53 protein-coding genes and 1 riboswitch (1 of these 54 running past the window's edge) are annotated in these 57,671 nt (G+C 53.0%); of the genes, 27 read left to right on the forward strand and 26 right to left on the reverse strand.

Annotated elements, in window-relative coordinates; all coding sequences use genetic code 11:
* Window positions 1-172 precede the first annotated feature (172 nt).
* Both murI and btuB read right to left on the reverse strand, forming a co-directional pair.
* On the reverse strand, window positions 173-1,054 hold the full coding sequence (gene murI, locus CWS43_RS24990; protein WP_101079860.1) for a glutamate racemase: 882 nt from the start codon (window positions 1,052-1,054) through the stop codon (window positions 173-175).
* Window positions 999-2,861, reverse strand: a complete 1,863-nt coding sequence (gene btuB, locus CWS43_RS24995; RefSeq protein WP_101079861.1) for a TonB-dependent vitamin B12 receptor BtuB — start codon at window positions 2,859-2,861, stop codon at window positions 999-1,001. Before btuB ends, murI begins: the two co-directional genes overlap by 56 nt.
* A 68-nt stretch (window positions 2,862-2,929) precedes the next feature.
* Window positions 2,930-3,204: riboswitch (cobalamin riboswitch) on the reverse strand.
* A gap of 141 nt (window positions 3,205-3,345) precedes the next feature.
* Between btuB and trmA the strand changes: the two genes are divergently transcribed.
* Window positions 3,346-4,446 (forward strand): tRNA (uridine(54)-C5)-methyltransferase TrmA, encoded by a 1,101-nt coding sequence (gene trmA / locus CWS43_RS25000; protein ID WP_101079862.1) that lies wholly within the window; start codon window positions 3,346-3,348, stop codon window positions 4,444-4,446.
* A 66-nt stretch (window positions 4,447-4,512) separates the two neighbouring features.
* Here trmA and CWS43_RS25005 read toward each other — a convergent pair whose 3' ends face one another.
* The 4 genes from CWS43_RS25005 to fabR form a co-directional block, all read right to left on the reverse strand.
* Entirely contained in the window at window positions 4,513-5,652 is a 1,140-nt protein-coding gene (locus tag CWS43_RS25005) for a glycoside hydrolase family 105 protein (RefSeq protein ID WP_101079863.1), read from the reverse strand.
* Window positions 5,653-5,681: 29 nt separating this feature from the next.
* Window positions 5,682-7,268: an MFS transporter gene (locus CWS43_RS25010; RefSeq protein ID WP_101079864.1), complete on the reverse strand. Its 1,587-nt coding sequence runs from the start codon at window positions 7,266-7,268 to the stop codon at window positions 5,682-5,684.
* Between the two features lie 312 nt (window positions 7,269-7,580).
* The gene (locus CWS43_RS25015; protein WP_101079865.1) at window positions 7,581-7,940 is read right to left on the reverse strand and encodes a YijD family membrane protein; all 360 of its coding nucleotides are present in this window, start codon (window positions 7,938-7,940) and stop codon (window positions 7,581-7,583) included.
* Window positions 7,915-8,595, reverse strand: coding sequence for an HTH-type transcriptional repressor FabR (gene fabR, locus CWS43_RS25020; RefSeq protein ID WP_101079866.1), 681 nt, complete (start codon window positions 8,593-8,595; stop codon window positions 7,915-7,917). Before fabR ends, CWS43_RS25015 begins: the two co-directional genes overlap by 26 nt.
* A 212-nt stretch (window positions 8,596-8,807) precedes the next feature.
* On the opposite strand from fabR, the gene sthA reads away from it, so the two are divergent.
* On the forward strand, window positions 8,808-10,208 hold the full coding sequence (sthA, locus tag CWS43_RS25025) for a Si-specific NAD(P)(+) transhydrogenase (RefSeq protein ID WP_101079867.1): 1,401 nt from the start codon (window positions 8,808-8,810) through the stop codon (window positions 10,206-10,208).
* Here sthA and oxyR read toward each other — a convergent pair.
* Window positions 10,191-11,114, reverse strand: a complete 924-nt coding sequence (oxyR, locus tag CWS43_RS25030) for a DNA-binding transcriptional regulator OxyR (protein WP_101079868.1) — start codon at window positions 11,112-11,114, stop codon at window positions 10,191-10,193. The two genes, sthA and oxyR, sit on opposite strands and share 18 nt — an antisense overlap.
* Before the next feature lie 160 nt (window positions 11,115-11,274).
* Here oxyR and CWS43_RS25035 point away from each other — a divergent pair, with 160 nt between their 5' ends.
* The 6 genes from CWS43_RS25035 to CWS43_RS25060 all read left to right on the forward strand — a co-directional run bounded on the left by CWS43_RS25035 (window position 11,275) and on the right by CWS43_RS25060 (window position 17,470).
* On the forward strand, window positions 11,275-12,036 hold the full coding sequence (locus CWS43_RS25035; RefSeq protein WP_101079869.1) for a glutathione peroxidase: 762 nt from the start codon (window positions 11,275-11,277) through the stop codon (window positions 12,034-12,036).
* A gap of 189 nt (window positions 12,037-12,225) precedes the next feature.
* Window positions 12,226-13,248 (forward strand): LacI family DNA-binding transcriptional regulator, encoded by a 1,023-nt coding sequence (locus CWS43_RS25040; protein WP_101079870.1) that lies wholly within the window; start codon window positions 12,226-12,228, stop codon window positions 13,246-13,248.
* Between the two features lie 114 nt (window positions 13,249-13,362).
* On the forward strand, window positions 13,363-14,748 hold the full coding sequence (locus tag CWS43_RS25045) for a Sapep family Mn(2+)-dependent dipeptidase (RefSeq protein ID WP_101079871.1): 1,386 nt from the start codon (window positions 13,363-13,365) through the stop codon (window positions 14,746-14,748).
* A 6-nt stretch (window positions 14,749-14,754) separates the two neighbouring features.
* On the forward strand, window positions 14,755-15,075 hold the full coding sequence (locus tag CWS43_RS25050; RefSeq protein WP_101079872.1) for a PTS fructose transporter subunit IIB: 321 nt from the start codon (window positions 14,755-14,757) through the stop codon (window positions 15,073-15,075).
* Between the two features lie 36 nt (window positions 15,076-15,111).
* On the forward strand, window positions 15,112-16,347 hold the full coding sequence (locus CWS43_RS25055; protein WP_101079873.1) for a PTS fructose transporter subunit IIC: 1,236 nt from the start codon (window positions 15,112-15,114) through the stop codon (window positions 16,345-16,347).
* Between the two features lie 52 nt (window positions 16,348-16,399).
* Complete coding sequence (locus CWS43_RS25060; RefSeq protein ID WP_101079874.1) at window positions 16,400-17,470, forward strand: aminopeptidase P family protein; 1,071 nt, start codon at window positions 16,400-16,402, stop codon at window positions 17,468-17,470.
* Window positions 17,471-17,514: 44 nt separating this feature from the next.
* Here CWS43_RS25060 and argH read toward each other — a convergent pair whose 3' ends face one another.
* From argH to argC, 3 genes are all read right to left on the reverse strand, one after another.
* A complete protein-coding gene (gene argH, locus CWS43_RS25065) occupies window positions 17,515-18,891 on the reverse strand; it encodes an argininosuccinate lyase (RefSeq protein ID WP_101079875.1) in 1,377 nt (458 codons plus the stop codon).
* 102 nt (window positions 18,892-18,993) lie between these two features.
* Window positions 18,994-19,767, reverse strand: coding sequence for an acetylglutamate kinase (argB, locus tag CWS43_RS25070; RefSeq protein ID WP_101079876.1), 774 nt, complete (start codon window positions 19,765-19,767; stop codon window positions 18,994-18,996).
* A gap of 130 nt (window positions 19,768-19,897) precedes the next feature.
* Complete coding sequence (gene argC, locus CWS43_RS25075) at window positions 19,898-20,902, reverse strand: N-acetyl-gamma-glutamyl-phosphate reductase (RefSeq protein WP_101079877.1); 1,005 nt, start codon at window positions 20,900-20,902, stop codon at window positions 19,898-19,900.
* Between the two features lie 135 nt (window positions 20,903-21,037).
* Here argC and argE point away from each other — a divergent pair, with 135 nt between their 5' ends.
* Window positions 21,038-22,189 carry an acetylornithine deacetylase gene (gene argE, locus CWS43_RS25080; RefSeq protein ID WP_101079878.1) on the forward strand — a complete coding sequence of 384 codons (1,152 nt, stop codon included), beginning with the start codon at window positions 21,038-21,040 and terminating at the stop codon, window positions 22,187-22,189.
* A 288-nt stretch (window positions 22,190-22,477) separates the two neighbouring features.
* Window positions 22,478-25,123 carry a phosphoenolpyruvate carboxylase gene (gene ppc, locus CWS43_RS25085; protein WP_101079879.1) on the forward strand — a complete coding sequence of 882 codons (2,646 nt, stop codon included), beginning with the start codon at window positions 22,478-22,480 and terminating at the stop codon, window positions 25,121-25,123.
* A gap of 56 nt (window positions 25,124-25,179) precedes the next feature.
* Here ppc and CWS43_RS25090 read toward each other — a convergent pair whose 3' ends face one another.
* The 4 genes from CWS43_RS25090 to metB all read right to left on the reverse strand — a co-directional run bounded on the left by CWS43_RS25090 (window position 25,180) and on the right by metB (window position 30,503).
* The gene (locus tag CWS43_RS25090; RefSeq protein WP_101079880.1) at window positions 25,180-25,545 is read right to left on the reverse strand and encodes a hypothetical protein; all 366 of its coding nucleotides are present in this window, start codon (window positions 25,543-25,545) and stop codon (window positions 25,180-25,182) included.
* Window positions 25,546-25,757: 212 nt separating this feature from the next.
* On the reverse strand, window positions 25,758-26,666 hold the full coding sequence (gene metF, locus CWS43_RS25095; protein ID WP_101079881.1) for a methylenetetrahydrofolate reductase: 909 nt from the start codon (window positions 26,664-26,666) through the stop codon (window positions 25,758-25,760).
* A 238-nt stretch (window positions 26,667-26,904) separates the two neighbouring features.
* On the reverse strand, window positions 26,905-29,340 hold the full coding sequence (locus CWS43_RS25100) for a bifunctional aspartate kinase/homoserine dehydrogenase II (RefSeq protein ID WP_101079882.1): 2,436 nt from the start codon (window positions 29,338-29,340) through the stop codon (window positions 26,905-26,907).
* A 2-nt stretch (window positions 29,341-29,342) separates the two neighbouring features.
* Window positions 29,343-30,503 carry a cystathionine gamma-synthase gene (metB, locus tag CWS43_RS25105; protein WP_101079883.1) on the reverse strand — a complete coding sequence of 387 codons (1,161 nt, stop codon included), beginning with the start codon at window positions 30,501-30,503 and terminating at the stop codon, window positions 29,343-29,345.
* A 330-nt stretch (window positions 30,504-30,833) separates the two neighbouring features.
* Between metB and metJ the strand changes: the two genes are divergently transcribed.
* Window positions 30,834-31,151 (forward strand): met regulon transcriptional regulator MetJ, encoded by a 318-nt coding sequence (metJ, locus tag CWS43_RS25110; protein ID WP_004392248.1) that lies wholly within the window; start codon window positions 30,834-30,836, stop codon window positions 31,149-31,151.
* A 171-nt stretch (window positions 31,152-31,322) separates the two neighbouring features.
* On the opposite strand, the gene rpmE is transcribed toward metJ, so the two are convergent.
* The gene (rpmE, locus tag CWS43_RS25115; RefSeq protein WP_101079884.1) at window positions 31,323-31,535 is read right to left on the reverse strand and encodes a 50S ribosomal protein L31; all 213 of its coding nucleotides are present in this window, start codon (window positions 31,533-31,535) and stop codon (window positions 31,323-31,325) included.
* Window positions 31,536-31,736: 201 nt separating this feature from the next.
* Between rpmE and priA the strand changes: the two genes are divergently transcribed.
* The 7 genes from priA (at window position 31,737) to rraA (ending at window position 39,815) form a co-directional block, all read left to right on the forward strand.
* Window positions 31,737-33,932, forward strand: a complete 2,196-nt coding sequence (gene priA, locus CWS43_RS25120; protein WP_101079885.1) for a primosomal protein N' — start codon at window positions 31,737-31,739, stop codon at window positions 33,930-33,932.
* Between the two features lie 203 nt (window positions 33,933-34,135).
* Window positions 34,136-35,164 carry a DNA-binding transcriptional regulator CytR gene (cytR, locus tag CWS43_RS25125; RefSeq protein WP_101079886.1) on the forward strand — a complete coding sequence of 343 codons (1,029 nt, stop codon included), beginning with the start codon at window positions 34,136-34,138 and terminating at the stop codon, window positions 35,162-35,164.
* Between the two features lie 99 nt (window positions 35,165-35,263).
* On the forward strand, window positions 35,264-36,193 hold the full coding sequence (gene ftsN, locus CWS43_RS25130) for a cell division protein FtsN (RefSeq protein WP_101079887.1): 930 nt from the start codon (window positions 35,264-35,266) through the stop codon (window positions 36,191-36,193).
* Between the two features lie 115 nt (window positions 36,194-36,308).
* Window positions 36,309-36,839: an ATP-dependent protease subunit HslV gene (gene hslV, locus CWS43_RS25135; RefSeq protein WP_056774599.1), complete on the forward strand. Its 531-nt coding sequence runs from the start codon at window positions 36,309-36,311 to the stop codon at window positions 36,837-36,839.
* Window positions 36,840-36,850: 11 nt separating this feature from the next.
* Window positions 36,851-38,185 carry an HslU--HslV peptidase ATPase subunit gene (gene hslU, locus CWS43_RS25140; RefSeq protein WP_101079888.1) on the forward strand — a complete coding sequence of 445 codons (1,335 nt, stop codon included), beginning with the start codon at window positions 36,851-36,853 and terminating at the stop codon, window positions 38,183-38,185.
* A gap of 97 nt (window positions 38,186-38,282) precedes the next feature.
* Complete coding sequence (locus tag CWS43_RS25145; RefSeq protein ID WP_101079889.1) at window positions 38,283-39,209, forward strand: 1,4-dihydroxy-2-naphthoate polyprenyltransferase; 927 nt, start codon at window positions 38,283-38,285, stop codon at window positions 39,207-39,209.
* A gap of 120 nt (window positions 39,210-39,329) precedes the next feature.
* The gene (rraA, locus tag CWS43_RS25150) at window positions 39,330-39,815 is read left to right on the forward strand and encodes a ribonuclease E activity regulator RraA (protein WP_013577584.1); all 486 of its coding nucleotides are present in this window, start codon (window positions 39,330-39,332) and stop codon (window positions 39,813-39,815) included.
* A 64-nt stretch (window positions 39,816-39,879) separates the two neighbouring features.
* Here the strand turns inward: rraA and zapB are convergent, their stop codons facing one another.
* The gene (gene zapB, locus CWS43_RS25155) at window positions 39,880-40,119 is read right to left on the reverse strand and encodes a septal ring assembly protein ZapB (RefSeq protein ID WP_101079890.1); all 240 of its coding nucleotides are present in this window, start codon (window positions 40,117-40,119) and stop codon (window positions 39,880-39,882) included.
* A gap of 586 nt (window positions 40,120-40,705) precedes the next feature.
* Between zapB and CWS43_RS25160 the strand changes: the two genes are divergently transcribed.
* The 3 genes from CWS43_RS25160 to glpX all read left to right on the forward strand — a co-directional run bounded on the left by CWS43_RS25160 (window position 40,706) and on the right by glpX (window position 44,276).
* Complete coding sequence (locus tag CWS43_RS25160; protein ID WP_101079891.1) at window positions 40,706-41,554, forward strand: MIP/aquaporin family protein; 849 nt, start codon at window positions 40,706-40,708, stop codon at window positions 41,552-41,554.
* 45 nt (window positions 41,555-41,599) lie between these two features.
* The gene (gene glpK, locus CWS43_RS25165) at window positions 41,600-43,123 is read left to right on the forward strand and encodes a glycerol kinase GlpK (RefSeq protein WP_101079892.1); all 1,524 of its coding nucleotides are present in this window, start codon (window positions 41,600-41,602) and stop codon (window positions 43,121-43,123) included.
* 142 nt (window positions 43,124-43,265) lie between these two features.
* Window positions 43,266-44,276, forward strand: coding sequence for a class II fructose-bisphosphatase (gene glpX, locus CWS43_RS25170; RefSeq protein WP_101079893.1), 1,011 nt, complete (start codon window positions 43,266-43,268; stop codon window positions 44,274-44,276).
* Window positions 44,277-44,331: 55 nt separating this feature from the next.
* Here the strand turns inward: glpX and emrD are convergent, their stop codons facing one another.
* A complete protein-coding gene (gene emrD / locus CWS43_RS25175; RefSeq protein WP_101079894.1) occupies window positions 44,332-45,525 on the reverse strand; it encodes a multidrug efflux MFS transporter EmrD in 1,194 nt (397 codons plus the stop codon).
* A 308-nt stretch (window positions 45,526-45,833) separates the two neighbouring features.
* Between emrD and fpr the strand changes: the two genes are divergently transcribed.
* Window positions 45,834-46,580, forward strand: coding sequence for a ferredoxin--NADP(+) reductase (fpr, locus tag CWS43_RS25180; RefSeq protein WP_101079895.1), 747 nt, complete (start codon window positions 45,834-45,836; stop codon window positions 46,578-46,580).
* A 1-nt stretch (window position 46,581) separates the two neighbouring features.
* Here fpr and CWS43_RS25185 read toward each other — a convergent pair whose 3' ends face one another.
* On the reverse strand, window positions 46,582-47,010 hold the full coding sequence (locus tag CWS43_RS25185) for a DUF805 domain-containing protein (protein ID WP_101079896.1): 429 nt from the start codon (window positions 47,008-47,010) through the stop codon (window positions 46,582-46,584).
* A 157-nt stretch (window positions 47,011-47,167) separates the two neighbouring features.
* Here CWS43_RS25185 and CWS43_RS25190 point away from each other — a divergent pair, with 157 nt between their 5' ends.
* Window positions 47,168-47,773 carry a DUF1454 family protein gene (locus CWS43_RS25190; protein WP_101079897.1) on the forward strand — a complete coding sequence of 202 codons (606 nt, stop codon included), beginning with the start codon at window positions 47,168-47,170 and terminating at the stop codon, window positions 47,771-47,773.
* Between the two features lie 127 nt (window positions 47,774-47,900).
* On the forward strand, window positions 47,901-48,668 hold the full coding sequence (tpiA, locus tag CWS43_RS25195; RefSeq protein WP_101079898.1) for a triose-phosphate isomerase: 768 nt from the start codon (window positions 47,901-47,903) through the stop codon (window positions 48,666-48,668).
* A gap of 64 nt (window positions 48,669-48,732) precedes the next feature.
* Here the strand turns inward: tpiA and CWS43_RS25200 are convergent, their stop codons facing one another.
* From CWS43_RS25200 to cpxP, 3 genes are all read right to left on the reverse strand, one after another.
* Window positions 48,733-49,722: a sulfate ABC transporter substrate-binding protein gene (locus tag CWS43_RS25200; protein ID WP_101079899.1), complete on the reverse strand. Its 990-nt coding sequence runs from the start codon at window positions 49,720-49,722 to the stop codon at window positions 48,733-48,735.
* A 188-nt stretch (window positions 49,723-49,910) separates the two neighbouring features.
* Window positions 49,911-50,897, reverse strand: a complete 987-nt coding sequence (gene pfkA / locus CWS43_RS25205) for a 6-phosphofructokinase (RefSeq protein WP_101079900.1) — start codon at window positions 50,895-50,897, stop codon at window positions 49,911-49,913.
* A gap of 347 nt (window positions 50,898-51,244) precedes the next feature.
* A complete protein-coding gene (gene cpxP / locus CWS43_RS25210) occupies window positions 51,245-51,754 on the reverse strand; it encodes a cell-envelope stress modulator CpxP (protein ID WP_101079901.1) in 510 nt (169 codons plus the stop codon).
* A gap of 151 nt (window positions 51,755-51,905) precedes the next feature.
* On the opposite strand from cpxP, the gene cpxR reads away from it, so the two are divergent.
* From cpxR to trmL, 3 genes are read left to right on the forward strand one after another with little or no spacing between them, the layout of a single operon-like run.
* A complete protein-coding gene (cpxR, locus tag CWS43_RS25215) occupies window positions 51,906-52,607 on the forward strand; it encodes an envelope stress response regulator transcription factor CpxR (RefSeq protein ID WP_013577597.1) in 702 nt (233 codons plus the stop codon).
* Window positions 52,604-53,974, forward strand: coding sequence for an envelope stress sensor histidine kinase CpxA (cpxA, locus tag CWS43_RS25220; RefSeq protein WP_101079902.1), 1,371 nt, complete (start codon window positions 52,604-52,606; stop codon window positions 53,972-53,974). Before cpxR ends, cpxA begins: the two co-directional genes overlap by 4 nt.
* 37 nt (window positions 53,975-54,011) lie before the next feature.
* On the forward strand, window positions 54,012-54,485 hold the full coding sequence (trmL, locus tag CWS43_RS25225) for a tRNA (uridine(34)/cytosine(34)/5-carboxymethylaminomethyluridine(34)-2'-O)-methyltransferase TrmL (RefSeq protein WP_101079903.1): 474 nt from the start codon (window positions 54,012-54,014) through the stop codon (window positions 54,483-54,485).
* A 59-nt stretch (window positions 54,486-54,544) separates the two neighbouring features.
* On the opposite strand, the gene cysE is transcribed toward trmL, so the two are convergent.
* The 5 genes from cysE to CWS43_RS25250 all read right to left on the reverse strand — a co-directional run.
* Entirely contained in the window at window positions 54,545-55,366 is an 822-nt protein-coding gene (cysE, locus tag CWS43_RS25230; protein WP_101079904.1) for a serine O-acetyltransferase, read from the reverse strand.
* Between the two features lie 88 nt (window positions 55,367-55,454).
* Window positions 55,455-56,474 carry an NAD(P)H-dependent glycerol-3-phosphate dehydrogenase gene (gene gpsA / locus CWS43_RS25235; RefSeq protein ID WP_101079905.1) on the reverse strand — a complete coding sequence of 340 codons (1,020 nt, stop codon included), beginning with the start codon at window positions 56,472-56,474 and terminating at the stop codon, window positions 55,455-55,457.
* Window positions 56,474-56,944 (reverse strand): protein-export chaperone SecB, encoded by a 471-nt coding sequence (secB, locus tag CWS43_RS25240; RefSeq protein WP_013577602.1) that lies wholly within the window; start codon window positions 56,942-56,944, stop codon window positions 56,474-56,476. Before secB ends, gpsA begins: the two co-directional genes overlap by 1 nt.
* Before the next feature lie 64 nt (window positions 56,945-57,008).
* Window positions 57,009-57,260, reverse strand: coding sequence for a glutaredoxin 3 (gene grxC, locus CWS43_RS25245; protein WP_101079906.1), 252 nt, complete (start codon window positions 57,258-57,260; stop codon window positions 57,009-57,011).
* Window positions 57,261-57,312: 52 nt separating this feature from the next.
* A protein-coding gene (locus CWS43_RS25250; protein ID WP_101079907.1) for a rhodanese-like domain-containing protein crosses the window boundary here: on the reverse strand, window positions 57,313-57,671 show its 3' portion. It continues 73 nt past the right edge of the window; only the last 359 of its 432 coding nucleotides appear in the window; the start codon falls outside the window, past its right edge; the stop codon is at window positions 57,313-57,315.

Here is a 57,671-nt window from a genome sequence, read left to right on the forward strand (position 1 = left end):
GAAGAGTCAAGAGATTATTCATTCGAACTTTCATCTTTTTCTCTTCCTGTCCGAGCGACTTGTCAGTCGTTGTTCCCGGTCAGTGGAGGCGCATTATAGGGAGTTCTCAGAAGGCCGCAACCCCTAAAATACAAATAATTTACTGACCGCTGAATCTTTCATCAAATGGCGTTTAAAGCGGCAATTCCTGGATACTTCTGAAGCCATATGACTGCAAAACAGGCAACAGACTTTGCGCCTCCGCCGTCATCGCCATGCAGTACGCCACACTCTCTATTTCAACTTCCGAATTTATTTGTGGAATCGGCACGTGAGAAGTCTCAATTAACCAATGTGCGCGGCGTGCAATCGCAGAACCGGAGTCGATAATACGCGTGCCGTCGGGTAAAACCTGTGACAACTCTTCCGAAAGGAGCGGGAAATGCGTGCAACCTAATACCACGGTGTCGGGCGGTTCGCGCAAACGCAGCCACGGATGCAGGATTTTCTTCAGCGCAGCCAGTGAAACTTCTTCGCCATGCAGCTTCGCTTCCGCCAGTTCGACCAGCTCGGCTGAGCCCAACATCAAAATCTGACAATCCGTCGCGAACCGTGCCACGAGATCATGCGTATAAGGACGCTGAACCGTCGCACGTGTTGCCAGCAACCCGACAACTCCGTTACGCGTTAATTTTGCTGCAGGCTTGATAGCCGGAACAACGCCGACGACCGGACAACTGAATTTGGCGCGCAATGCAGGAAGGGAAACGGTGCTCGCCGTGTTACAGGCAATGACAATAATAGAGAGGGGATGGCGTTTCGCGACGGCGCTGACAATCTCGACGACGCGCTCAACGATAAATTCTTCTGACTTTTCACCGTAAGGGAAGGCCACATTATCGAAGGCATAAATGTAATGCAGGTCCGGCAACATCTGCCGGACCTCATGATAAACCGACAACCCGCCGACGCCGGAATCGAAAACCAGCACCGTCGGGCGGTCAGGAACTCGGGTTGTATCAGAAGGTATAGCTTCCAGAGAGATAGTACTCACGTCCTGGTGTGGCGTAGCCATAAGCCGTCTCGTAATCTTTATCAAACAAGTTGGCAATTCTACCACGAACTGTCAGGTATGAGGTGACCGGATATGACGCGGCGAGATCCCACAGGCTGACACCGCCCAGTTTAACCGTCTGATAAGGATACGAACCGTAGTCGGTGTCGTAACGCTGCCCCAAATACTGGTAATTGATTGACCAGTCGATGTCAGCAATATTCCAGTCAATCTGGTATTTCGCCTGTTGCTTGGCACGACGGGCCAGAATTTCGTTGGTTTGCGCATCACGCGGGTCGAGATATTCCAGGGTAATCTGGTGTTGCAACGGACCGGTATCGAATGAACCTGTCCACTCGACACCTTTAATCGTCGCTTTCCCGATGTTGTAGTAGCTATAGGTAGAGTCGTTGTAAGCGATCATCTGATCGATGTCGTTACGATAGACTGACAAGCGCCAGTCGAGCGGCCCCGTCAGACCTTCCAGCCCCCCTTCCCATTGCTTGCTTTCTTCCGGCTTCAGATCAGGGTTGCCATAGTAGTCGCTGTAAAGCTGGCTCAGGTTCGGTGATTTGTACGCGGTGCCGTAAGAGGCAATCAGGCGATAGCCGTCAATGAATTCCCATGCTGCGCTGCTTTGCCAGGTCGTGTGCTGACCAAACTGCGAGTTGTCATCGCTGCGCACGGCGCCTTCCAGTGTGAAATCACTGATTTTTTGTTGCGTGGTCAGATAAACGCCGGTGTTGTGCTGATCATAGCCATCAGCCAGATAGCTGGTGCCCGGTTCAGTGGTTATTTTCTGCCAGTCCAGACCTGCACTGACTTCCCCTTTCCACACCTGCAGCGTGTTGCCCCATTGCACGTTGTACTGATCGGAGTCATCCAGCGAAGCGGAAGAGTCGTAAGGGCCGTATTTCGGATCGTAGTTATAGTCTTTGACGTGGCTGTAGCTGCCGGTTAGCTGCGTGGCATAAATGCCGTTCTGATAACGCAGACCGGTGTCGTACGTTCGGCTGTAAAGCTGGCGGGTATCGATAAGCGCGCTGCCTGGTGTGTAATAGGCATCATACGCGGTGCGGTTATCATAACCGTAAGCCCGCGCAAAACCGCTGATATCGTCATTAAACTGATGTTGCAGTGCCAGGTAGAGCGTTTTACTCATGAACCCGTCACGGTCTGGCTGCGGAACGCCGCCCGTATTGCCATCAGCCACAACATCAATGCCGCGCGTATAGGTGTAATCACCCGCCGCCGTCACCGTGGTGTTCTCACCCAGCTTCTGCTGCGTGGAACCGTTGTAGTTCTGATAACCGTTTGAGCCGATACCCGCGCCGAGCGTGGTGCCGTCTTTATCACGCGTAGTAATAATGTTAATGACACCGCCGATAGCATCCGATCCATATACAGCAGAACGTGGGCCGCGGATAAACTCAATGCGCTGAACCAATGAGAGAGGAATTTGACTGACATCGACGGAGCCGGAAATACCCGCCTGATTAAGACGTACACCATCCATTAATACTAAAGTATGGCTGGCATTGGTGCCACGGACAAATACCGAGGTCAGCTGGCCCATGCCGCCACTCTGGCTGATATCCACGCCGGGTAAACGACGAAGTACATCAGCAACAGATTTTGACTGCCAGCGGTCGATATCTTCACGCGTCACGACATCCGTCGGCGCTAATACAGAAGAAACCGGCTGGGGAAAACGGTTAGCCGTAACGACCAGATTATCACTGCTGTTTGTGGAAGTGCTGTCTTGCGCCCACCCTGAAAAAGCCGTGACGGATAATGCCGTCAGCAGCACGTGCTTTTTAATTGTCATGAATCGAGCATCCAAACTTAATTGGCGGATGCCGCAGAAAGACGCTGTCGTTTTCGCGACGACAGTGAACAATGCGACGTAATATCGGCAGGTTTTCGGACTTAGGATTTGCAGGCTTATTTATTACACGGCTTATTAATGACAAGACGCGTAATTCGAATACCTGCACCGGGCGATGACTTCCCATTCCTTCTTTCTTATCTATATAGAGAAGAAGAAAACAGTGTCTGCATAATAAAGAATGCTATCGCCGTGATTTCCCCATACCGCTGCGCGCCAGTTCCGGATTCACACCGGATTCCCTTTTAACTCAGTCAATGAGGCCGATGGGCAATCCTACGATCAACCCATTTGGAAATCCAGACATCCATCGCGGAGAAACAGCGTTCCCCTTAAAAAGACGACAGGGCTGGACATAATGAGGACATTCCCTACAATCCCCCGCAAAGTTCGCCCATTTATTCCTTGTTAGACGAGATAACCGATGACGCCTGAAAACCTGCCCATTGAACAATATGACGACCAGCTGGCGGAAAAGACCGCACGTCTCACGGCGATGATGTCGCCTTTTAATGCGCCGCAGCCTGACGTTTTTCGTTCTCCTGTCAGCCATTACCGCATGCGTGCCGAATTCCGCGTCTGGCATGATGAAGGCGACCTGTACCACATCATGTTTGATCAGCAGACCAAAGCCCGCGTGCGCGTCGACCAGTTCCCGGCGGCCAGCGAGCTGATAAATCGTCTGATGCCGGTGCTGATCAGCGCCGTGAAACAAGATCCGGCGCTGCGCCGTAAGATCTTCCAGATCGACTATCTTTCGACCCGCAGCGGCAAAATCATCGCATCGCTGCTCTACCACCGTAAGCTTGATGAAGAATGGCAGAAGTCCGCGACAATCCTGCGCGACCAGCTTCGCGCCGACGGTTTTGACATTCAGCTGATTGGCCGTGCAGCCAAAACCAAAATCATGCTGGATCAGGATTATGTTGATGAAGTTCTGCCGGTTGGCGGGCGCGATATGATTTATCGTCAGGTGGAAAACAGCTTCACCCAGCCAAACGCCGAGATGAACATTCAGATGTTGGAATGGGCGCTGAAGGCCACGGAAAACTCCACCGGCGATTTGCTCGAGCTGTATTGCGGCAACGGCAACTTCTCGCTGGCGCTGGCGCGCAATTTCCGCCGCGTGCTGGCAACCGAAATCGCCAAACCGTCGGTCGCCGCAGCGCAGTTCAACATTGCGGCAAACCATATTGATAACGTGCAGATTATCCGCATGGCGGCTGAAGATTTTACTCAGGCGCTGAACGGCGTGCGTGAATTCCGTCGTTTGCAGGATGTGGATTTAAGCGGATATGAATGCAACACGATTTTCGTCGATCCCCCGCGCAGCGGTCTGGATGATGAAACAGTGAAAATGGTGCAGGGCTACGAACGCATCCTTTATATCTCCTGCAACCCGGAAACGCTGTGTGCAAATCTGGAAACCCTGAGCCAGACACACCGCGTGACGCGTCTGGCGTTGTTCGATCAGTTCCCGTATACGCACCATATGGAATCCGGCGTTCTGCTGGAAAAAATCTGATTCAGCCGCGTTAAGCATGAAAACGGGCACCTCCGAGTGCCCGTTTCTCTTTCTGTTCCGTCAGTCTCAGAGGTAAACCCGCAGATATTCTGACAGGCACAGAATAGCCATCGCCTGCCCGTAAGGCATGGATGTCAGCGCAATTTCACGGTAGAAATCCAGATCAGAACCCATCGCCGTGCCAAATGAAGTTTGCGTCAGCTCCCCTGCCGGATTGATATGTTTGATCACGCCCTGGATCGCTTTCTCCGCCACCGGCGCATAAGACGCATCGATATAACGCTTGCGCACCGCTTTCAAGATTCCGTAGGCAAAACCGGCGGTAGCCGAGCTTTCGAGATAAGACTGCGGATCGTCGAGCAGCGTATGCCACAAACCGCTGTCATCCTGACATTTCGCCAGCGCGCTGACCTGGCTTTCCAGCACCTGCAATAAATAGCGGCGGGTCGCGTTATTTTCCGGTAAATCCACCAGCTCAAGGAATTCAGGAATGGCAATCGTCAGCCAGCTGTTTCCGCGAGCCCAGCGCGCCTGCGCAAAATTATGATGCCCGTCGAACGTCCAGCCGTGGAACCACAGGCCCGTTTCGCGATCCATCAGATACTGAACGTGAACCAGAAACTGGTACGTCGCTTCTTCCACAAACTCAGGCCGGTCCAGCAATTTCCCGATTTTTGCCAGCGGCAGCACGCTCATCATCAATGTGTCATCCCACATTTGCTGATGGTTTTCGTTGTTATAAACAATGTGCTGCATCGCACCTTTATCCGTGCGCGGCATTTCATACATCACCCATTCCGCCCAGCGCTCCAGATAGGGCCGCCATGCCGCATTACCGGTTTCTTCATAGCGGTAAGCCAGCGTCAGGAACGGGCTCATGGTATTTACGTTTTTCGTCGGCGTGCCTTCCGCCAGACGCGCGGTAAACCAGTCGTCAATCACCGCCCGCATTTTCTCGTCGCCGGTCTGCTGATAATACTGATAAATACCGTAAAGCCCGATGCCGTGCGTCCATTCCCAGCCCGCCCAGCCTTTGGTATCAATGACGCGGCCATCGTCGAGCCGCAACAGAAACTCCCCGGTTTTATCTTCGATATTCACCAGATTGTCCGTCACATTGTGGATCAATGCTTTCAGTTCATTGCGCGAAATGAAATGTTCCGGCTGGCGTAAAAGCGCACTGTGTTTCACTTCAAAAACTTTCATGGTGTTCTCCTGATAAATGTTCACCAAAATTACAAACGTCCCTGTGCCGGAATTTCGGCGGCATTTTCATGGGTCAGCTTTTCAGGTGGCGGATTATGACGATGCAGATAACCAATATTGTTGTTGCCCCACAGCGATTCGTATTTCATCCCTGTCAGCATTTCGACGGTCGCCCGATCTTCCGGCGTAATTTGCTCCGGCACGATGCGGTTTGCATCACGCATTTTCTGCGTTTCGCGGGTCAGCACGCCGTGCGTTTTCTGATTAAGGCGGAAGAACAGTGAAATCGTGAAGCCCATGCTGAGCATCAGCAGCGAACCGATCACCAGAACGCCGAGAATGGTATGACCGACGGCAGGCACCTGCTGGCTTTGTCCGGAAACAAATCCGGCAAGTTGCAGGATAATCCCCACCAGCATCACAGCACCGGCCTGCGAAGCTTTGCGAGTCAGCGTCATCACACCGGCGAAAATCCCCTCGCGGCGCTGGCCGGTAATGGTTTCATCGACATCGGCGATATAGGTGTAGATATTCCACGGCACGTAGTTGATCCCGCCACGCCCAAGCCCTGCCAGCGCAGAAATCAGCAGCAGTAACGACATCGAATCATTCATTCCGGTGTAATACAGCACACCGTAAGAAATCGCAGCCAGACCAAATAACGTCACGGCCAGACGATAGGACGGCGCAGGCCCGAAGCGGATACACAGCGGGATCATGCCGATTACCGCCACGAATTGCAGAATCGCCATCATGCCCATGAGATTGGAGGCAATCGCCGCGCTTTGCATCAGCACGAACACCACGTAATAGGTGAAGACGGCGTTAAACACGTCCTGCGCTATATATCCGCCAAGATACAAACCCAGATGCTGACGGAAAATCTTGATGCGCAGCGTCGAAGATAATTCCACTTTCAGGCGTTTCAGGCTTTGCGCCAGCGTCAGTTGCTGACGTTCGCGCTCAATTTTCTTCGTGGCTTCAGATTTAAGCTCCTCAGGCCGTTCCCAGGTGAAGAAATACACCAGCGTCAGCACGAAGGCGCAAATCACCGCAAAGACCAGGCTCGAATAGAAGAAGGAAATGGCGTTATCTTTGCCGAAATGCTGTAACAGAATACCCGGCAGGAAAGCCGCGAGGATGGCAGAAAGCTGCGCCAGCGCGATACGGGCCCCGGAGAATTTGGTTTTTTGTTTGAAATCGTCAGTCATTTCCGGCACCAGCGTTTCATACGGCACCAGAATCATGGTGTAAACGATATCGAACAGCAGATAGGTCAGCAGGTAATAGGCATATCCCATGTCGCCCACCCACATGAAGCTGTAGCTGAACACGCAGGGGATACCGAGAAGGATAAAGAACTTGCGGCGGCCAAAGCGCTTACCCAGCCAGGTATTGCCGAAATTGTCCGTGAGATAACCCATTAACGGGCTGAGCACGGCGTCGAGTACACGCGCTGTGGCGAAGATAAAGGTCGCTTCAATGGGCGAAAGGCCACAAAACGTGGTGTAGAAATAGAGCAACCACGCGGCGGTCAGAGCCGTGGTCCCCGCACCCAGAAAATCGCCAGACCCGTAGGCGATGTAATTAAAGAATCCGATCTTACGTGTTTTCATTGCCGTCCTGCCTCTGTTAAATCACCTATAGGCGTAGGCTGAATGCGAACGAAGAAACTTCGTCCGGCCATGATTCAAATTAACGAGGAGGCAGAATGAAAACCTTTTGGTTTTTGCCACTCAAACTGACTTTATGGCAAAGAAATAAAGAAGTGGGCGATCAATATCTAAATATTGAACATGGGTTTGATATTAATGAAATGACAGTTCATTAAATGATTAAAAAGAGAAATGGCGGGAAGGAGAAAATGATAAAGGATAAATAGAAAAGGCAATCCGCAGATTGCCTTATTTGAACATCAGACGTCGTTTTTACTGAGCAGAGGATTTGCGCTTTTTCAACTTCAGGCCAATCCAGAATACCAGTGCCACACAAATCAGCGACGGCAGGAAATTCGAGCCCAACTCAGGATACTCAGCCCTGACAATCGTGCTGTAAAGCAGCAGCCCCAGCAGGAAGCAGGCTGCAGCCAGCAACGGCAGCCCTTTCGGCATTTCACCTTTATGGTAGCGAACGTGCAGACAATAGACCGCTAACACCAGAGAAAGTATCGGAAAAATCGAAAACGCGACAACGGAACTGAATAGCGCATCGAAAGTGCCATTGATGGATAGCCCGGCAATCAGAGCCAAAACCAGAGTGCCATTATCCTGGTTCGGTTGTTCGGTCATCTTCTTTACCTCTGGTCTTATTATGAATTGGAGTCACCGCCGTTCTTTCCTGTTGCCGGCGATACCAGTAATACGCACCTTTGGAAATCATCCGCAACTGCAGCACCAGGCGTTCTTCTAACTGGCGGCGCTGTGCGATATCCACGTCCAGCGCTTCCGCACCGGCGTTGAAAACAATGATCACCATCGCTTCGGCCTGCGCTTCGGTAAAACTGCGCGGCATATGGTTTTCGAGTTGCAGATAGTCGGCAAGTTCCGCAATAAAATGCTGAATTTCGCGGGCGACGGCCGCACGGAATGCCGATGACGTGCCAGAACGTTCGCGCAACAGCAGACGAAAGGCGTTGGGGTTATTTCCGATGAACTCCATGAAAGTCGAAACCGACGTGCGGATCACGCTGCCGCCTTTGGCAATACGCTGGCGCGCCTGACGCATTAGCTGACGCAGCATCAAACCGCTTTCATCAACCATCGTCAGACCCAGTTCATCCACGTCACGGAAATGCCGGTAAAAGGACGTCGGCGCAATGCCCGCTTCACGGGACACTTCACGCAAACTCAGACTGGCGAAGCTGCGCTCGGCACTGAGCTGGCTAAAAGCCGCCTCAATCAGTGAGCGACGCGTGCGCTCTTTTTGTTGTGCTCTTACGCCCATAACATTCATCCGGATAATGTTCTTCTTTTTGATTATTCGCCCGTTACCGCTTCACTATACCAAAATTTTAACCGGGCGGAGCCATAGATACCGCAGCATAAAGTGGGTCTGAATGTTGCTGCATTACCATTAAATGACAACCACATGTGGGGTAAATAGGTGTAATATGTTACTTTCTCGTTGTGATTTTGTATAAAAATAGGTTTCGAACTATGCCACAGCACTCACATTTTGATGCCATCATCATTGGCTCAGGCCCTGGCGGAGAAGGCGCCGCGATGGGACTGGTTAAACAAGGCGCCCGGGTTGCTGTCATCGAACGCTATAACAACGTCGGTGGCGGATGTACTCACTGGGGTACCATCCCCTCCAAAGCATTGCGCCACGCCGTAAGCAGAATCATCGAATTTAACCAAAACCCGCTCTACAGTGATAATTCCCGTACCCTGAGTTCCAGTTTCCCGGACATTTTGCGTCATGCAGATTCTGTCATAAATCAGCAGACGCGCATGCGCCAGGGTTTTTACGAGAGAAACCAGTGCCAGCTGTTCTCGGGTGACGCCAGTTTTGTCGATGCCAACACGATCGACATCCGCTACGCGGATAACACACACGAACAAATTACCGCCGACAATATTGTGATTGCCTGCGGTTCACGTCCTTACCGCCCGGCTAACGTCGATTTCGGTCACCCGCGCATTTATGACAGCGACCTGATCCTCGAACTGAACCACGAACCCCGCCACGTCATCATTTATGGCGCGGGCGTTATCGGCTGCGAATATGCGTCTATCTTCCGCGGTCTGAACGTTAAAGTGGATTTAATCAACACCCGCGACCGCCTGCTGTCTTTCCTCGATCAGGAAATGTCAGACGCCCTTTCCTATCACTTCTGGAATAACGGTGTGGTCATCCGCCACAACGAAGAATTCGAGATGATCGAAGGCGTGGAAGACGGTGTGATCATGCACCTGAAATCCGGTAAAAAAGTGAAAGCCGACGCCCTGTTGTACGCCAACGGACGCACCGGTAACACGGACAAACTGGGTCTGGAAAATATTGGTCTGGAAGCCGACAGCCGCGGTTTGCTCAAAGTAAACAGCATGTACCAGACAGCGTTGTCGCATATTTATGCCGTCGGCGACGTCATTGGCTATCCGAGTCTGGCTTCAGCGGCTTACGACCAGGGCCGCATTGCCGCACAGGCGATGATTCAGGGCGAAGCGAAAGTGCATCTGATCGAAAACATTCCGACTGGCATTTATACCATTCCTGAAATCAGCTCCGTCGGCAAAACCGAGCAGGAACTGACGTCCATGAAGGTGCCTTACGAAGTGGGCCGTGCGCAGTTCAAACATCTGGCCCGCGCGCAAATCGCCGGAATGAATGTGGGGAGCCTCAAGCTGCTGTTCCATCGTGATACCAAAGAAATTCTGGGTATTCACTGCTTTGGAGAGCGTGCGGCGGAAATTATCCATATCGGTCAGGCCATTATGGAACAGAAAGGCGAAGGCAATACTATCGAGTATTTCGTTAATACGACCTTCAACTATCCGACCATGGCAGAAGCTTATCGCGTAGCGGCACTGAACGGATTAAACCGCCTTTTTTAAGCCCGCGGCTTTATCCATATAAGGTTGCATGTGCTCTTTGATGGCTTCGGCCAGTTGTTCATAGCGCCCGCGCAGTGGCGAACCGGGACGATACACCAGCGCGATTGTGCGACGGGGTTCCGGTTTGTCACATGTCAGATACGTGACGCCATCGCGGCTGCGCTCATTCGGCACCGCCAGCGAAGGCAGCAGGGTAATACCACTTCCCGCCGCGACCATATTACGCAGCGTTTCCAGGCTGGTCGCGCGGAAGTGAGTATCTTCATCTGCCCCGGCCTGGAAGCAAAAACCCAGCGCCTGATCGCGCAGGCAGTGTCCGTCCTCAAGCATCAGCAGCTTTTCACCCGCCAGATCCGCCATTGCAACACGCTCGCGCGATGCCCACGGATGATCGTCGTAAATCGCCAGTTTCATCGGCTCATCAAACAGCGGAACCTCGATAAAGGCTTCGCTTTCTTTGACCAGCGCCAGGATCGCACAATCAAGCTTACCGCTGTCGAGTTGTGCAAGTAGCTGGTGGGTTTGCGCTTCATGCAGATACATTTCGAGTTTAGGGAATGTTTTATGCAGTGAAGGAATGATTTGCGGCAACAGATAAGGCCCGACGGTAGGAATTAGCCCGATATGCATCGGCCCGGACATCGCTTCGCCCTGCTGGCTGGCCATCTCTTTGAGGACTTTCACTTCACGCAATACGGTGCGGGCCTGGTCGACCAACAGTAAACCGGCTTGCGTAAACAGCACTTTACGGCTGGTTCTTTCGAGCAACATGACACCCAGTTCGTCTTCCAGCTTGCGGATCTGCCCGCTCAGCGTTGGCTGACTGACATGGCATGAATCTGCGGCACGACGAAAATGACGGAACTCGGCGAGAGCCACCAGATATTCTAAATCACGAATGTTCATTTTTCCTCCAGCCTCTCTAAGGCAATGCGATAGCTGTTAACGATAGATAAGATAGCAACCAACGATTATATCTATCAAGAGTTATCGTTAATAATGCTTTCCAACGAAAAAGCACTGTCGAAAATACTTTCTATTTTATTGATTAATTAAGAGGTTATTCATGTTTGCAAGCCAGGAAGGGAAACACGTACCGCACGTTACTTTTCACACCCGCCAGGGCGATCAATGGGTAGATCTCAGTACGGATGAATTGTTCAAAAATAAAACAGTCATTGTCTTTTCACTGCCGGGCGCATTCACCCCGACATGTTCCTCGAGCCACCTGCCGCGTTATAACGAGCTGGCTCCGGTGTTCAAAAGCCACGGAGTGGACAGCATTCTGTGTGTTTCCGTAAACGACACCTTTGTCATGAACGCCTGGAAATCAGAGCAGAAGGCATCGAACATTACCTTTATTCCGGACGGCAACGGTGAATTCACCAAAGGCATGGACATGCTGGTCGAGAAAGCGGATTTAGGTTTCGGCCCGCGTTCATGGCGTTATTCCATGCTGGTACGTAACGGCGTGGTCGAGAAAATGTTCGTTGAACCAAACAAGCCGGGCGACCCGTTTGAAGTGTCAGATGCAGACACAATGCTGAAATACCTGGCACCAGAATACAAAGTGCAGGAGTCGGTTTCCGTATTCACCAAACCGGGCTGCCCGTTCTGCGCCAAAGCCAAACAGATGTTGCAGGAACGCGGTATTCAGTATGAAGAAATCGTACTGGGCAAAGACGCCACCACCGTCAGCCTGCGCGCTGTCACCGGCCGGGCGACCGTGCCGCAAGTCTTTATCGGCGGACGCCACATTGGCGGAAGCGACGATCTGGACGTTTACCTGCATTCAGAAACACAAGAAGTGTGCGAAGTTGCACAATAAGCTTCACCGGAAACAGCTGTAAGAAGTAAGACGATAATCCCTGCATTACCAACAAAAAAGCAAAGTTAGACTACGTGAACTTTCGGCGGGCTTAGTGCCCGCCATTTTTTATTTCTGCGATCTCAGCCCGTTTTTTCCCGACCTTCTCCTGCAACACTTTGCGGCCAACGGATCCCGGATGGCAGGACGATGACGGCGCAAAAGCCCCGCACTAAAATCACTCAGCAGGATGTCGCACGCCTGGCAGGCGTTTCCGTTGCTGCGGTTTCGCTGGTGCTCGGCGGTAAAGGAAGGATATCCCCCGAAGGCGTGGAGCGCATTTATCAGGCCATCGACCAGCTCGGTTATCGTTTACCGGCCACACCGCCAGTCGCGCCTTTCACACGAACAGGCATTCTGCTTTCGCCGGATTGCGCTTTCGCCGCCGGTTTACTCCCCGAATTGTCCCGTGCGCTGCAGCAGATCGGATTCATACTTTTACCGTGCTACGCCGATGCAAACACGCTTCTGGAACACGCCGCGCAACTTCTGGCGCAGGACGTGCGCGGGATTTTCGTGTGCGGGAAATTACTCAATGCGCAGCCTGATGCGCTGAAAGCCCTCCATGCTCGGGCGACGGCGCGGCATGTGGCGCTGACCGGCGTCGGCACGCATTTCCATACCGGTCCGCTCGCGACAATTCATCCCGACAACGCGCTGGCCGCACACATGGCAACGGACGCGTTGCTTCAACAGCAGCACCAGAATATTGGTTATCTCGGCGGGGAGAATCATTCACTGGTTCGCGCCGAGCGGCTGGGCGGCCTTTCCCTCGCGCTCGGGAAAGCCGGTCTGGCGTTTTCCGCATCGTTAAGTCAGCCCTGCGCAGCAACATTTGACGACAGCTTCCGCGCAGTCACTCAGCTGATCAAACAAAGCCCCAAAATTTCCGCAATTCTTTGCGACAACCCGACGGTGTTACTGGCCGCGCACCACGCGCTGGCCGAAGGTTTGCAAACGTCCCGGTGGCGGCTGTTCTCGCGCCGCATCGCGCTGACCGGTTTCGGCGAGTGCGAACATTCCCTGAAACTGGCTTTGCCGCTGGTTGCCGCTCGTCATGCCGCGATGGCGGCGTGCGCAGTGGAATGCCTGCATGCGCAGCTGGCCGGAGAAACATTATTGCCTGACGACCCGCGTCTGAAGGTATCTCCGGCGTTTCTCGCTTCTGCTTAAAAAAACCGGCGAAAAATTTTACCCGTTTTATTTATCAATTCTGAACCCTGCCTTTTGACGGTTTTTCCGCCAGCCCCAATGCTGTGACCATTGTTTTTCGGAGGGTTAACGTCAATGACTGACTTCGCAGCGCATGCCCGGGAGCGGGCGCAGCATTTCCTCACCTTACTCGCCCAGTGGGTGGCGATCCCTTCGCCGTTCGACACAGCCAGCCAGCAGCCGGATGCGCCTTTTGGCCGTGGCGTTGCCGACGCGCTCAGCTGGTGGCAAAAACTCGGCGACGACGCCGGGCTGAACACGCTCAATGTCGACAACCACGCCGTCCATATTGAATACGGCAGCGGCGAGGAAATCGTGTATGTCTTCGGTCACGCTGACGTAGTTCCCGCCGGTGACGGCTGGTATTTTCCGCCGTATCAGCTCTCCCGTCTGGGCGACAATCTGATCGGGCGCGGCGTCGTGGATGACAAAGGCCCGATGATTGCCGCCTGGCTGGCGCTGGATATTCTGCGTGAACTGAATCTTCCTCTCTCACGCCGCATCCGGCTGGTGGCGGGTGGCAACGAAGAGACCGGTTTCCGCTGCATTCGCCGCTATTTTGAATCGCAGCCGCAACCTGCTTTTGCTTTCACGCCTGACGGAAAGTTCCCGGTGATTTACGGCGAAAAGGGCTCTTTGCTGGTCACGCTGACGTCGCCGGTTGAACAGCCTGATTTGACCGTGTCCTGCGGCAGTGTGCTGAACACCATCCCGGACGTCGCCCGGCTGAACGGATTGTCGCTCTCCTCCGGCGGCTGGACGTTACCCGACGGTTTTACGTTGCTGGCCGAGCCGGGGCAAATTAATCACTGGCAGCTTTATGGTCGCGGCGGGCACTCCTCAAAACCAGAAGCCTGTCTGAATCCGATTGCGGGTGCCGCACAACTGCTTCATCAGCGTTTCAGCGCACGCTGGACACAACAACTTTGCGAAATCACCGCGCCAGAAACCGGCCAGAGCGGCGTGCAATTCGCGCTGGATACGCCGGGAGAATGCGGTCAGATCCGGCTGGTTCCCGTCGTCCTGAACATCGAAAACGGGGTGATGTCGCTGACGCTGAACGTCCGTTATCCCGAAAACCTGCCCCCGGAAAACATCGCTGAACGGCTCACGATCTGGAACCTCAGCTGGCCTGACAGCCACATCAACATTGAGCCGGTCAAATCACCGAGCCTTTATCCGCCGGACAGCGCGCTGGTGAAGACGTTGCACGAGATTTACACCCGTCATACCGGCGATACAAACCACCCGTCGCGCACCACCGGCGCAGGCAGTTACGCCAGCGCAATGCAAAACGCGGTGATTTTTGGCTGCGAATTTCCCGACGGGTCTTCCGGCAATACACACGGCGCGGACGAATACGGCAGCCTGAGCCGTTTTATCAGCGCCATCGGCATCTACGCCGAAGCCCTTTACCGGCTGGCAAATCTGCCCGCCGCTCCTTCCGATAACACGAGGTAATTCACGATGTCTGCAAAAAAACTGATTGCGCTGTGCGCCTGCCCGATGGGTCTTGCTCATACCTTTATGGCCGCCGAAGCCATTGAAGTCGCCGCCCGCCAGCGCGGTTATGACGTGAAAATTGAAACGCAGGGTGCCGACGGTATTCAGAACGAACTGACGGCAGAAGATATCGCGCAGGCCACAATCATCATCCACGCTACCGGCGTTACGCCGCAAAACATCGAGCGTTTTAACGGCGTCGAAGTGTATGAAGTTGAACTGAAAGATGCGGTGAAAAATGCCGGCGGCCTGATTGATGAGATTGAAGCCGATCAGGCTCAGTGACCCCACTTTTGCTTTTTTAAGCGCAAGGCGTTTTCCGTGGCGATAAGAAAAAGAGTCATTAATACCGGTCACAGCCAGGCGTCTGACACGCCGTCTGCGGGGCCGGCGGGTAAAGGCCAGAGCCATGCCTGGAAAGAATTCAGCAAACACATCATGACCGGCATTTCCTACATGATCCCGGTGCTGATCATGGGCGGTCTGATTGGCGCGCTGTCGCAAATCATTCCTTATGTTTTTCTGGGAATGTCGCCGGACGAATCCATCATGGCGGCGCTCAACAGCGGGCGCTACAGCGGCAGTTCTGTCTGGATGTTGCAAATCGCCAGCATCATGGAAAGCTTCGGTTTCACGCTTTTTGGCTTCGCTATTCCGATGTTCGCAGCATTTACCGCCAACTCCATCGGCGGCAAAACGGCGCTGGCGGCCGGGTTTATCGGCGGTTATGTCTCGATTAAACCTGTCGCCATTCCGGCACTGATCAATGGTGAATGGGCCGCCGCTGCGCCGGTCGCTTCGGGCTTTCTGGGTGCTATCGTGATTGCCTTCGTCGTGGGCTATTTTGTCCGCTGGCTGAACAACACCATCAAACTGCCGCACAACTGGCTGGCGTTCAAAACCACCTTTTTCATCCCGCTGATTTCCGCGATTGTCGCGATGTTGCTGATGGTTTTCCTGATAACCCCCATCGGCGGCTGGCTGAACACGCTCATCCGTGAAGCGTTGCAGGCCGCAGGCGCGGCGGGCACATATTTCTACGCAACCTTACTGGCAGCGGCGACGGCGTTTGATCTCGGCGGTCCGGTGAACAAAGCCGCCGGATTCGTGGCTCTCGGCTTTACGACGGAAAAAGTGTTGCCGATCACCGCGCGCTGTCTGGCGGTCGTTATTCCGTCGTTCGGTCTCGGGCTGTCGACGGTGATCGACAAATGGCTGGTCGGGCGGCGTGTTTACGATCGCCAGTTCAACCAGATTGGCCGCACCGCGATTTTCCTCGGTTTTATGGGGATTTCGGAAGGGTCTATTCCGTTTGCGCTCGAACGTCCCGGGTTTGTGATCCCGGTGTACGTGATCGGGGCCATTATCGGCGCGCTGCTGGGGGTTTCGCTCGGCGCGGTGCAATGGTTCCCGGAATCCGCGATCTGGGCATGGCCGCTGATCAGCAACATTCCGGCCTATCTTATTGGTCTGGCAGGCGGTTCGCTGTTTATCGCCGTGACCTGCGTGTTCTACCGTAATCGTCTGATCAAAAAAGGCTTACTCGAAATCGCCTGATCGCCATCCTGACAGGGCGCACCCGCGCCCTGTTCTGCTCACGAGAGGAAACATGAGCCGTCAGCAACGCCTTAATGTCCTGCGCCAGCACATGGCAGAACATCACATGTCCGCCGTTTTACTCACAGACAGATTCAGCAAATATTCGCTGGCTGATCTCTACAGCGCGTCCGGCTACGTGCTGGTCACCGCAGACAACCTGCTGATGCTGGTCGATGGCCGCTACAGCGCCGAATGCCGGCAGAACAATCCCAACACAGAAGTCGTCACGCTCACCGCAAAACTTCCGCTGGCAGAGATTCTTGCGCAGCATATTTCCGGTGATGGAACGCTGTTTGCCGATGCCAGCGCGCTGTCTCATCTGGCCTGGAAAACGCTGGAAAGCCAGTGCAACGCGCCGCTGCAACACTGGGACGCATCGGTTCTGCGTGTGCATAAATATGCCGATGAAATCGTGATAATCCGTGAAGCGGCGGCGATTGCCGATCGCGCCTTGCAGGCCGTAAAGCCGCTGATCCGGCCAGGTATCAGCGAGAAAGCGCTGGCGGATCATATAGAAATGGCGGTCCGTCAGGCCGGTGGCAGCAAAACGTCGTTTGATACCGTGGTGGTCTCCGGCCTGCGCGGCGCATTGCCACACGGGCGTCCGACGGATAAAAAGCTCGCAGCAGGTGAATTAGTGACGATTGATTTTGGCGCGGTCTGCCAGCATTACTGTTCCGATATGACGCGGACATTCGCACTGGGCAGCGTCAGTTCAGAACTGAAAACGTTATACGACACGGTACTTCTCGCCCAGCAGTCCGCTCGCGACGCCGTCAGGCCGGGAATTCGTTGTCAGGAACTTGATGCCGTGGCGCGCGATATTATTTCTGCGGCCGGATTTGGCGAGTACTTCAGCCACAATCTGGGGCATGGATTAGGGCTCGATGTCCACGAAGCCCCGACGCTCAGCCCGCAAAATACGCAACCGCTGGAACCAGGCATGGTGATCACCATCGAACCGGGCATTTATGTTCCGGGTCTGGGCGGTGTGAGGATTGAGGATGATGTTCTGGTAACAGAAAGCGGCAGCGAAGTGCTGACGAAAAGCCCGCGGGAATGGGAGGAGATGAGTGAGTGATGGGAATTTCTCCCCCGGTTCTGCGGGGGAGAAAAACTGAAAACTTACAGCCCTAAACGCGCTTTCGCATCGGCGATTGCCTGTGCGACTTGTTGCGGAGAAACACCGCCTTTGGCTGCACGTTTGTCGAGGCAGGATTGCAGTTCAAGGATCGGATAAACGTCGTCGCCGATCACGCTGCTGAATTTCTGCAAGTCAGCCAGCGTTAAGGCTTCCAGCGCTTTACCTTGTCTGATGGCTTCAACCACGGCTTCACCGACAATGTGGTGTGCTTCGCGGAACGGCACACCTTTGGCAACCAGATAATCCGCCAGTTCGGTGGAGTTCGCGTAACCCTGCTGCGCGGCTTCTTTGGCACGCGGGCGTTTCACCTGAATGCCATCCAGCACCAGCGACGCCATGTTCAGGCAATCCATCCAGGTGTCGAGCGCGTCGAACAGCCCTTCTTTGTCTTCCTGCATGTCTTTGTTGTACGCCAGCGGCAGACCTTTCATGGTCATCATCATGCCGGTCAGCGCGCCCTGAACACGGCCACATTTACCGCGGATCAGTTCCAGCGCATCCGGGTTTTTCTTTTGTGGCATCAGGGAAGAACCGGATGTCACGCGGTCGGACAAATCAATAAACGCCGCTTCGCCGGTGTTGAAGAAAATCAGATCTTCGGCGAAACGGGAAAGGTGAACCATGCTGATTGCAGCGTTGGACAGCAGCTCCAGCACGTGGTCGCGGTCGGAAACGCTGTCGAGGCTGTTGCGGGTCGCAGAAGCAAAACCTAACCAGCCCGCCAGTTGCTCGCGATCCATCGGATACGCGGTACCGGCCAGTGCGCCACAACCCAGCGGGCTGACGTCCAGACGGGTCAGGGTATCTTTCAGACGGCTTTCATCACGCGCCAGCATTTCCACATACGCCATACACCAGTGCGCAAAAGTCACCGGCTGCGCGCGTTGCAGGTGCGTGTAACCCGGCATCACGGCATCCTGATTAGCTTCGGCAGTGGCGACCAGCGCCTGTTGCAGATGATGCAGCGCATCGCCCAGTTCAACCACCTGCGCTTTACACCACAATTTGATGTCAGTTGCGACCTGATCGTTACGGCTGCGGCCGGTGTGCAGTTTCTTGCCGAGATTGCCGACTTTGTCGATCAGCTTGCCTTCAACCCAGCTGTGAATATCTTCTGCGTCGCTGGCTAAAATAGCGCGCGGATTGGCACGGACTTCTTCCAGCAGAATGTTCAGCGCTTCTTCGAGCTGAACTTGTTCATCAGCGGTTAACACATTCACGGTCACCAGCGCTTTGGACCAGGCGACGGAGCCCACAATATCCTGCTCTGCCAGCCGGTAGTCGAAACGCAGTGAGTCATTGAGTTCTTTAAACCGCTGATCTGCTGCCTGAGTAAAACGTCCGCCCCAAAGTGCCATTTTCCTGCTCCTGAATTTTTTTATGCAAAAGGGCGCAAACTGCTGCGCCCTGACAAAAGTGTGTACCAAATGCGCCAGACCTTAAATCTGCCGAAGGGCAAACTACGCCAGAATGCGTGTGCCGATCGCGACGCCGTTAAAGAGTGCCGGTAACTGCTCGGCGTGACGCCAGCTGGCGATATCCACCGGGCGTCCGAGAGAACGTGCGGCGTCGAGCGCAGCATGAACTTTGACGATCATACCGTCAGTAATAATGCCCTGTTCAATCAGATGTTCAGCTTTCTCCGCACTCATTTCCGGAATGCGCTGGCCTTTGCCATCGAGAATGCCGCTGACGTCTGACAGCAGAATCAAATCCGCTCCCAGCGTCGCCGCCAGTGCCGTCGCGGCCTGATCGGCGTTGACGTTCATCAGCTCGCCTGCTTCGGTGATACCGATAGAGCTGACAATCGGCAGATAGCCCGCAGAGGTCAGGGTATTGATCAGCGCAGGATTGCCCGCTTCGGCTTTACCGACGAAGCCCAGAGATTCATCCAGTTGAGTTACGCTGACCGTGCCGCCATCAGCCAGAGACAGGCCAACGGCGTTAATGTGGTTTTTCACCGCCCACGCCAGCAGGGTTTTGTTCGCGCTGCCCGCCAGTGCGCCGGTAATAATGTCAATCTGATCGGCCGGCGTCACACGCAGACCGGCTTTTTTGACGACAGGAAGATTTAGCTTTTTCATCAGCTCATCAACCAGGCAGCCGCCACCGTGAACGATCACCAGCGGGCGATGATATTCCTGACGATAAGCCACGACCGCCATGAACAGGCGCTCAAGTGCTTCTTCATTATCCAGCAACACACCACCTAACTTGATGACTAACGGATTCATAGCTGTTCGCGCCTCGACCGATTGATTATGTTAATTAATAACAATGCGTTTAATTTAATCTACCATCCCTGAACGTCTGAATAAACGCTCAGGGACGCGTGTTTTCTGTTTGCTGACAATCTGAGGATTGTTAAAGCAGGGATTGTGTTTCCGGGAAGCCAAAGCGGATATTCATGCACTGCACTGCCTGCGCTGATGCACCTTTCAGCACGTTATCTTCCGTCGCCACCACAATCAGATGCTCGCCTTTCACCGCGAAGCCGATATCACAGAACGGCAGGCCGACCACGTCTTTGAGCGCCGGAACACCTTTGGTGTACAGACGCACCAGCGGTTTGTCGTGATACGCATTGTGGAAAGCCTCCGCCACATCCTGCTCCGTCACACCCGCCTTCAGACGGCAGGTAATAGTCGCGAGAATACCGCGCGGGAAGTTACCCAGATGTGGCGTGAAAATCACCGGCACGCCAAGATGCTCGGCGATTTCCGGCTGATGGCGATGGCTGAAAAGTTTGTACGGCTGAAGGCTGACTTCACAGAAGCTGTTGCCCAGCGTGGCTTTACGCCCTGCACCGCTGACGCCGCTGGTGGCGTTGATCACCGGCCACTGGCTGTCATTGAGCAAACCGTTTTCGATAAGCGGTTTCAGCGCCAGCTGTGAGGCGGTCGGGTAACAACCCGGCACGGCAATCAGCTGCGCATCTTTTAATTTGTCAGCCTGCCATTCGGCCAGGCCGTACACGGCTTTGTCGAGCAAATCGAGATGCTGATGCTCAAAGCCGTAAAATTCGGTATAGAACTCAGGTTTGCTGACGCGGAAAGCACCGGACAGATCGAACACCACACAACCGGCCGCCAGAAACTGCGGCGCTAAATCGTGGCTGACTTCATGCGCGGTCGCCAGAAACACCACATCGACGCCTTTCGCTGCTTCCGCCACGTCTTTCAGTGGCAAAACAGGCAGATCGACGATGCCTTTCAATTGAGGGTGCAAATCGGAAAGCAATTTTCCTGCATCTGCACTTTGCGCTGAAACCGTTAAACCGGTTATGTTCATATGTGGGTGGCGGTTCAGATAGGCCGCGAGTTCAGCTCCGGCGTAACCTGTGGCACCAACAATCAGCGTATTCAACATAGGGTCTGTTCACCTTCTCAATTTTGGGTAAGGAGCCGGATAATTATTCTGGTTTCCTTACGCACTGGCTTATTGTATTTTTATTCACAATTATTGCATGAATATGAATACTACCCTAACTAAAGGCTGTCAACAGTGAAGATGAAATTACCTCCTTTTATTGAGCTCTATCGGGCGTTAATCGCAACCCCTTCCATCAGCGCAACGGACGCTGCTTTGGACCAGAGCAATGAGACGCTAATCCATTTACTGGCAGGCTGGTTCGGTGATTTAGGCTTCAACGTTGAAGTGCAACCCGTTCCAGGCACACGCAACAAATTCAATATGTTAGCCAGCACCGGTCACGGAGCAGGCGGCTTACTGCTGGCCGGTCATACCGACACCGTTCCGTTCGATGACGGACGCTGGACGCGCGATCCTTTCACCCTCACGGAGCATGAAAATAAGCTCTATGGTTTGGGTACTGCCGACATGAAAGGTTTCTTCGCGTTTATCCTCGATTCGCTGCGTGATGTCGATCTGACCAAACTGACTAAACCGCTGTATATTTTAGCGACGGCGGATGAAGAAACGACGATGGCCGGTGCCAGTTATTTCTCCAAAAACGCGAAAATTCGTCCGGACTGCGCAATCATCGGCGAACCGACCTCGCTCAAGCCGGTTCGTGCACACAAAGGCCATCTGTCCAACGCCATCCGCATCACCGGTCAGTCCGGCCATTCCAGCGATCCGTCGCGCGGCGTGAACGCCATCGAACTGATGCACGAGTCGATTACCCATCTGATGACGTTGCGCAATACGCTGAAAACCCGTTACAACCACAGTGGTTTTGTGATCCCGTATCCAACCATGAACTTCGGTTATATCAACGGCGGCGACGCGCCAAACCGTATTTGTGCCTGCTGCGAAATGCACATGGATATCCGCCCGCTGCCGGGCCTGACGCTGGCCGATATCAACGGATTGCTTAACGAAGCGCTGGAGCCGGTCAGCCAGCGCTGGCCGGGGCGTCTCGCCATCGAAGAACTGCATCCGCCGATCCCGGGTTATGAATGCCCGCCGGATCACCCGCTGGTTCAGGTGGTGGAAAAGCTGCTGGGTGTAGAAACCGAAATCGTTAACTACTGCACCGAAGCGCCGTTCATTCAGGAACTGTGTCCGACACTGGTTCTGGGGCCGGGTTCTATCGATCAGGCGCACCAGCCAGATGAATATATTGATACCGCGTTCATAAAACCGACACGCGAGCTGATTTCTCAGGTGGTTCATCACTTCTGTTACCACTGATCCTGAATCAGGGTTGATGAAGAAACAATCAGGGCGCTTCCGGGCGCCCTTTGATACTGTACAAATGATGGATTAGCCAAACTGATATCGTCGCTGTTGTAATTAAATTTCAGCGACATCGCCAAAAAGACCATTTTTAACGTGAGTGATCAGGTGTTTTTAGGTTAAAACAGGTGCGGCATTTAAAAAGTATGGCCAGGTTGGCGGGTGAACGGGGCATGAATGCCTGACGGGTGAAAGTTATTTACAGAATATAAAAATCAAACGAGAGAACGGGTCAGAGGTGATATGAACGAACAATATTCCGCAATGCGAAGTAATGTCAGTATGTTAGGTAAATTGCTGGGCGACACGATCAAAGATACGTTGGGAGAACATATCCTGGATCGTGTTGAAAAAATCCGTAAGTTGTCCAAATCCTCACGTGCAGGAAATGATGCTGATCGTCAGGAATTGCTGTCAACGCTGCAAAATCTCTCGAATGATGAGTTGTTGCCTGTTGCCCGTGCTTTCAGCCAGTTCCTGAATTTAGCCAACGTAGCCGAGCAATATCACAGCATTTCGCCACACGGCGAGGCGGCCAGCAATCCTGAAGCTCTGGCGCAATTGTTCGATCGTCTGAAATCCAAGAATCTCTCTGAACAACAATTACGTGACGCCGTTGACCAGCTTTCTATCGAACTGGTGCTGACCGCGCACCCGACAGAAATTGCCCGTCGTACGCTGATCCACAAACTGGTGGAAGTGAACAACTGCCTCAAACAACTCGACCATAACGATCTGGCCGATTACGAGCGCAAACAAATTATGCGCCGTCTGCGTCAGCTGATTGCACAGTCATGGCACACCGACGAAATCCGCAAGAACCGCCCTTCTCCGGTTGATGAAGCCAAATGGGGTTTTGCCGTTGTCGAGAACAGCCTGTGGGAAGGCGTGCCCGCTTTTCTGCGTGAACTGAATGAACAGCTGGAAACATCACTGGACTACAAAATGCCAGTGGAATCCGTACCGGTACGTTTCACGTCCTGGATGGGCGGTGACCGTGATGGTAACCCGAATGTGACCGCCGATATCACCCGCCACGTTCTGCTGCTGAGCCGCTGGAAAGCGACTGATCTGTTCCTGCGCGACATTGCCGTGCTGGTATCAGAGCTGTCGATGACAGAATGTACGCCAGAGCTGCGTGAACTGGCGGGGGGGGCGGATATCATCGAGCCGTACCGCGAAATTATGAAACAACTGCGTGCTCAGCTGACGAATACCCAGGTTTATCTGGAAGCCCGCCTCAAAGGTGAGCGAGTCGCGCGTCCGCACGATTTACTGGTGAAAAACGATCAGCTGTGGGCACCGCTCTATGCCTGCTATCAGTCATTGCTGGCCTGCAACATGGGCATCATCGCCAACGGTCAGTTACTCGATACTTTGCGCCGCGTACGCTGCTTCGGTGTGCCGCTGGTGCGTATCGATGTGCGCCAGGAAAGCACCCGTCACACCGAGGCTATCGCTGAAATCACCCGCTATCTGGGGCTGGGGGATTATGAAAGCTGGTCGGAATCGGATAAACAAGCCTTCCTGATCCGTGAACTTAATTCACAGCGTCCGCTGGTGCCACGCCACTGGGAACCGAGCGCCAACACCAAAGAAGTGCTCGATACCTGCCAGGTTATCGCAGAAGCGCCGGAAGGCTCTATCGCCGCTTACGTCATTTCTATGGCACGTACACCGTCTGACGTGCTGGCCGTACATTTACTGCTTAAAGAAGCCGGTTGTCCGTTCCCGATGCCGGTTGCACCGCTGTTCGAAACGCTGGATGACCTGAACAACGCCGACGACGTGATGAAGCAATTGCTGAGCATCGACTGGTACCGTGGTTTCATTCAGGGCAAACAGATGGTGATGATTGGCTATTCCGATTCTGCGAAAGATGCAGGCGTGATGGCGGCATCGTGGGCGCAATATCGCGCGCAAGATGCACTGATCAAAACGTGCGAGAAAGCGGGAATTGCTCTGACTCTGTTCCACGGACGTGGTGGCTCGATTGGCCGTGGCGGTGCGCCTGCACAGGCTGCGTTGCTGTCCCAGCCTCCGGGTAGCCTGAAAGGCGGCCTGCGCGTGACCGAACAGGGCGAGATGATACGCTTCAAATTTGGCCTGCCGGAAGTCACCATCAGCAGCCTGGCGCTGTACACCTCCGCTATTCTGGAAGCCAATCTGTTGCCGCCGCCTGAGCCGAAAAAAGCCTGGGTGGACATCATGGAACAACTGTCTGACGTTTCCTGTAAAATGTACCGTGGCTATATCCGCGAGAATAAAGATTTCGTTCCTTACTTCCGTGCCGCCACGCCGGAGCAGGAACTGGCCAAGCTACCGCTGGGATCACGCCCGGCGAAACGTAAAGCCAGCGGGGGCGTTGAAAGCCTGCGTGCAATCCCGTGGATTTTCGCCTGGACGCAAAACCGTCTGATGCTTCCCGCCTGGCTGGGCGCAGGTGCAGGTCTGCAGGCCGTGGTCGATGAGGGTAAACGCGATGAGCTGGAAACCATGTGTCGCGACTGGCCGTTCTTCTCAACCCGTATCGGGATGCTGGAAATGGTATTCGCCAAAGCCGACCTGTGGCTGGCGGAATACTACGATCATCGTCTGGTAGAAAAAGAATTGTGGCCGCTGGGCCAGCAACTGCGCAGCCAGCTTGCCAGCGATATTAAAGTGATTCTGGCGATCTCCAACGACGACCATCTGATGGAAGATTTGCCGTGGATTGCAGAATCTATTGCGCTGCGTAACGTCTATACCGACCCGCTGAACGTGTTGCAGGCTGAATTACTGCACCGCTCCCGCGATCTGGAAAAAGAAGGTAAGCAGGATGCTAACGTAGAGCAGGCGTTGATGGTGACGATTGCTGGCGTGGCAGCGGGTATGCGTAATACCGGTTAAATATGTCGGAAAATAAAAAACCGGCGAAAGCCGGTTTTTTTGTGCCGCAAAAAACGTTAAACAGCCGGATTCTGGCGCAGACTTGGCAGTGTATTATTATCATTCAAAATAACGCCCAGGGCAGCAGCAGCCGTTTTGTTCTCCATATCGCTACCGGAGAACACAAAACCTTGTTTCAGCAGGTTGGTCGAATAGTACTTGTTGTACATAAAGGACCAGACCAGAGAAATAAATAAGCCACCTAATCCCAGAGTCAGGAACCCGATAATTGCCGCAACAATAAAGACGCCAATAAAGGTAATAAAATCCTTTCTGAACAACGCCGGAAATGCGCCAAAAAACAGGGTCGTCCATGAATAACCGTAGAATGCTGTTTTGATCTCACCCGTTTTCGGGTTGGTCATTGTGAATTTCGTTGCCATGAGTAATTCCTTTACCAAAAAGTTAACAAGAGATTTAACTCATGAATGAAATATCCCGCCAGACAAGCATCCGGATAAATGATTATTTCAATTTGAGTTACAGACAGAATACCAAAAGTTTATCGGCAGCATAGAGCTAAACTTTAATCAGCTCCCTAAAAACAAAAACCGGCACTCAGGCCGGTTGATCAGATGAAGGCAAATATCCTTATTTATGCCCGTACAGGGATGGCTGCCTCAGGGCGAACACCCAGCGTATGGCAAATCGCATAGCTCATTTCGGCACGGTTCAGGGTATAGAAATGGAAGTCCTTCACACCTTCGCGGCTGAGGATTTTCACCATGTCCATCGCGATATTTGCGCCGACCATTTTGCGGGTCTCTGCGTCATCGTCCAGCCCCTCAAACTGGCTGTTCATCCAGTGCGGTACACGTACGTTGGTCATGGTGGCAAAACGGGTCAGTTGCTTGAAATTAGAAACCGGCAGAATGCCCGGTACGATTTCCACATCAATGCCCTGACCTGCACAGCGGTCACGAAAACGCAGATAACTTTCTACGTCAAAGAAAAACTGTGTGATAGCGCGATTGGCACCGGCATCAATTTTACGCTTCAGGTTAATCAGGTCTGCCTGCGCGCTTTTGGCTTCCGGATGCACTTCCGGGTAAGCCGCCACGGAAATATCGAAATCGCCCACTTCTTTGAGAAGCTGAACCAGATCGGTTGCATACATATCCGGCTTACCACCGCCCGCCGGTAAATCCCCGCGCAGCGCCACGATATGGCGGATACCGCTTTCCCAGTAATCCTGCGCAATCTGGCGCAACTCATCGCGAGTGGCATCGACACAGGTCAGGTGCGGAGCCGCTTCCAGGCCGGTGCGCTCTTTGATGCCTTTGATGATGCTGTGCGTGCGATCGCGCTCACCGGAGTTAGCACCGTAAGTGACGGACAGAAATTTAGGCCTGAGGCTGCTGAGACGGTCAATGGAGCTCCACAACGTATCTTCCATCTCACTGGTGCGAGGCGGGAAAAATTCGAAAGAAACGTTAATCTGCCCCTGTAACTCAGCCAGATTCTGATTCAGCGCTTCGCGCTGGTTTGCGTGGAAAAAGCTCATAAACACTACCTCATGGAACACTGCGTTTGATTATGTTCGTTATAATGGACGTTTGGACGTCTAAACGTATAGATAGAAAATGACGGAAAGCAGGGAAAGTGTCAACGTTAAAATGATGGCAGGGAATGATTAATCTTCACGCAATTTGAAATAATTTCACGTTGGGGATTTTTGCTACAAGGAGGTGAGAAAAAGTCAGAGAAGGCTCCTTCTTCTTTGCGGAAGAAGGAGCAAAAAATTAAAGCAGCTGAGTCAAACGGTTAAGGTCAGATTGCAAGGCACCCGCGGTGACATCACGACCCGCACCCGGCCCGCGGATAACCAGCGGGTTATCGCGATACCAGCGGCTTTCGATAGCAAATACGTTATCGCACGGCAACAATGCAGCCAGAGGATGATCCTCACGCACCGCTTCAACGCCGACGCGCGCTTTGCCGTTGGCATCGAAACGCGCCACGTAACGCAACACCAGGCCCATTTCCCGCGCGGCTTCCAGGCGCTGAAGCATTTGCTGATTCAGCGCTTCACCGTCTTCAAAAAACTGATCGACAGAGCCGCTTGCACAACCTTCCGGCACCAGAGACTCCACGCGAACCTGCGTCGGCTCGATGTCATAACCGGCTTCTCGCGCCAGGATCACCAGCTTACGCATCACGTCCTGACCGGATAAATCGTCACGTGGATCCGGCTCCGTCAGCCCCTGCTGCCACGCTAAATCGACCAGCTCAGTGAACGGCAGCGTGCCGTCAAACTGCAGGAACAGCCAGGATAACGTGCCGGAGAAAATACCGCTGATCGCCAGAATACTGTCGCCGCTTTCACGCAAATCACGCACGGTATGGTTCACCGGCAGCCCCGCTCCGACGGTCGCGTTATACAACCAGTGACTGTCGGTTTTGGAGAATGCATCGCGGATCTGGCGATATTTATGAGTACCCGATGCACCAGCCAGTTTATTCGCGCTGATCACATGGAAACCGTAGCTGGCGAAATCCAGATACTGATCGGCCAGTTCTGCGCTGGCCGTGACATCCAGCACAACTAAATCATCATAAGGGTGCGCACGCATCCACAGGAACAGTGATTCTTCATCATGCGCCTGTGATTCGTCGTCAAAGAAAGCCAGCGCACGGCTGGCATCCAGCCCTTCGTAATTGAGCAAACTGCGTTTGCTGTCGACCACGCCGGCCAGCACAAACTCAAAACCGCTACGGGCGGAAATATTCTTTTGTTCACGGGCGAACAGTTCCAGCCAGCGTGAACCGATGTTGCCTTTCCCGAACAGCATCAGGCCGATTTGCTTTTCCGCGCGGAACAGCGTTTTGTGCAACCCCTGAATCAGATGCGCCGTCGGGCCGATACGCAGTACAGCCACCAGACTGATGCCATCTTCGGCTTGCCAGATAAATTCAACCGGCTGATCTTTCATTTCCTGATAAAAACGATGGCTGTGCAGCGGATTTTTACACACGCCAGCACCGACCAGCGCCACCAGCGCAAGCCCTTCACGCAGCGTCAGTCGGCCAGGCAATGCCGCATCTTCCAGCACCTGTAGCGCGCTGCCTGCCACCTCGGAGGTGTAGCACAGTTGCAGTAAATTGCGGTCAGGATGGATGCCGGTACACAGGGGTTTAATCTGCGCACGCTTAAGCAGCAGCTCAACATCTTTCTGCGCCAGCGCAAAATCGTGGCCGGAAGGGATGACCATTTCGATCAAACAAATATCGTCGTGGCTGGTGACAATTTTTGCACCAGTCCCGGAAGCGAGCACACGCTCAATGCGCGTCGAGCCTTGTTCCGGCTGGTAGCTGCAACGCAGCTGTAAGTCGATATCGCTGCCTGAAACCGGCTGTAAGGTACGGGTGTGCAGCACCGGGGCGGCCAGACGTGCCAGTTCGCTGGCTTCATCGAGACGCAATAACGGCAACAGACAGGCATCTTTCACTTTACGCGGGTCAGCACTGTAAACACCGGCCACGTCGCTCCAGATAGTCACCCGGCTGGCATTAGCCAGTGCGCCGATTTGGGTCGCAGAATAGTCACTCCCGTTGCGGCCCAGCAGAACGGTTTCACCGGCGTCACTGCGGGCGATAAACCCGGTTACCACCAGATATTGCTGGGGATGTTGTGCGATAAGCTGCTGCAGGAGGGGATAAGAACGGCCTTCATCCACCTGAGGCTGAGCCGCGCGCTCAGCACGCAGGAATTCACGCGCATCCAGCCAGGCAGCCGGTAGTTCGAGTTTGCACAACACGGCAGACATCAACCGGGCAGACCAGACTTCACCATGCCCGACCACTTCTGCATAAATCGCATCCGTCACTTTGCCATCAAGCAAAACAGCCAAACGTTCAAGGTCATGAATAAAAGAAGCAATAAGCGGTTCGGCCATTTCGGGCGGCAACAGGCCGGTTATCAAATCACTCTGATACCGGCGCAGGGCCTGCTGAACCTGATGTGCGGAAATTCTGTCAGTCTGGCTTAGTTTCAGCCAGCTGATGAGCTGATTGGTTGTGCTCCCTGCCGCCGACACGACCATCATGTCGCCCGGCTTTGCGTATTCCGCCATAATTCCTGCGACGCGCAGGTAACATTTCACGTCGGCCAGGCTGCTGCCACCAAATTTGTGCAACTGCCGGCTTCCCGCCGGCGCTGCAACCGCTATTGCATTCATACTTACCTCGTTGCCACTGACTGGAATGCGTGTTCCAGGTCAGCAATCAAATCTTCGCTGTCTTCAAGACCTACAGAAATACGGAGCAAGCTGTCAGAAATCCCGGCGGCTTTACGCGCTTCCGGCGCCATGCCAGCGTGTGTCATGGTTGCCGTATGAGAGATCAGGCTTTCGACGCCTCCCAGAGATTCTGCAAGGGTAAATAACTTCAATTCTTTCAGGAAATGACGCAACTGCGCTTCATCTCCGTTAAATTCAAAACTGATCATGGCACCGAAACCACGTTGCTGACGGCGGGCAATTTCATGCCCCTGGTTTTCCGGCAGCGACGGATGATACAGCTTTTTGACCTGTGACTGTTTCTGTAAATACGCCACAATCGCCAGCGCATTTTCTTGCTGTTGTTTCACACGAACCGTTAACGTACGCAAACCACGCAATAACAGATAGCTGTCAAAAGCCGCCGCGGTAACGCCAATATTATTCGCCCACCACGCCAGTTCTGTCGCATGTTCTGCGGTCTTAGATATTACCGTACCCGCGACCACATCAGAATGCCCATTCAGATATTTCGTACAAGAATGCACGACTAAATCTGCCCCCAGCTTCAGCGGGTTTTGCAACGCCGGGCTGAGGAAAGTGTTATCCACCACGGTCAGCGCGCCAGCCGCCTGAGACGCAGCACAAATAGCCTCGATATCGACCACGCGCAGCAGCGGGTTGCTTGGAGATTCAATCAGCACCAGTTTTGGTTTTTCCTTCAGCGCTTCGGCCAGTGCCTGCGGATCACCCTGGTCAACGAACAGCACGCGGTACGCACCACGCTTGCTCAGGCTGTCGAACAGGCGATAGCTGCCGCCGTAGCAGTCGTGCGGCGCAACCAGCAAATCGCCAGGTTTGAGAAACACTGTACACACAAGATGAATTGCGGACATCCCGCTGCTGGTGAGCACCGCGCCAGCCCCGCCTTCCAGGTCTGCCAGCGCACGCTGAGCAATATCACGCGTCGGGTTTCCGCGTCGTGAATAGTCATGGGCTCTCGGCTGATTGAAATCTTCGAAGTTGTAAGTGCTGGAAAGGGCGATAGGCGGAACTACACAACCATATTGCTGATCATTGTTCAGGCCACTGCCCACGGCAATGGTGGCTTGCTTGTGCGTCATAATCGTTTCTTCCTGACGAAATGCGGAGAATGAGGATGTAAAGAGTACCCTCCCGGGGTTATGGACGTCAATACATCTGGACATCTAAACTTCTTTGCGTATAGATTGAGCAACAGAGCAATACCCGCTAAAATTATGGCGTTAATGAAAATGTCAGGCAGCCTCGTCGCGCCGGGTAGTTAAGCGCAAGGCGACAAAATGAACAATGCCGCAAGGATTTTTGTAAGATATCCCTGTCAAATTCCGACATTTACTTAGTGAGAACAGTGAAAATCGGGCATAATCACGCGGTTTTCAGAATTTTATTTTTTGATAAATTTAAGGTGTCCCATGGCTGAGTGGAACGGCGAATATGTCAGCCCTTACGCTGAACACGGTAAGAAAAGCGAACAAGTTAAGAAAATCACGGTATCTATTCCGCTGAAAGTCCTGAAGATTCTCACCGATGAACGCACCCGTCGCCAGGTGAATAACCTGCGTCATGCGACCAACAGTGAATTATTGTGTGAAGCTTTCCTGCATGCCTTCACCGGTCAGCCTTTGCCGAATGACGAAGACCTGCGTAAAGAACGCAGTGACGAAATCCCGGAAGCAGCGAAGATCCTGATGCGTGAACTGGGTGTTGATCCTGATACCTGGGAATATTGACCGCAGGGTCAGAAAGGTATGCTGAAAGACCGTGCGAACCCGTCGCGCGCTTTTTCAGTGTATTTGCAGGAACTGAACGTTAGTGAGAAAGAAGTTTTGTCTGGCGGGAAGTTAAAACGGCAGGCAACAAAAAAGGCGCCAAAGGCGCCTTTTTTTGCTCTCAAGCGATGCTTATTTGCTGCTTGGAACGCTGAAACGCTTGTTGAAGCGGTCAACGCGGCCACCGGTAGCCACTTCACGTTGCTTACCAGTGTAGAACGGGTGGCATTCGCCACAAACGTCCAGGTTCAGATCGTGACCCACAGTTGAGTGAGTTTTGATAACGTTACCGCATGAGCAAGTTGCAGTAACTTCTACATATTTAGGGTGAATACCTTGTTTCATGGAAAACCTCTTCTTAAGGCCGCGTCGCTATCCAACCCTGTTCTGTCAGACACCACGCGTAGTGGATGATAGGCTTTGAGTGCGAAATGCACCAAAGGCGGCGAATCATACAGAATCTCTGAGAACCGCGCAATGATGTTCATGCATTTCGAAGCACGCAGTGTACACTATCTCGTCATTTTTTTATAGTCTGGATCCACAATGCCTGTTGCCCACGTTGCTTTGCCTGTACCGCTTGCCCGCACTTTCGACTATCTGTTACCTCCTGGAATGCAGGTTGCTCAGGGTTGCCGGGTCAGTGTGCCTTTTGGTAAACGCGACGCGGTCGGTATTGTCGTTAACGTCAGTAATTCCAGTGATTTCGGTCTGGAAAAGCTGAAACCTGTCCGCGAAGTGCTCGATCATTCCAGCCTGTTCACCGCCGATTTGTGGCGCATTCTGCTCTGGGCTGCCGACTATTACCATTATCCGATTGGCGAAGTGTTGTTTCATGCATTGCCGGTCTTGCTGCGTCAGGGGAAACCCGCTGAACTGACACCGCTCTGGCAATGGTTTGCCACCGAACAGGGGCGCGCCACGCCGCTCGACAGCCTGAAACGTGCGCCAAAGCAGCAACAGGCGATGGCGGCGCTGATTCAAAAACCGCTGTATCGCCATCAGGTTGCTGACCTCGATCTGACCGAAACGGCCCTGCAGGCACTGCGGGCGAAAGGACTGACGGATTTACGCAGCATCGCGCCCGCCACCCAGGACTGGCGTAAAGATTTCTCCGTCGTCGGCGAACGCCTGCGTCTTAACACCGAACAGGCCACCGCCGTCGGCGCTATCCGTAGCGAAGATCAGCAGTTTTCAGCCTGGTTGCTGGCCGGGGTAACCGGCTCGGGTAAAACCGAAGTGTATCTGAGCGTGCTGGAAAATATTCTCGCACAAGGTCGCCAGGCGCTGGTGATGGTGCCGGAAATCGGCCTGACGCCGCAAACCATCGCGCGTTTTCGCGAACGTTTCAGCGCACCGGTTGATGTCTTGCATTCCGGTCTCAACGATAGCGAGCGGCTTTCCGTCTGGCTGCGGGCACGTAATGGCGAAGCCGGGATTGTGATCGGCACGCGCTCCTCGCTGTTCACGCCTTTTGCGCGTCTGGGTGTCATCATTATCGATGAAGAACACGACAGCTCTTATAAGCAGCAGGAAGGCTGGCGTTATCACGCGCGGGATCTCGCGGTGTATCGCGCCCATGCGGAAAACATTCCTATTATTATGGGCTCGGCAACGCCTGCGCTGGAAACGCTGCATAACGTGGAGCTGGGTAAATATCGCCAGCTGAAGCTGACCAAGCGTGCCGGCAACGCTAAACTCGCGCGACAGAACTTGCTCGATTTGAAAGGAATGCAGCTGAAAGTCGGGCTATCGCAACCGCTGATTCAGAAAATGCAGGAACACCTGAAAGCCGACAATCAGGTCATGCTGTTCCTCAACCGCCGCGGCTATGCGCCAGCCCTGCTCTGCCATGAATGTGGATGGATTGCTGAATGCCAGCGTTGCGATCACTATTACACGCTGCATCAGAATCAGCGCCAGCTGCGTTGCCACCACTGCGACAGCCAGCGTGCCGTGCCACATCAGTGCCCGCATTGCGGCTCAACGCAGTTGGTGTCCGTCGGCGTCGGCACCGAGCAGCTGGAAAATGAACTGGCGCCGCTGTTCCCGAATACGCCAATCACCCGCATCGACCGTGATACCACCAGCCGAAAAGGCTCGCTGGAGCAGCACCTCAATGAAGTCCATCGCGGCGGCGCACGTATTCTTATTGGCACGCAGATGCTGGCAAAAGGGCATCACTTCCCGGATGTCACGCTGGTCTCGCTGCTGGACGTTGACGGCGCGCTGTTCTCGGCTGATTTCCGCTCAGCAGAACGTTTTGCCCAGCTTTATACTCAGGTTTCGGGCCGTGCTGGTCGTGCAGGCAAGCAGGGCGAAGTGGTCCTGCAAACGCATCACCCTGAACATCCGCTGTTGCAGGTGTTGTTGCAGCAAGGCTACGACGAGTTCGCCAGACAAACACTGGCCGAACGTAAAAGCGTTTTCCTGCCTCCTTATACCAGCCACATTATGATCCGCTCTGAAGATCACGATAACCAGCAGTCAGCGCTGTTCCTCCAGCAATTACGCAATCTGCTGGAATCCAGCCCGCTGAAAGATGATTCTCTGTGGATTTTAGGGCCGGTTCCCGCATTACAGGCCAAACGCAGCGGACGGTTCCGCTGGCAACTGCTGTTGCAGCATCCTTCGCGCCGCGTTTTGCAACATCTGATCAAAAGCTCTCAGCCGCTGATTGCCAGCCTGCCGCAGGCTAAAAAAGTCAAATGGACGCTGGATGTGGACCCGATTGACAGTTGATCCTTAAGATAAATCCGCATAAGTAGTCAGGATTTTTGCGTGATGGATCGAAAAAAGCATCTGCATCACACTTTTGATGCAAATTAGGTAACAAATCCTACTCACATTCTGTTTAGAATGTGATGAGCTACACAGCATGGGTAGCCAGGTGAGGAATGTTGATGTTGTTGTGTCAGTTTGATGCTGTTGCAAGGAGAGATGCGTTGGATCACAAGAAAGAATTACCCGCCGCGACAATGAAAGATGTGGCAGAACAGGCAGGCGTTTCAACAGCAACGGTATCCCGAGCGTTAATGAACCCAGAGAAAGTCTCCGCCTCTACCCGTCAGAAGGTCGATCAGGCGGTGATGGCCGTGGGTTACTCACCTCATGCTTTGTCCCGCAATCTGAAACGCAATGAATCACGCACCATTCTGGTGATCGTCCCGGACATCTGCGATCCGTTTTTTGCCGACCTGATCCAGGGGATCGAGCGCACTGCGGCTGAAAGCGGCTATCTGGTGCTGATCGGCGACTGCGCTCAGCAAAACCAGCAGGAAAAAACCTTCATCAATCTGATCATCACCAAACAGATTGATGGCATGTTGCTGCTCGGTTCCGATTTACCTTTCGATGCCAGCAAAGAAGAACAACGCAACCTGCCGCCGATGGTGATGGCCAATGAATTTGCGCCTGAGCTGGAACTGCCGACGGTTCACATCGATAACCTGACTGCTGCGTTTGAAGCGGTGCTTTATCTGCTGAATCTGGGCCATCAGCGTATTGCCTGTATCGAAGGGCCGAAACATATGCCGCTGTGCCAGTACCGCTCACAAGGTTATGTGCAGGCGCTGCGCCGCAACGGGATCAGCGTTGAAAACGCACTGACCGCTCAGGGTGATTTTAGCTACGAATCCGGCGCACAGGCGGTTACCGAGCTGATGGCGCTACCTTCTCCGCCAACCGCTATCTTCTGCCATAACGATATTATGGCCATCGGTGCGATGTTCCAGGCAAAGAAGATGGGTCTGCGTATTCCGCAGGATTTATCGGTTGTCGGCTTCGATGATATCAAAGCCAGCCAGTATACCGACCCTCCGCTAACCACCGTTGCACAACCAAGATTCCAGCTTGGCCGTCAGGCCATGTTATTATTACTTGAGCAGTTACAGGGAAATCCGGTACAAAACGGCTCACTGCTGCTTGAAAGTGAACTGGTTGTGCGCGAAAGCACTTCCGCCCCGGGAGCGTGAACCCGTTTTTATGCTGTTTAGCAGTTTTAATTTCAGTAAATGTGCAGGGTTAAGTAACATGACGCACTTCTTCAATCATTACGACACAGCGAAACGATAGTGGCACAAAGAGACTATGTAAGCCGTGGGCGCTCAGGAGCGCGGCGGAAAAGTACCAGCCGGAGTAAAAAACGCAGTTCCACAACGATCTCCAAAACCATGGTGGTACTGGCCGTTGCGGTACTGGTGGTCTTCGTTGGTGGCCTCTATTTTATTGCGCACAATAAACATGAAGAAGCGGCTGTGATGCCAACGCATCCTGTCCGTCCAGGTAACGGATTGCCGCCTAAACCAGAAGAACGCTGGCGCTATATTAAAGAGCTGGAAAACCGCCAGATGGGCGTTACCACGCCGACAGAACCGACAGCGGGCGGACAGGTTGAATCCAAAACACAATTAACGCCAGAGCAACGCCAACTGCTCGACCAGATGCAGGCTGATATGCGTCAGACGCCAACACAGCTGTCTGAAGTGCCATACAACGACCCGAATCAGGCAACACAAACACATATGCTGCCGGCACAGCGTCAGGCCCAACAGCAACAGCAAACGGTTCAAACTCAACCGCGTCAGGTCCAACCGCAACCGACGTATACGCCGCAAACACAACCGGTTCGTGCACCGCAGGCTCAGGCGCAAACACAGCCTGTTCAGCCGAAACCAAAGCCGCAGGTGAAAGAGCCGGTGAAAGAAGCACCGAAAGCACAGCAGCCGGCGGCGATTACTGAGGCTGCCCCGGAGAAACCGAAAGCGCAGGAAAAAACCCAGCACTTTATGGTTCAGTGCGGATCATTCAAAGGCACCGACCAGGCTGAATCGCAGCGTGCAAAGCTGGCATTCGAAGGGTTTGAAGGCCGGATCACCACCGGCGGTGGCTGGAATCGCGTCGTAATTGGCCCGTATAACAGCCGCTCAGGCGCTGACAGTACCTTATCCCGCCTGAAGAGCGCAGGCATCTCCGGTTGCATTCCCCTCGCAACCGGGGGTTGAAAACCCGTAACCCTTCCCCAATCTATACTTTCAATATGCCCCGTAAGCTTGTGAGACACGCGAAGTGTCCCACAAGCCTGCGGGGATCTTTTCCGTCTGCAACGAGGAACCGCTCGTGACAACAATTGTAAGTGTACGCCGCAACGGCAAGGTCGTTATCGGTGGTGATGGCCAGGCCACATTGGGAAATACCGTCATGAAGGGCAACGTCAAAAAAGTACGTCGCCTGTACAACGACAAAGTGATCGCAGGCTTTGCCGGCGGTACTGCTGATGCTTTCACGCTGTTTGAGCTGTTCGAACGCAAACTGGAAATGCACCAGGGCCATCTGGTGAAGGCTGCCGTTGAGCTGGCAAAAGACTGGCGAACTGACCGCATGTTGCGTCGCCTCGAAGCCCTGCTGGCTGTCGCGGATGAGAATGCATCCCTCATCATCAGCGGTAACGGTGATGTAATTCAGCCTGAAAATGATTTGATCGCCATCGGCTCCGGTGGCCCGTATGCACAAGCTGCTGCCCGTGCATTGCTGGAAAACTCAGAACTTGGCGCACGTGATATCGTGGAAAAATCGCTGAGCATTGCGGGTGACATCTGTATCTACACCAACCAATTCCACACCATCGAAGAATTGTCTTCTAAAGCGTAAGGATCGAAATTATGTCTGAGATGACCCCGCGCGAGATTGTCAGCGAGTTAGACAGCTACATCATCGGCCAGGATAAAGCGAAACGCGCTGTCGCGATCGCCCTGCGTAACCGCTGGCGCCGTATGCAGCTTGATGAAGCGCTGCGCCACGAAGTCACCCCAAAAAATATTCTGATGATCGGCCCGACCGGTGTCGGTAAAACCGAAATTGCCCGCCGTCTGGCGAAGCTGGCCAACGCGCCGTTCATCAAGGTTGAAGCGACCAAATTCACCGAAGTCGGATATGTCGGTAAAGAAGTGGATTCTATTATCCGTGATCTGACCGACGCCGCTGTGAAAATGGTGCGCTTGCAATCTATCGAGAAAAACCGCTACCGCGCCGAAGAAATGGCCGAAGAACGTATTCTCGACGTGCTGATCCCACCGGCGAAAAATAACTGGGGGCAGGCAGACGAAACGCAGGAACCTTCTGCCGCACGCCAAAACTTCCGCAAGAAACTGCGCGAAGGCCAGCTCGACGATAAAGAAATCGAAATCAATCTGGCCTCTGCGCCAATGGGCGTTGAAATCATGTCCCCTCCGGGCATGGAAGAAATGACCAACCAGCTACAGTCAATGTTCCAGAACATGGCCAGTCAGAAACAGAAACCGCGCAAACTGACAATCAGGGAAGCATACAAGCTCCTGGTTGAAGAAGAAGCGGCAAAACTGGTGAATCCGGAAGAGCTGAAAGAACAGGCGATTGAAGCCGTTGAACAGCACGGTATTGTGTTCATCGATGAGATCGACAAAATTTGTAAACGCGGCGGTCAAAGTTCCGGCCCGGACGTTTCCCGTGAAGGCGTTCAGCGTGACCTGCTGCCGCTGGTGGAAGGTTGTACTGTTTCGACTAAACACGGCATGGTGAAAACGGACCACATTCTGTTTATCGCTTCCGGCGCATTCCAGACCGCCAGCCCGTCAGATCTGATCCCTGAATTGCAGGGGCGTCTGCCGATCCGGGTGGAACTGCAAGCGCTGTCGACAGAAGACTTCGAACGCATCCTGACAGAACCGAGTGCATCGCTGACGCATCAATACAAAGCATTGATGGCCACCGAAGGCGTGAGTATTGATTTCACGGCTGACGGCATCCGTCGTATTGCAGAAGCCGCATGGCAGGTGAACGAAACCACCGAGAACATTGGTGCGCGCCGGCTTCATACCGTTCTGGAGCGTCTGATGGAAGATATCTCCTATGACGCCAGCGAAAGTAACGGAATCTCCATAAACATTGATGCAGATTATGTTAGAAGCCATCTTGATCAACTGGTAGCTGATGAAGATCTGAGCCGTTTTATCTTATAATTTGCTCATACGTTCCGAAAGTGATCTTCAGGGAGGCGTTTGCCTCCCTGAGTTTTTTGGGATTTCGGACTGACTGTTCACCTGAGCGAAACCATCTATGAGCACAATGACTCCCTGCACCCCGACGACGCCCACCCGCGCCTGGCTCGAAAGTTTACGTCCTAAAACACTTCCTCTGGCCTTTGCCTCTATCGTGATGGGTTCTGCCATCGCCAGCCTGCAAGGCGTTTTCCATCCTCTTATCGCGCTGCTGGCATTGCTGACCGCCGGGTGTCTGCAAATTCTGTCAAATCTGGCAAATGATTACGGTGATGCAGAAAAAGGCAGCGATACACCCGATCGCGTCGGGCCTTTACGCGGAATGCAAAAAGGGTTGATCACCGCAGCGCAAATGAAGCGTGCCATCATCCTGACGATTGCGCTGACCATCATTTGCGGTATCGCACTTATCGCTGTGGCATGCCATAAACCCAGTGACGTTGCGGGGTTCCTGATCCTCGGGCTGCTTTCGATTGGTGCCGCCATTACCTATACCGTCGGCACCCGCCCTTATGGCTACATGGGTCTGGGCGATATTTCCGTGTTGATTTTCTTTGGCTGGATCAGCGTCGCTGGCACCTTCTATTTGCAGGCAGGCTATTTCGACTGGATAGTCATGTTACCGGCGACGGCAACGGGCTTGCTCTCCACGGCTGTACTTAATATCAATAATTTGCGCGATATCGAAACCGACAGCGCCAACGGCAAAAATACCCTGGCCGTACGTCTCGGGCCAGCGAATGGGCGTCGTTACCACACCACGCTTCTGGCCGGCGCCTTAGTATGCCTGATCATTTTCTCTGCCATGCATTTACACCGCTGGACCGGCTGGCTGTTCATTCTGGCGATTCCGATGCTGGTCAAACATGTCATACGTGTAATGAAAGCGAAAACTTCTGCTGAAGTACGCCCATTGCTGGAACATATGGTGAAAGCAGCGTTACTCACCAATATCTTGTTTGCATTAGGTCTGTTGCTGCACTGAGTCAAGTTGGCCTGACGTGCGTTTATCAGGTCACTTTTCACATTTAACAATTGATGATTTTGCCAACATCCGCCGGAAAGGGATATACTGAACACTCATGCAGCAACCAGATGAAATCCTATGAAATACGATACTTCCGAACTTTGCGACATCTACCATGAAGAAGTGAATGTCGTCGAACCCCTGTTCTCCAACTTTGGCGGCCGTACTTCATTTGGCGGGCAAATCACGACAGTGAAATGCTTCGAAGATAATGGCTTGCTTTATGACTTGCTGGAAGAAAATGGCCGTGGTCGCGTATTAGTCATTGATGGCGGTGGCTCTGTTCGTCGCGCGTTGCTGGATGCCGGTCTGGCACGCCTGGCATTGCAAAACGAATGGGAAGGCATCGTGATTTATGGTGCAGTCCGTCAGGTTGACGATCTGGAAGAGCTTGATTTAGGCATCCAGGCGATGGCCGCTATCCCGGCAGGTGCGGGTAGTGAAGGGATTGGTGAAAGCGATATTCGTGTTAATTTCGGCGGTGTCACCTTCTTCTCCGGCGACCATTTGTATGCCGATAATACCGGCATTGTGCTGTCAGAAGACCCGCTCGATATCGAATAATCTTGCGCTTTCAGCGACAAAAAAGGACGCATTTGCGTCCTTTTCTATTTTCAGGCCGAAGTCATCAGACTTCTTCCATTTTTCCCAGCAGAGCACGCAGACGATCCTGCCATACATGCTGTTCTTCTTTCAGCTGTGCATTTTCACGCACCAGCGCTTCATGATTGCCGCTGGCCTGCTGAACTTCCTGAGACAGGGTGTTGTTCTGTTCTTTCAGTTCTTCGATTTCCATCTGTAACAGAGTAATGGTATCGATCGCTTGCTGAACTTTAGCTTCTAATTTCTCAAATACTTCAAATGACATTTTCGGTCCCCTTATGTTCGCAAGGCGCACATCTTATATTCTGCCGCATCGTCCGGACACGGCTCAAAAATTCCTGCACGCTGCCGATTTCTATAATAAATTCAAACCAAAATCGCGGCTGAACCACATAAAACCGGCAGGTGTCTCAACGGGTGATTGTATGTAGCCAGCTTTGCCCTGTCTAGCAAGAACCCCTTTTAGCACGCAGTCTGTTGCAATTTTACAGTGTCGGGTATCAGGAAATGCTTAAAAAGCAGCGTCACTCACCAGAAATCCCGCTTAGTACCGAATAACCTTATTCACTCCATTGTTATAGGTCGGGATGATGGCATTCGCCAAACGCGTCGGATAACAGTAAATCGTCGGCTTTTTATCGGTCAGGTAAGCCCAAAAATACGCGAAATCGCTCATTTTTATGACACAACACACAAATTTTGATTTCGCTATTTCTCGTTTATGCTCGTTAACGATAAATTCACATTACGTTCTCATTTAATGATGAACGTCTAAATCCGATTACGTTCACGTACTACATACTAGAAAAACTATAACTAACCATTAACATCATCCTTAGCAGGATCAAACTATGAGCCAAACCATGAGTTCCACATTAAAAGGTCAGTGCATCGCTGAGTTTCTGGGTACCGGGCTTATCATTTTCTTTGGTGCGGGTTGTGTCGCAGCACTGAAACTTGCCGGAGCATCCTTTGGCCAGTGGGAAATCAGTATCGTCTGGGGGTTTGGTGTGGCAATGGCCATTTACCTGACCGCAGCGATTTCAGGTGCACACCTGAATCCGGCTGTAACCATCGCTTTATGTCTGTTTGCAAACTTTGAAGGACGCAAAGTTCTGCCTTACATTATCGCGCAGGTCGCAGGTGCCTTCTGCGCCGCCGCGCTGGTTTACGGGCTTTACTACAATCTGTTTTACGATTTCGAGCAAACTCACAACATGGTGCGCGGCAGCGTAGACAGCCTGAGCCTTGCCGGGATCTTCTCGACGTATCCAAACCCGCATATCAGCGTATTGCAGGCATTCCTGGTCGAAACCGTGATCACCGCAGTACTGATGGCACTGATCCTCGGCCTGACTGACGATGGCAACGGCTTACCGCGTGGCCCATTAGCACCACTGCTGATCGGCATCCTGATCGCTGTTATCGGTGCCTCAATGGGGCCGCTGACCGGATTCGCCCTTAACCCGGCGCGTGACTTCGGTCCTAAGCTTTTCGCCTACTTCGCCGGCTGGGGCAAAGTCGCTTTCACCGGTGCACGCGATATCCCGTATTTCCTGGTACCGATTTTCGGCCCGCTGGTTGGTGCAGCACTGGGCGCTGCCGGTTATAAGGCTCTGATTAGCCGACATTTGCCAAACCAAATTAATGTGCCAGCAGAAGATAAAGCTCCACAGCCAACCAAACAGCGCAAAGCCTGATCGGCTAAACTGTTCCACCGCTTACTTATTCGCAGGATGAATACTATGTCAGCAGATACGACTCACGAAAAAAAATACATTGTCGCACTCGACCAGGGTACGACCAGTTCGCGCGCAGTAGTTCTGGATCACGATGCCAACATCGTCAGCGTGTCGCAGCGCGAATTCACCCAGATCTACCCTAAATCTGGCTGGGTTGAGCATGACCCGATGGAAATCTGGTCCTCACAAAGCTCAGTGCTGGTTGAAGTGCTGGCGAAAGCTGACATTAATTCCGATCAGATCGCCGGTATCGGTATCACCAACCAACGTGAAACCACCATCGTGTGGGAAAAAGAAACCGGCAAGCCGATTTATAATGCGATTGTGTGGCAATGTCGTCGTACTGCTGATATCTGCGAAAAGCTGAAAAAAGACGGAATGGAAGAGTACATCCGTCACAACACCGGTCTGGTGGTTGACCCGTACTTCTCCGGCACCAAACTGAAATGGATCCTCGATAACGTCGAAGGCTCCCGTGAGCGTGCTAAACGCGGTGAACTGCTGTTCGGGACTGTCGACACCTGGCTGGTCTGGAAAATGACCCAAGGACGCGTTCACGTTACGGATTACACCAACGCATCACGTACCATGCTCTTCAACATCCGTGATTTGAAATGGGATGAACGCATGCTCGAAGCGCTGGATATTCCGCGTGAAATGCTGCCGGAAGTCCGCCCTTCTTCTGAAATTTATGGTCAGACTAACATCGGTGGTAAAGGCGGTACGCGTATTCCCATCGCCGGTATCGCCGGTGACCAGCAGGCGGCGTTGTACGGACAGCTGTGCGTACAGCCGGGTATGGCGAAAAATACCTACGGCACGGGCTGCTTCCTGTTGATGAACACCGGTACCGAAGTTGTAGAATCGAAAAATGGCCTGCTGACCACTATCGCCTGCGGCCCGCGCGGTGAAGTGAACTATGCACTGGAAGGCGCGGTGTTCGTGGGTGGCGCATCGATTCAATGGCTGCGTGATGAACTGAAACTGATCAGCGACGCGACTGATTCAGAATACTTTGCCGGTAAAGTGAAAGACACCAACGGCGTTTATGTCGTACCCGCCTTCACCGGCCTTGGCGCACCTTACTGGGACCCGTATGCCCGTGGCGCAATCTTCGGTCTGAGCCGTGGTGCAAACAGCAACCACATTATTCGCGCAACGTTGGAATCTATTGCTTACCAGACCCGCGATGTTCTGGATGCAATGCAGGCTGACTCAGGTGCACGCCTGCAGGCACTGCGCGTTGACGGCGGTGCGGTTGCCAATAACTTCCTGATGCAGTTCCAGTCTGACATTCTCGGCACCCGCGTTGAGCGCCCTGAAGTGCTGGAAGTCACTGCGCTGGGTTCGGCTTTCCTTGCAGGTCTGGCCGTCGGTTTCTGGAACGATCTGGAAGAAGTCCGCAGCAAAGCCACTATCGAACGTGAATTCCGCCCAAGCATTGAAACGACGGAACGTAATGTCCGCTACAAAGGCTGGCAGAAAGCGGTGGCACGCGTTCGTTCGTGGGAAGATCACGACGAGTAATCCCGTCAGTTTTACGCCAACACCTTTTATGAAACTCCCCACCCGGGGAGTTTTTTTATACGCCTTTCTCACTGTGCTAAAATCTGCGGCACAGATGAGCCTCGCCTCACCGCCCTCTTTTTTTCTTTCTACAGGCTTTCCAATGAAACGTGAATTAGCAATTGAGTTCTCCCGCGTGACCGAAGCAGCCGCACTCGCCGGTTATAAATGGTTGGGCCGTGGCGATAAAAATCTCGCCGATAACGCGGCTGTTCAGGCCATGCGCATCATGCTCAATAAAGTCGATATCGACGGCACCATCGTGATTGGTGAAGGTGAAATCGATGAAGCGCCGATGCTGTATATCGGTGAAAAAGTGGGTACCGGCAACGGTGATGCCGTCGATATCGCCGTTGACCCGATTGAAGGCACGCGCATGACCGCAATGGGTCAGTCCAATGCGCTGGCCGTACTGGCGGTAGGCGACCAGGGTTCTTTCCTCAACGCGCCTGACATGTACATGGAAAAAATTGCCGTCGGGCCAGGCGCGAAAGGCGCTATTAATCTGAACCTGACGCTGGCGGAAAATCTCGCGAATATCGCCGCCGCGCTGAACAAACCACTGACCGAACTGACCGTCGCCGTGCTGGCGAAACCGCGTCATGATGATGCCATCCGTGAAATGCTTGCAGCCGGAGTGCGTGTATTCGCTTTCCCGGACGGCGATGTGGCGGCGACTATTCTGACCTGCATGCCGGAAAGTGAAGTTGACGTACTTTACGGGATTGGCGGCGCACCTGAAGGCGTGATCTCTGCGGCCGTTATCCGTGCTCTGGATGGCGATATGCAAGGGCGTTTACTGGCGCGTCATGACGTCAAAGGAGATACGCCGGACAACCGCCGGATTGGCGAAGAAGAGTTAGCGCGCTGTAAAACGATGGGTATCGAAGCCGGGAAAGTACTGCTGCTCGATGATATGGCACGCAACGACAACGTGATTTTCTCTGCGACCGGGATCACCAAAGGCGATCTGCTGGAAGGCATCAGCCGTCAGGGAAATATGGCGACCACCGAAACGCTGCTGATCCGCGGTAAATCCCGCACTATCCGCCGCATCCGTTCAACGCATTATCTTGACCGCAAAGACGCCGCGCTGCACGAATTTATTATCTGATCTACAGCCTGCCGGTCATCAATAAGCAGGGCTTTTTCGCCCTGCTTTTTTCATTTCAGGCCACGTGGCCTTCATGCTGGCTGCGGTTCGACATCGGCCACCAGCACAGCAAAATCAACACGGCCATCGCAAACATCAGCAGGCCCAGGCTGAACTGACCGGTTTGCGGCAACATGGCCGACATCCACGCCACCAGCCCTGACCCCATATTCTGCAAACCGCCCACCAGCGCCCCTGCGGCACCCGCCAGATACGGGAATGGCTCCATCGCACCGGTCGTCGCCAGCGGGAACAACATACCCGCGCCGAAGAAAAACAAAGACGCGGGCACGATCAGTGTCCAGATATTCATGATGCCCAGCCAGCCGGGGATCCACATCAATAACCCCGCCAGCAGACAGCTGATGACCGAATGCCACATCAGTTGCTGGAAACTTTTCTCCGTGCGCCCGGCATACCAGGCGCCAAAAAACGCGGCGGGGATTGGCAGGATAAACAGAATGCTGACCATTACGCCGCTCAGCCCCAATACACCGCCCATCAGCACGCCGCAGCTGGCTTCAAAGACCGCCACACCCGCCAGCGCACCCACCAGCATCACCAGATAACGGCTGAAATTGGCGTCTGCCAGCAGTAAACGCAGGCTGCTGAGCATCTTGCGCGGCGGATGGTCGGCGGTAAATTCCGGGCGGGTTTCCGGTAACCAGCAGTACATCGAAAATGCAACGCCCGAGCATAGAATCAGCAGAAATCCGAAACTCGCCCGCCAGCCTAACCACGCAGCCAGCGCGCCACCGATAACCGGCGCTAACAGCGGGCTGACCAGAATCCCCATATTCAGCAAACTGTTGGCGTGGCGCAAAGCACCGCCGCTGTATAAATCACGCGGCATGGTTCTCGCCATCACACCCGCTACGCCGGTGCCAAGCCCCTGCACGGCGCTGGCGGCAATCAGCATATTCAGGCTGGAAGACATCATCGCGCCCGCCGCGCCAATCAGGAAAATCATCAGGCCGGTGAGGATCACCGGTTTGCGCCCCACGTTGTCGGACAACGGGCCGTAAATCAGCTGCGAGCCGCCGTACGTCAGCAAATAAGCGGCCATAACGCGCTGCACGGCCCCCGGTTTGACGGCCAGACTGGTCGCCATATCCGCGATGTTCGGCACATAAATGGTCTGCGCCATCTGACCGACCGCCACCAGCAAAACCAGCATCACAAGCAGGTGAATATTTTCCAGATTTTTCATTTTTCAGTTCGTTATCAGATGGAGAAGAAAAAGTGCAGAACAAATAACCAGCAAAACCGCCGATAATACGGCGGCGCATAAGTTAACAAATTCAGATGAATAAGCGAGGGGGACGGCAAACTCTCCGGATATTTTGCTGGCAGCGGCAGGAGCCAGATCTGTAACGCAGAATGTACAGAAATCCATACCAGCTAACGGATGCAAAACAGGCTGATAACATTTAACCGATAAGGGATCCGAAAAATTTGAAATAAAATCAGCGCATAAATTCGCTATGCATGACGAAATCAGAAACGACGGGAGTTTTTATGGCTGATTGGGTGACGGGAAAAATCAAAAAAGTTGAACACTGGACGGACAATTTGTTCAGCATCACGGTCAATGCGCCAGTCGACTCTTTTACCGCAGGCCAGTTTGCCAAACTCTCCCTGGAAATCGACGGCGAACGCGTTCAGCGTGCGTATTCCTACGTTAATCCGCCTTCCAGCAGCGACCTGGAATTTTATCTGGTCAACGTACCGGAAGGAAAACTCAGCCCACGCCTGCATGTGATGCAGCCCGGTGACGAAATTCATGTCACAAAAGAAGCCGCCGGCTTTTTCGTGATTGATGAAGTTCCTGAGTGTGACACGCTTTGGATGCTGGCAACCGGTACCGCCATCGGGCCTTATCTGTCAATTTTGCAGGAAGGAGCCGGTCTGGAGCGTTTTAAAAATATCGCACTGGTCCACGCCGCCCGCTTTGCTGCCGATCTCAGCTATTTACCGCTGATGCAGCAATTGCAGCAGCGTTATGAGGGTAAACTGCATATTCAGACCGTCGTCAGCCGTGAAGAAATTTCAGGCTCGCTGACCGGTCGTGTCCCGGCGCTGATTGAAAATGGCACGCTGGAAGCGGCTGTCGGCCTGAAGATGAACGCGGACGACAGCCACATCATGCTCTGCGGAAATCCGCAAATGGTCCGCGATACCCAGCAGGTGCTGAAAGACCTGCACGGCATGCGCAAACATCTCAAACGCAAACCGGGCCATATGACCAGCGAGCACTACTGGTAAGTTATGCAGATTTAAATCTGACGTCTTCCGGTTCCGGGCCAAAACGATTTGTGCCCGGTGTACCGACGAAAGCGCCGCAATCGATAATCAGCATGATGAAAATCACCGAGGGCACCAGCCGTCCTAATACCCAACTCCACGTCTGAGGTACCGCGGCTGCCCAGTTACCTGCCACCAGCACCCACGCCAGCACAAACAACAACGCCCACCAGGCCGACTTATTGCGGTCATGTAACCGTTTCACCAGCACTGCCGCCGTAGGCCACAATAAAACCACCAACGCGAAACCGGCAGTCTGATAGGTAATCCAAAGCTGTGAGGCGAAGAAGAAATCGGCGACCATCAGAATCAGCCAACTCATCATCCAGAACCAAAAATCGCGGCGGCCCAGGCGGCCATTAAAAGAAAACAGTGCGTGCTGTAACGTCATTGACCGTCGGTTCCCTAAAAACGATGAGAGGAAAATGTTAAAACATGGCGAGTGTACCCGATGCGCCGTAGCCGCGAGAATGTTTACGCACTCCTTTTGACATTGCCCCCCGATCACCGCTTTAATCGGTCTGTTGAAACAAAATAAGAAACGCCCTATGACTGTTGCTAAATCGATTTTACAGCTGGCCCTGCCCGTATTACTGATCCTCGCGGGCCAGAATGCCGCATTTGCCGACCCGCCAACTGACCATTCCGGGGCAGAAGAAATGCCGAAAGCCCCGTATCTGCTGGCAGGCGCACCGACCTTTGAAACCACGCTGATTAACTTCCGCGCCAAATACAATGAAGCCAATCCGACCCAGCAAATTGGTGAATTCCGCGCAATCAGTGAATCAGCCAGCAGTTCGCTGACCCGTGCAGCCAGTAAGATTAACGAAAATCTTTATGCTTCCACCGCGCTGGAGAAAGGCACCGGTAAAATCAAAACGCTGCAAATTACCTATTTGCCGATCCAGGGCCCTGAAGAAAAAGCGGCCCGCACACTCGCGATCGGCTATATGGCAAACCTGATGCGCCAGTTTGACGCCACACTGACGCCGCCACAAAGCGTGGCGAGAGTGACGTCATTGATAGAAAAAGGCAAAGGGCAACAGTTTTATAAGCAGGAAGTAGGCTCCGTTCGTTATGTGATTTCAGACAATGGCGAAAAAGGCCTGACATTTGCCGTTGAGCCGGTAAAACTGGCGCTGGCTGAGCCCTGAGATGACGGTTTTTAATGACAAAAAGCAAAGCCTTTATGCCCAATGATCTCTATACTGTTGCACAGGTAATCTGCTTGTTTGGCAGAAATTTTAATCGACACTCGCGTCCCCTTTTGGAGGAAAAAACATGCGACATCCATTAGTGATGGGTAACTGGAAGCTTAACGGCAGCACCCACATGGTTAACGAACTGATTGCTGCTCTGCGTAATGAGCTGAGCACCGTTGTAGGTTGTGGCGTTGCTATTGCTCCACCAGAAGTTTACCTGTCACAGGCGAAACACGCACTGGCCGGCAGCCGTATCGCGCTGGGTGCTCAGAACGTTGATGCCAACTTGTCTGGCGCATTCACTGGTGAAATTTCTGCCGACATGCTGAAAGATATCGGTGCGAAATACATCATCATCGGTCACTCAGAACGCCGCACTTACCACAAAGAAAGCGACGAGTTCATTGCGAAGAAATTTGGCGTGCTGAAAGAAGCCGGCCTGATCCCTGTTCTGTGTATCGGCGAAACTGAAGCAGAAAACGAAGCTGGCAAAACTGAAGCCGTTTGCGCGAAGCAGCTGGACGCAGTTCTGAACACTCTGGGCGCGAAAGCATTCGAAGGCGCAGTGATCGCTTACGAACCTGTTTGGGCTATCGGCACAGGCAAATCAGCGACCCCGGCGCAGGCTCAGGCCGTTCACAAATTCATCCGTGACCACATCGCTAAACAAGATGCTGCAGTGGCTGAACAAGTTATCATCCAGTACGGCGGTTCTGTTAACGCGGCAAACGCGGCTGAACTGTTCACTCAGCCAGACATCGATGGTGCACTGGTTGGCGGCGCATCACTGAAAGCTGATGCTTTCGCGGTGATCGTTAAAGCGGCTGCAGAAGCAAAACAAGCGTAAGCCTGTTTCTTCTGAGCACAAAAAACCCCGGCATGCCGGGGTTTTTTATTGCCTGAAAGCAGGATTAACGCTTGGTGATTTGGTCGAAAATGCCGTCCGTCGCAAAGTGATCTTTCTGCGCCTGAGCCCAGGTTCCTGCAACGTCACCAATAGTAAACAGTTTCAGTTTAGGGAATTCAGCATCGAATTTCTTCTCAACGGCCGGATCACGCGGACGATAGTAGTTTTCAGCCGCAATAGTCTGCCCTTCCGGTGAATACAGGTATTTCAGATACGCTTGCGCCACATCGCGTGTACCACGCTTATCAACCACTTTATCCACCACAGAAACCGTTGGTTCTGCCAGGATCGATTCGCTTGGGGTCACGATTTCAAACTTATCTTTGCCGACTTCTTTGGTTGCCAACAGAGCTTCGTTTTCCCACGCAATCAGCACATCACCAATACCGCGTTCCACAAAGGTATTTGTCGCGCCACGGGCACCGGAATCCAGCACTTCCACATTTTTATACAGCGCTTTCACGAAGTCCTGAGCCTTCGCTTTGTCATTGTTGTTGTGATGCAGGGCATAGCCCCATGCTGCCAGATAGTTCCAGCGCGCGCCGCCTGACGTTTTAGGATTCGGCGTGATAATTGATACGCCCGGTTTGATCAAATCATTCCAGTCGTGAATTTGTTTCGGGTTACCTTTACGTACCAGAAATACGATCGTCGAGGTATAAGGCGCAGAGTTGTCGGGCAGCCGGGTGATCCAGTTTTTATCGATACGACCACGTTCAGCGATTGCATCCACGTCATACGCCAGTGCCAGCGTCACAACATCCGCTTCAATACCGTTAATGACTGATGTCGCCTGCTTACCTGAACCGCCATGTGACTGCCGGACTGTCACGGTATCGCCGGTTTTACCCTGCCAGTATTTGCTGAACGCTTTGTTGTATTGTTCATATAATTCACGGGTTGGATCATACGACACGTTCAGAATCTGAATATCTTTGGCAATCGCCCCTGTTGCCACCAACAGTAATCCCAAACCTACAGCCCATTTACGCATCACACTTTCTCCCGAAAAATAGTTTCTATGGATTTCATTTATTTGTTCAGATGGATAGAGCCTGCCAGATAAAAATGAAACACATAAAGAATAAAAGGTTTTTTTCTATTACTTTCTGGAATAAACAGAAATGTGGCAAAAAAAACCTCCCGTTAAGGAGGTTGTTATATTCAGGCAGAAAGCTGTTTTTAGAACAGTTTTTTGGCAGTGTCGTACCAGTCTTCTTTGAACTTACTTTTCTTATTCTCTGGTGAAATACACACGGAGATCAGTTCGTGGACCATTTTCTCGTTTTGAACACCCACGCAGAAACCACCCTGGCTGTAGTCACGGCCTTCTTCGATCAGCAAATCAACCGCATAAGCGCCCATGCGGGACGCTAAAATACGGTCATAAGCCACCGGCGCACCACCACGCTGAATGTGGCCCAGTACGGTGCCACGGGTTTCACGACAGGTTTCTTTCTCGATGTATTTAGCCAGCTCATCGATATCGTCTAACTTTTCAGTGATGGCGACGATAGCGTGCTTTTTACCTTTTGCGATACCAGCTTTGATTTCAGCAACCAGGTCATCACGTTTGAATTCAACTTCAGGAATAGCGATAAATTCGCAACCACCGGCAATTGCCGCAGCCAGAGTCAAATCGCCGCAGTAACGCCCCATCACTTCAACGATAGAGATACGCTGATGTGAAGAAGAGGTATCACGCAGGCGGTCGATAGCTTCGACCACGGTACCCAGTGCGGTGAAGAAACCGATGGTGTAGTCAGTACCGGCAACGTCGTTGTCGATGGTACCTGGCAGGCCGATACAACGGATGCCACCTTCTTTGGTCAGCAGGTCTGCACCGGCATAAGAACCGTCACCGCCGATAACGACGAGGCCGTCGATACCACGTTCTTTCAGGTTCTGCAGAGCAACTTTACGCATGTCCGGATCGCGGAATTCAGGGAAACGCGCTGAACCCAGGAAAGTCCCGCCGCGGTTGATCATGTCTGAAACGCTGTAGCGATCCAGTTTGCGCATGCGATTCTCATACATGCCGAGGTAGCCATCTTCAATACCGTAAACTTCCAAATCTGCTGATAATGCGGAACGGACAACGCCACGGATCGCAGCATTCATGCCTGGGGCATCGCCACCACTTGTCAGTACACCAATTTTTTTGATCATGACTACCTCTGAACTTGTAGATGCAATTTCTTAAGAATCTGGAGCTTGCCTGTTGGGCGAATTGTAACTTATGTTGCCAAAGGGCTTATCAGCGTTTGAGCCTATAGTATAACAAAACACCGGAGCTGAATTGATTCAAGTCAGCAAGAATACGCATACACGGCTCTGTACTTCGCAATTTACTGATTCATACGGCTTTTACAAGATATTTCCAGTTCGTTACGGACAGATTTCCACCTTGTTAATTTCCAGTTTTGTGAAATGATCCCAAATTGCGGACAAAAAAAACCCCACCTTTCGGTGGGGGAAGACAGGGATGGTGTCTATGGCAAGGAAAAACAGGGATCTTACTCGGTCGTGCTGGTACTACTCGTCTTCTGGGCAGAAGGGGGTTGTAATCCAGAAAGCTGCGCCTGCATCTCTTTCATGCGTTGCTCGTGCTTCTGGTTCAATACATTTTTTTGCTCAGGGGACAGAAGATTAAACATCTGGTTGCGGATCCGGGCCATTTCCACCTGGCGATCCACCTGCTCCTGAGCCATCAATTCGGCCTGAGCCCTTACAGCAGCCTGATCAAATTTTTCAGCGGTCACCAGCCTGTGCATGGTTTCCATCTGTTCTACATTTACATGAGGCAAATCTTTACGAGCCTGATGCATCAGGTCACGCATTTGCTGGCGCTGTTGTTCTGTCAGATTCACACCGTCAAACAGTGTGTTGCGTTCCTGAGGCTTATCCAACAACGTGCTATCATGTTCTGCTGGCATCGCCGACACTGGTTTTGCGCCATCTGCTAAAACGACACCTGAACTCAGCGTCAGAAGCGTGGCCAAACCAAATGAAGCTGCCTTAAACATCACATACTCCTAAAGTCTTTATCGCTCATCGCGAATCATTGAAAAGCAGTCTAAACCTGCTGCTGCAAACAAGCGTCAGTGCTTGTAAAAGTACGTAAAGTCATGGAATAGCGGCAATTGATGACGTATTTTGCGTCTAGAGGTAAATACAATGAATAAAATTTTGTTAGTTGATGATGACCGTGAACTGACTTCACTTTTGAAAGAATTGCTCGAAATGGAAGGCTTTAATGTTGTGGTTGCTTACGACGGTGAGCAGGCATTAGAGAAAATCGATAATACCATCGACCTTTTGTTGCTTGACGTCATGATGCCGAAGAAAAACGGCATTGAAACCCTTAAAGAATTACGCCAGCGCCATCAGACGCCAGTGATCATGCTGACCGCCCGTGGCAGTGAATTAGACCGTGTTCTCGGCCTCGAACTGGGTGCGGATGACTATCTGCCTAAACCGTTTAACGACCGTGAACTGGTTGCGCGTATCCGCGCCATGTTGCGCCGTTCCAACTGGAGCGAACAGCAACAAACCAATGAGAACAATGGTTCACCTACGCTGGAAGTCGATGGTCTGCAGCTTAACCCAGGCCGCCAGGAAGCCAGTTTTAATGGTGAAGCTCTGGATTTAACCGGTACCGAATTTACCTTGCTGTATTTACTGGCAAAACATCTCGGACAGGTCGTTTCACGCGAGCATCTGAGCCAGGAAGTTTTGGGCAAGCGTCTGACGCCGTTTGACCGTGCTATCGATATGCATATTTCTAATTTACGCCGGAAATTGCCCGATCGTCAGGACGGACATCCGTGGTTTAAAACCTTGCGCGGACGTGGTTATCTGATGGTTTCTGCTTCATGATAAACAGCCTTACGGCACGTATTTTTGCCATTTTTTGGTTCACATTAGCGCTGGTGCTGATGTTGGTATTGATGGTGCCGAAACTCGATTCACGCCAGATTACGCCGTTGCTCGATAACGAACAGCGGCAAGGCCTGATGATTGAACAACATGTCGAAGCCGAACTCGCCACCGATCCTGCCAATGACCTGATGTGGTGGCGCAGGCTGTTCCGCGCTATCGATAAGTGGGCTCCGCCGGGCCAGCGCCTGTTGCTGGTCACCAGCGAAGGCCGCGTCATCGGGGCTCAGCGTAATGAAATGCAGATTGTGCGTAACTTCATCGGTCAGTCTGATAACTCCGATCGCCCTAAGAAAAAGAAATATGGCCGCGTTGAAATGGTGGGGCCATTTTCTGTTCGTGACGGCGAAGACAACTATCAGCTTTACCTGATGCGTCCGGCCAGCAGCTCTCAATCTGATTTTATCAATCTGATGTTTGACCGCCCGCTTCTTCTGCTCATCGTCACAATGCTCATCAGCGCACCACTTCTGCTCTGGCTGGCGTGGAGTCTGGCGAAACCTGCCCGTAAGTTGAAAAACGCTGCAGATGACGTTGCACGGGGAAATCTCAAACAACACCCTGAACTTGAATCCGGACCACAGGAATTCCTGGCGACCGGCGCCAGTTTCAACCAGATGGTCAGCGCGCTTGAACGCATGGTGACCGCGCAACAACGGCTAATTTCGGATATCTCACATGAACTTCGGACTCCGCTGACGCGTCTTCAGCTGGCAACCGCGCTGATGCGTCGTCGCCACGGTGAAGGCAAAGAGTTGCAGCGCATCGAGAACGAGGCGCAGCGTCTGGACGGCATGATTAATGACCTGCTGGTGTTATCGCGCAGCCAGCACAAAAATGAGCTATCGCGGGAAACCCTGAAAGCCAACGAATTGTGGGCTGGCGTGATTGATGATGCTCAGTTTGAAGCTGAGCAAATGGGCAAAACCCTTGAAGTGACCTCGCCTCCTGGCCCGTGGAAACTCATCGGTAATGCGGCTGCGCTCGACAGTGCGCTGGAAAATATTGTGCGTAACGCCCTGCGCTATTCACATCATCACATCGCGCTGAACTTCGCTCATGACAACGAAGGTATCACCATCACCGTGGATGACGACGGCCCAGGTGTCAGTGAAGAAGATCGCGAACAGATTTTCCGTCCGTTCTACCGGACTGATGAAGCGCGCGATCGTGAATCAGGCGGCACAGGCCTGGGGCTGGCGATTGTGGATACCGCCGTTCAGCAGCACAGAGGCAAGGTTAAAGCCGAAGACAGCCCGCTGGGTGGCCTTCGTTTGATTATCTGGCTGCCGCTGCACCAGCGTTGAGTTTCTGCTATTCTGCGTCCCTCTATCAGGGGGACGCATGCTTAACATCGTTTTATTTGAACCAGAAATCCCGCCAAATACCGGCAATATTATCCGCTTGTGTGCCAACACCGGATGTCAGCTCCACCTTATCGAACCACTGGGTTTCGGCTGGGACGATAAGCGCCTGCGCCGTGCCGGGCTCGATTATCACGAGTTCGCTCACATCAAACACCACGCAAACTACGACGCTTTTCTCAGCAGCGAAAATCCACAGCGCCTGTTCGCCTTAACCACTAAAGGCACACCCGCTCACAGCGCCGTAAGCTATCAGGACAATGATTTCCTGCTGTTCGGCCCGGAAACGCGCGGCCTGCCCGCTACAATCCTGGATGCACTGCCTGCCAGACATAAAATCCGTATTCCGATGCTCGCAGAAAGCCGCAGCATGAACCTGTCGAATGCTGTTTCTGTGGTGGTTTACGAGGCCTGGCGCCAGCTGGGATATCCGGGTGCCTTACTCAAAGAGTAAACCGGAAGAGAAAAAATGAAGTGAACGATGGCATGCAAGAACATGCCATCGGAAATCTGTCAGATACCGTCGCCGAATTCAAAACCCTGCGCGATACCGTTGAAGTGCTGATCCATATCCATTGAAGGTCGTTCGCTTTCTGGTCGCCCGACGATGCGTGCAGGGACGCCTGCCGCCGTGGTGTGAGCCGGAACAGACTGTAATACCACCGAACCCGCCCCGATTTTTGCCCCTGCACCGACTTCGATATTGCCGAGGATTTTCGCGCCCGCACCAATCATCACGCCTTCACGAATTTTCGGATGGCGGTCACCGACGGTTTTACCGGTCCCCCCGAGCGTGACCGATTGAAGAATCGACACATCGTTTTCGACTACGGCCGTTTCACCGATGACAATACCGGTGGCGTGGTCAAACATGATGCCGCAACCAATGCGCGCCGCCGGGTGAATATCCACGCCGAAGGAGACAGAAATCTGGTTCTGGAAATAAATCGCCAGCGCTTTGCGATCCTGCTTCCACAGCCAGTTACCGATGCGGTAAGCCTGAAGCGCATGGAAACCTTTGAGGTAAAGCAATGGTGTGGAGAATTTGTCGACCGCCGCATCACGCTGATGTACCGCCAGAATATCGCGGGCAGCGGAGAGGATCATTTGCTCGTCGTTGCGGTAGGCTTCTTCGACCACTTCACGAATCGCCATCGCCGGCATGATTGGGTTGCCCAGCTTGTTAGCCAGAATGTAGCTCAGCGCGCTGCCCAGCGTTTCATGTTTGAGTAACGTCGCGTGGAAAAAGCTGGCCAGCATCGGTTCACACTCAGCCAGTGCTCTCGCCTCTGATTTAATGTTATTCCAGACCAGTTCTAATTCTTCTAACGACATCACTTTTCCTTACGACTTAGCAGGTTTTGATAATAAAAAGCCGCCCTGTCGGGAGACCCAACAAGGTGGCTATGCTTCATGTCGCCTTTCAGTGGCTGTGTTTTTCGTCCTTGCTCGCACGGGCAAGCAGACTGATGGCCGCCTCACGGGCATCTTTACCGCAGTACAACACTTGGTAAATCTGTTCCGTAATAGGCATCTCAACGTTATTACGCTGAGCCAGCGCCCGTACTTCTTTCGTGTTGCGATAGCCTTCAACAACCTGACCGATGGTGTCCTGAGCAGTCTGAACATCTTTGCCCTGTCCCAGCATAATGCCGAAACGACGGTTACGTGACTGGTTGTCTGTGCAGGTTAACACCAAATCGCCCAGCCCCGCCATGCCCATAAATGTCGCAGGATCCGCACCCAGCGCGGAGCCCAGTCGGGTCATTTCGGCCAGACCACGGGTAATCAGTGCAGTTCGGGCATTCGCACCGAAACCAATCCCATCAGACATACCGGCACCAATGGCGATCACGTTTTTAATCGCGCCACCAAGCTGTACACCGATAAAATCAGGATTGCTGTAAACCCGGAAACTTTTGCCACAATGCAATAACTGCTGGAGATCTTCCGCAAAGCTCGCATCGGTGGCTGCCAGCGAAATCGCTGTCGGCATGCCCGCAGCCAGCTCTTTGGCAAACGTCGGCCCGGAAACTACGGCCAGCGGAATAGCATCACCCAGCTCTTCACGCGCGACATCCTGCAACAAACGTCCGGTTTCCGCCTCAAGCCCTTTCGTCGCCCACACTACGCGCGCATCAGCCCGCAAATGCGGTTTCAGCTGACGCAGGACGTCACCAAAAACGTGGCTCGGCACGACAACCAGCACATTGCGGCTGGCGGCTAACGCGACGGACAGATTGGTTTCGAGCTGCAGATTATCGGGAAACGGAACATCAGGAAGGAATTCCTGATTACAACGAGCTTGTTGTAAGGCATTGATGTGATCGGGATTGTGTCCCCAGAGCACAACGGGATGGCCATTTCTGGCGAGAGTAATCGCTAAAGCGGTGCCGTAAGATCCGGCACCGATAACAGTCATTGACGCATTGACGGTTTTCATCAGGCATCCTGATGTGGTTCAGCACCTTCGCCTTCAGCTTGCTGTTGCAGATAGTTCATGAACAGAGCGTCGAAGTTAACAGGTGCCAGGTTCAGCTGCGGGAAGGTACCGCGTGAAACCAGGCTGGTGATGCACTCACGCGCATACGGGAACAGGATGTTCGGGCAGTATGCACCCAGGCAATGTGCCATCTGGTTGCCATCAATACCGGAGATAGTGAAGATACCACCCTGCTGAACTTCGCACAGGAATGCCGTTTCGTCACCCAGTGAAGAAGTTACGGTCACACGCAAGACGACTTCGTATACGCCTTCAGCCAGCTGGCTGGAAGCGGTATCAAGATCCAGTTTCACTTCCGGCTGCCAGTCCTGCTGGAAAACCTGAGGAGCATTTGGCGCTTCGAAAGAAATATCTTTGGTGTAGATACGTTGGATCTGGAAAGCCATCTCGGTGTTATTTTGTTCTGACATGTGAGTAGTACCCTCGAGTTAATAGTCCTTTTAAACACTCAATGAAAATGCGCGGCTATCGGCATTAACCCAGTAATGGGTCAAGGCCACCACGCGCATCAAGTGCATGTAAATCATCGCAACCGCCCACGTGCTGCCCGTCGATAAAAATCTGAGGAACAGTCGAACGACCGCTGCGGGCGATCATTTTTTCACGCGTATCTGCGTCACCATCAATAGCGATTTCATCAAATGAAGCGCCTTTGCTATTGAGCAGGGCTTTCGCGCGATGGCAGTAAGGACAGGTTGCCTTGGTATAGATTTCAATTTTAGCCATGGGTTCCACCTCTGGGTCGTAGATTTTAGTGCCGTTGCGACGGGTCTGAATCTTACTTACCGCGAACTAAAGGCAGGTTTTCACCGCTCCAGCCGCTGATACCTTCTTTTAACGTGAAAACACGTTCAAAGCCAGCCGCAACCAGGCCTTCTGCCGCCGTGCGGGAAGTCTGGCCGGTGGCGCAAACAACGATAACCGGTTGCGCTTTATGCTTGCTCAATTCGCCCAGGTTATTGTTTTTAATGTCTGCACTCAGCACATTTTGGGATTCTGCGATGTGGCCTTTGCGGAATTCTTCACGCGCGCGAACATCGACAACGACGGCATCTTCTTTGTTGATCAGGCGGGTTGCTTCGCCACGCGTGATCTCTTTCACTTTAGAAAAACGTGTTTTAAAGGTGGTCACAATTA

The organism is Rahnella sp. AA (genome assembly GCF_002834385.1).
Taxonomy (GTDB): domain Bacteria; phylum Pseudomonadota; class Gammaproteobacteria; order Enterobacterales; family Enterobacteriaceae; genus Rahnella.

Bases quoted from the DNA above. Each gene is read 5' to 3' on its own strand.
- priA (WP_101079885.1), top strand. From the start codon at position 31,737: ATGCCTGTTGCCCACGTTGCTTTGCCTGTACCGCTTGCCCGCACTTTC.
- cpxP (WP_101079901.1), bottom strand. From the start codon at position 51,754: ATGTTTAAGGCAGCTTCATTTGGTTTGGCCACGCTTCTGACGCTGAGT.
- CWS43_RS25145 (WP_101079889.1), top strand. From the start codon at position 38,283: ATGAGCACAATGACTCCCTGCACCCCGACGACGCCCACCCGCGCCTGG.
- oxyR (WP_101079868.1), bottom strand. From the start codon at position 11,114: ATGAACATTCGTGATTTAGAATATCTGGTGGCTCTCGCCGAGTTCCGT.
- CWS43_RS25185 (WP_101079896.1), bottom strand. From the start codon at position 47,010: ATGACGTTACAGCACGCACTGTTTTCTTTTAATGGCCGCCTGGGCCGC.
- zapB (WP_101079890.1), bottom strand. From the start codon at position 40,119: ATGTCATTTGAAGTATTTGAGAAATTAGAAGCTAAAGTTCAGCAAGCG.
- emrD (WP_101079894.1), bottom strand. From the start codon at position 45,525: ATGAAAAATCTGGAAAATATTCACCTGCTTGTGATGCTGGTTTTGCTG.
- grxC (WP_101079906.1), bottom strand. From the start codon at position 57,260: ATGGCTAAAATTGAAATCTATACCAAGGCAACCTGTCCTTACTGCCAT.
- CWS43_RS25090 (WP_101079880.1), bottom strand. From the start codon at position 25,545: ATGGCAACGAAATTCACAATGACCAACCCGAAAACGGGTGAGATCAAA.
- pfkA (WP_101079900.1), bottom strand. From the start codon at position 50,897: ATGATCAAAAAAATTGGTGTACTGACAAGTGGTGGCGATGCCCCAGGC.
- CWS43_RS25005 (WP_101079863.1), bottom strand. From the start codon at position 5,652: ATGAAAGTTTTTGAAGTGAAACACAGTGCGCTTTTACGCCAGCCGGAA.
- cysE (WP_101079904.1), bottom strand. From the start codon at position 55,366: ATGTCGTTAGAAGAATTAGAACTGGTCTGGAATAACATTAAATCAGAG.
- CWS43_RS25200 (WP_101079899.1), bottom strand. From the start codon at position 49,722: ATGCGTAAATGGGCTGTAGGTTTGGGATTACTGTTGGTGGCAACAGGG.
- tpiA (WP_101079898.1), top strand. From the start codon at position 47,901: ATGCGACATCCATTAGTGATGGGTAACTGGAAGCTTAACGGCAGCACC.
- hslU (WP_101079888.1), top strand. From the start codon at position 36,851: ATGTCTGAGATGACCCCGCGCGAGATTGTCAGCGAGTTAGACAGCTAC.
- glpX (WP_101079893.1), top strand. From the start codon at position 43,266: ATGAAACGTGAATTAGCAATTGAGTTCTCCCGCGTGACCGAAGCAGCC.
- metB (WP_101079883.1), bottom strand. From the start codon at position 30,503: ATGACGCACAAGCAAGCCACCATTGCCGTGGGCAGTGGCCTGAACAAT.
- gpsA (WP_101079905.1), bottom strand. From the start codon at position 56,474: ATGAAAACCGTCAATGCGTCAATGACTGTTATCGGTGCCGGATCTTAC.
- metJ (WP_004392248.1), top strand. From the start codon at position 30,834: ATGGCTGAGTGGAACGGCGAATATGTCAGCCCTTACGCTGAACACGGT.
- metF (WP_101079881.1), bottom strand. From the start codon at position 26,666: ATGAGCTTTTTCCACGCAAACCAGCGCGAAGCGCTGAATCAGAATCTG.
- CWS43_RS25100 (WP_101079882.1), bottom strand. From the start codon at position 29,340: ATGAATGCAATAGCGGTTGCAGCGCCGGCGGGAAGCCGGCAGTTGCAC.
- rpmE (WP_101079884.1), bottom strand. From the start codon at position 31,535: ATGAAACAAGGTATTCACCCTAAATATGTAGAAGTTACTGCAACTTGC.
- trmA (WP_101079862.1), top strand. From the start codon at position 3,346: ATGACGCCTGAAAACCTGCCCATTGAACAATATGACGACCAGCTGGCG.
- rraA (WP_013577584.1), top strand. From the start codon at position 39,330: ATGAAATACGATACTTCCGAACTTTGCGACATCTACCATGAAGAAGTG.
- argC (WP_101079877.1), bottom strand. From the start codon at position 20,902: ATGTTGAATACGCTGATTGTTGGTGCCACAGGTTACGCCGGAGCTGAA.
- CWS43_RS25015 (WP_101079865.1), bottom strand. From the start codon at position 7,940: ATGACCGAACAACCGAACCAGGATAATGGCACTCTGGTTTTGGCTCTG.
- argH (WP_101079875.1), bottom strand. From the start codon at position 18,891: ATGGCACTTTGGGGCGGACGTTTTACTCAGGCAGCAGATCAGCGGTTT.
- CWS43_RS25060 (WP_101079874.1), top strand. From the start codon at position 16,400: ATGAGCCGTCAGCAACGCCTTAATGTCCTGCGCCAGCACATGGCAGAA.
- ppc (WP_101079879.1), top strand. From the start codon at position 22,478: ATGAACGAACAATATTCCGCAATGCGAAGTAATGTCAGTATGTTAGGT.
- CWS43_RS25190 (WP_101079897.1), top strand. From the start codon at position 47,168: ATGACTGTTGCTAAATCGATTTTACAGCTGGCCCTGCCCGTATTACTG.
- sthA (WP_101079867.1), top strand. From the start codon at position 8,808: ATGCCACAGCACTCACATTTTGATGCCATCATCATTGGCTCAGGCCCT.
- secB (WP_013577602.1), bottom strand. From the start codon at position 56,944: ATGTCAGAACAAAATAACACCGAGATGGCTTTCCAGATCCAACGTATC.
- CWS43_RS25010 (WP_101079864.1), bottom strand. From the start codon at position 7,268: ATGAAAACACGTAAGATCGGATTCTTTAATTACATCGCCTACGGGTCT.
- fpr (WP_101079895.1), top strand. From the start codon at position 45,834: ATGGCTGATTGGGTGACGGGAAAAATCAAAAAAGTTGAACACTGGACG.
- CWS43_RS25045 (WP_101079871.1), top strand. From the start codon at position 13,363: ATGACTGACTTCGCAGCGCATGCCCGGGAGCGGGCGCAGCATTTCCTC.
- CWS43_RS25050 (WP_101079872.1), top strand. From the start codon at position 14,755: ATGTCTGCAAAAAAACTGATTGCGCTGTGCGCCTGCCCGATGGGTCTT.
- glpK (WP_101079892.1), top strand. From the start codon at position 41,600: ATGTCAGCAGATACGACTCACGAAAAAAAATACATTGTCGCACTCGAC.
- CWS43_RS25035 (WP_101079869.1), top strand. From the start codon at position 11,275: ATGTTTGCAAGCCAGGAAGGGAAACACGTACCGCACGTTACTTTTCAC.
- cpxA (WP_101079902.1), top strand. From the start codon at position 52,604: ATGATAAACAGCCTTACGGCACGTATTTTTGCCATTTTTTGGTTCACA.
- cpxR (WP_013577597.1), top strand. From the start codon at position 51,906: ATGAATAAAATTTTGTTAGTTGATGATGACCGTGAACTGACTTCACTT.
- CWS43_RS25160 (WP_101079891.1), top strand. From the start codon at position 40,706: ATGAGCCAAACCATGAGTTCCACATTAAAAGGTCAGTGCATCGCTGAG.
- btuB (WP_101079861.1), bottom strand. From the start codon at position 2,861: ATGACAATTAAAAAGCACGTGCTGCTGACGGCATTATCCGTCACGGCT.
- CWS43_RS25040 (WP_101079870.1), top strand. From the start codon at position 12,226: ATGACGGCGCAAAAGCCCCGCACTAAAATCACTCAGCAGGATGTCGCA.
- fabR (WP_101079866.1), bottom strand. From the start codon at position 8,595: ATGGGCGTAAGAGCACAACAAAAAGAGCGCACGCGTCGCTCACTGATT.
- argB (WP_101079876.1), bottom strand. From the start codon at position 19,767: ATGAATCCGTTAGTCATCAAGTTAGGTGGTGTGTTGCTGGATAATGAA.
- murI (WP_101079860.1), bottom strand. From the start codon at position 1,054: ATGGCTACGCCACACCAGGACGTGAGTACTATCTCTCTGGAAGCTATA.
- trmL (WP_101079903.1), top strand. From the start codon at position 54,012: ATGCTTAACATCGTTTTATTTGAACCAGAAATCCCGCCAAATACCGGC.